The sequence below is a fragment of the Nonomuraea sp. KM90 genome, assembly GCF_052246675.1.
Taxonomy (GTDB): domain Bacteria; phylum Actinomycetota; class Actinomycetes; order Streptosporangiales; family Streptosporangiaceae; genus Nonomuraea.
Genome location: NZ_JBQQCB010000094.1, coordinates 1 through 42316, shown reverse-complemented (window position 1 = coordinate 42316; position 42316 = coordinate 1). Strand labels below are relative to the sequence as shown.

The 42316-nt window shown below is 72.4% G+C and carries 38 protein-coding genes and 1 pseudogene; 19 read left to right on the top strand and 20 right to left on the bottom strand.

Translation table 11 applies throughout. The features are described from left to right. Together ACTWPW_RS47585 and ACTWPW_RS47580 are read right to left on the bottom strand one after the other, a co-directional pair. Positions 1-355 (bottom strand): annotated as a pseudogene (locus ACTWPW_RS47585) (acyl-CoA desaturase); the annotation flags it as partial. A gap of 20 nt (positions 356-375) precedes the next feature. Then, the gene (locus ACTWPW_RS47580; protein ID WP_443172654.1) at positions 376-615 is read right to left on the bottom strand and encodes a UBP-type zinc finger domain-containing protein; all 240 of its coding nucleotides are present in this window, start codon (positions 613-615) and stop codon (positions 376-378) included. Between the two features lie 496 nt (positions 616-1111). Between ACTWPW_RS47580 and ACTWPW_RS47575 the strand changes: the two genes are divergently transcribed. Next, positions 1112-3103 carry a hypothetical protein gene (locus ACTWPW_RS47575; RefSeq protein WP_443172652.1) on the top strand — a complete coding sequence of 664 codons (1992 nt, stop codon included), beginning with the start codon at positions 1112-1114 and terminating at the stop codon, positions 3101-3103. A gap of 18 nt (positions 3104-3121) precedes the next feature. Here the strand turns inward: ACTWPW_RS47575 and ACTWPW_RS47570 are convergent, their stop codons facing one another. After that, a complete protein-coding gene (locus ACTWPW_RS47570) occupies positions 3122-3532 on the bottom strand; it encodes a hypothetical protein (RefSeq protein WP_443172651.1) in 411 nt (136 codons plus the stop codon). 125 nt (positions 3533-3657) lie between these two features. On the opposite strand from ACTWPW_RS47570, the gene ACTWPW_RS47565 reads away from it, so the two are divergent. Beyond that, entirely contained in the window at positions 3658-3984 is a 327-nt protein-coding gene (locus ACTWPW_RS47565) for a hypothetical protein (RefSeq protein ID WP_443172650.1), read from the top strand. A 38-nt stretch (positions 3985-4022) separates the two neighbouring features. Here the strand turns inward: ACTWPW_RS47565 and ACTWPW_RS47560 are convergent, their stop codons facing one another. Beyond that, positions 4023-6527: an ATP-binding protein gene (locus tag ACTWPW_RS47560; RefSeq protein ID WP_443172649.1), complete on the bottom strand. Its 2505-nt coding sequence runs from the start codon at positions 6525-6527 to the stop codon at positions 4023-4025. Between the two features lie 153 nt (positions 6528-6680). Between ACTWPW_RS47560 and ACTWPW_RS47555 the strand changes: the two genes are divergently transcribed. The 3 genes from ACTWPW_RS47555 to ACTWPW_RS47545 all read left to right on the top strand — a co-directional run bounded on the left by ACTWPW_RS47555 (position 6681) and on the right by ACTWPW_RS47545 (position 9321). Then, positions 6681-7136, top strand: coding sequence for a carboxymuconolactone decarboxylase family protein (locus tag ACTWPW_RS47555; RefSeq protein ID WP_443172648.1), 456 nt, complete (start codon positions 6681-6683; stop codon positions 7134-7136). Positions 7137-7185: 49 nt separating this feature from the next. After that, positions 7186-7662 (top strand): iron chaperone, encoded by a 477-nt coding sequence (locus ACTWPW_RS47550; protein ID WP_443172647.1) that lies wholly within the window; start codon positions 7186-7188, stop codon positions 7660-7662. A gap of 201 nt (positions 7663-7863) precedes the next feature. Beyond that, positions 7864-9321, top strand: coding sequence for an MDR family MFS transporter (locus ACTWPW_RS47545; protein ID WP_443172646.1), 1458 nt, complete (start codon positions 7864-7866; stop codon positions 9319-9321). A 51-nt stretch (positions 9322-9372) separates the two neighbouring features. Here the strand turns inward: ACTWPW_RS47545 and ACTWPW_RS47540 are convergent, their stop codons facing one another. After that, positions 9373-9525 carry a hypothetical protein gene (locus tag ACTWPW_RS47540; RefSeq protein ID WP_443172645.1) on the bottom strand — a complete coding sequence of 51 codons (153 nt, stop codon included), beginning with the start codon at positions 9523-9525 and terminating at the stop codon, positions 9373-9375. 3 nt (positions 9526-9528) lie between these two features. On the opposite strand from ACTWPW_RS47540, the gene ACTWPW_RS47535 reads away from it, so the two are divergent. Next, on the top strand, positions 9529-9696 hold the full coding sequence (locus ACTWPW_RS47535; RefSeq protein ID WP_443172644.1) for a hypothetical protein: 168 nt from the start codon (positions 9529-9531) through the stop codon (positions 9694-9696). 58 nt (positions 9697-9754) lie between these two features. Here ACTWPW_RS47535 and ACTWPW_RS47530 read toward each other — a convergent pair whose 3' ends face one another. The 5 genes from ACTWPW_RS47530 to ACTWPW_RS47510 all read right to left on the bottom strand — a co-directional run bounded on the left by ACTWPW_RS47530 (position 9755) and on the right by ACTWPW_RS47510 (position 15887). Further along, positions 9755-10477: a DUF3027 domain-containing protein gene (locus tag ACTWPW_RS47530; RefSeq protein ID WP_443172643.1), complete on the bottom strand. Its 723-nt coding sequence runs from the start codon at positions 10475-10477 to the stop codon at positions 9755-9757. Then, positions 10465-11298, bottom strand: coding sequence for a carbohydrate deacetylase (locus tag ACTWPW_RS47525; RefSeq protein ID WP_443172642.1), 834 nt, complete (start codon positions 11296-11298; stop codon positions 10465-10467). Before ACTWPW_RS47525 ends, ACTWPW_RS47530 begins: the two co-directional genes overlap by 13 nt. Continuing rightward, positions 11295-12695, bottom strand: a complete 1401-nt coding sequence (locus ACTWPW_RS47520) for an MFS transporter (protein ID WP_375114292.1) — start codon at positions 12693-12695, stop codon at positions 11295-11297. The genes ACTWPW_RS47525 and ACTWPW_RS47520 overlap by 4 nt, the downstream gene beginning before the upstream one ends. Before the next feature lie 268 nt (positions 12696-12963). Next, complete coding sequence (locus tag ACTWPW_RS47515) at positions 12964-14100, bottom strand: acyl-CoA dehydrogenase family protein (protein ID WP_375114294.1); 1137 nt, start codon at positions 14098-14100, stop codon at positions 12964-12966. Next, complete coding sequence (locus tag ACTWPW_RS47510; RefSeq protein ID WP_443172641.1) at positions 14097-15887, bottom strand: AMP-dependent synthetase/ligase; 1791 nt, start codon at positions 15885-15887, stop codon at positions 14097-14099. Before ACTWPW_RS47510 ends, ACTWPW_RS47515 begins: the two co-directional genes overlap by 4 nt. 175 nt (positions 15888-16062) lie before the next feature. Between ACTWPW_RS47510 and ACTWPW_RS47505 the strand changes: the two genes are divergently transcribed. Beyond that, a complete protein-coding gene (locus ACTWPW_RS47505) occupies positions 16063-17271 on the top strand; it encodes a TetR/AcrR family transcriptional regulator (RefSeq protein ID WP_443172640.1) in 1209 nt (402 codons plus the stop codon). Between the two features lie 118 nt (positions 17272-17389). On the opposite strand, the gene ACTWPW_RS47500 is transcribed toward ACTWPW_RS47505, so the two are convergent. After that, positions 17390-18112 (bottom strand): GntR family transcriptional regulator, encoded by a 723-nt coding sequence (locus tag ACTWPW_RS47500; protein WP_375114297.1) that lies wholly within the window; start codon positions 18110-18112, stop codon positions 17390-17392. A gap of 168 nt (positions 18113-18280) precedes the next feature. Between ACTWPW_RS47500 and ACTWPW_RS47495 the strand changes: the two genes are divergently transcribed. The 6 genes from ACTWPW_RS47495 to ACTWPW_RS47470 all read left to right on the top strand — a co-directional run bounded on the left by ACTWPW_RS47495 (position 18281) and on the right by ACTWPW_RS47470 (position 23256). After that, the gene (locus ACTWPW_RS47495; protein WP_443172639.1) at positions 18281-18934 is read left to right on the top strand and encodes an N-acetylmannosamine-6-phosphate 2-epimerase; all 654 of its coding nucleotides are present in this window, start codon (positions 18281-18283) and stop codon (positions 18932-18934) included. Continuing rightward, positions 18931-19878, top strand: coding sequence for an ROK family protein (locus ACTWPW_RS47490; RefSeq protein WP_443172638.1), 948 nt, complete (start codon positions 18931-18933; stop codon positions 19876-19878). The genes ACTWPW_RS47495 and ACTWPW_RS47490 overlap by 4 nt, the downstream gene beginning before the upstream one ends. A gap of 42 nt (positions 19879-19920) precedes the next feature. Beyond that, positions 19921-20133, top strand: coding sequence for a hypothetical protein (locus ACTWPW_RS47485; protein WP_364131978.1), 213 nt, complete (start codon positions 19921-19923; stop codon positions 20131-20133). 178 nt (positions 20134-20311) lie between these two features. Then, entirely contained in the window at positions 20312-21934 is a 1623-nt protein-coding gene (locus ACTWPW_RS47480; RefSeq protein ID WP_443172637.1) for a protein kinase domain-containing protein, read from the top strand. 137 nt (positions 21935-22071) lie between these two features. Continuing rightward, positions 22072-22491: a hypothetical protein gene (locus tag ACTWPW_RS47475; RefSeq protein ID WP_375114301.1), complete on the top strand. Its 420-nt coding sequence runs from the start codon at positions 22072-22074 to the stop codon at positions 22489-22491. Positions 22492-22635: 144 nt separating this feature from the next. Further along, positions 22636-23256, top strand: coding sequence for an L-threonylcarbamoyladenylate synthase (locus ACTWPW_RS47470; protein WP_443172636.1), 621 nt, complete (start codon positions 22636-22638; stop codon positions 23254-23256). A gap of 15 nt (positions 23257-23271) precedes the next feature. Here ACTWPW_RS47470 and ACTWPW_RS47465 read toward each other — a convergent pair whose 3' ends face one another. Next, entirely contained in the window at positions 23272-23733 is a 462-nt protein-coding gene (locus tag ACTWPW_RS47465; protein ID WP_375114303.1) for a nucleoside deaminase, read from the bottom strand. Positions 23734-24030: 297 nt separating this feature from the next. Here ACTWPW_RS47465 and ACTWPW_RS47460 point away from each other — a divergent pair, with 297 nt between their 5' ends. Continuing rightward, entirely contained in the window at positions 24031-24903 is an 873-nt protein-coding gene (locus ACTWPW_RS47460) for a M23 family metallopeptidase (RefSeq protein WP_375114304.1), read from the top strand. On the opposite strand, the gene ACTWPW_RS47455 is transcribed toward ACTWPW_RS47460, so the two are convergent. The 3 genes from ACTWPW_RS47455 to ACTWPW_RS47445 form a co-directional block, all read right to left on the bottom strand. Beyond that, complete coding sequence (locus tag ACTWPW_RS47455; RefSeq protein ID WP_443172635.1) at positions 24898-26658, bottom strand: ABC transporter ATP-binding protein; 1761 nt, start codon at positions 26656-26658, stop codon at positions 24898-24900. The genes ACTWPW_RS47460 and ACTWPW_RS47455 overlap by 6 nt on opposite strands. A gap of 41 nt (positions 26659-26699) precedes the next feature. After that, positions 26700-28430 (bottom strand): ATP-binding cassette domain-containing protein, encoded by a 1731-nt coding sequence (locus ACTWPW_RS47450; RefSeq protein WP_443172634.1) that lies wholly within the window; start codon positions 28428-28430, stop codon positions 26700-26702. Positions 28431-28599: 169 nt separating this feature from the next. Continuing rightward, positions 28600-30426 (bottom strand): LVIVD repeat-containing protein, encoded by a 1827-nt coding sequence (locus ACTWPW_RS47445; protein ID WP_443172633.1) that lies wholly within the window; start codon positions 30424-30426, stop codon positions 28600-28602. Between the two features lie 203 nt (positions 30427-30629). On the opposite strand from ACTWPW_RS47445, the gene ACTWPW_RS47440 reads away from it, so the two are divergent. Together ACTWPW_RS47440 and ACTWPW_RS47435 are read left to right on the top strand one after the other, a co-directional pair. Further along, on the top strand, positions 30630-31268 hold the full coding sequence (locus ACTWPW_RS47440) for a DUF305 domain-containing protein (protein ID WP_375114308.1): 639 nt from the start codon (positions 30630-30632) through the stop codon (positions 31266-31268). Between the two features lie 90 nt (positions 31269-31358). After that, a complete protein-coding gene (locus ACTWPW_RS47435; RefSeq protein ID WP_375114309.1) occupies positions 31359-31484 on the top strand; it encodes a hypothetical protein in 126 nt (41 codons plus the stop codon). Between the two features lie 63 nt (positions 31485-31547). On the opposite strand, the gene ACTWPW_RS47430 is transcribed toward ACTWPW_RS47435, so the two are convergent. From ACTWPW_RS47430 to ACTWPW_RS47420, 3 genes are read right to left on the bottom strand one after another with little or no spacing between them, the layout of a single operon-like run. Next, positions 31548-33293, bottom strand: coding sequence for an acetyl/propionyl/methylcrotonyl-CoA carboxylase subunit alpha (locus ACTWPW_RS47430; RefSeq protein ID WP_443172653.1), 1746 nt, complete (start codon positions 33291-33293; stop codon positions 31548-31550). 2 nt (positions 33294-33295) lie between these two features. Further along, positions 33296-33481: an acyl-CoA carboxylase subunit epsilon gene (locus ACTWPW_RS47425; RefSeq protein WP_375114310.1), complete on the bottom strand. Its 186-nt coding sequence runs from the start codon at positions 33479-33481 to the stop codon at positions 33296-33298. Beyond that, positions 33478-35016, bottom strand: coding sequence for an acyl-CoA carboxylase subunit beta (locus ACTWPW_RS47420; protein ID WP_375114311.1), 1539 nt, complete (start codon positions 35014-35016; stop codon positions 33478-33480). The genes ACTWPW_RS47425 and ACTWPW_RS47420 overlap by 4 nt, the downstream gene beginning before the upstream one ends. Before the next feature lie 89 nt (positions 35017-35105). Here ACTWPW_RS47420 and ACTWPW_RS47415 point away from each other — a divergent pair, with 89 nt between their 5' ends. Both ACTWPW_RS47415 and ACTWPW_RS47410 read left to right on the top strand, forming a co-directional pair. Next, a complete protein-coding gene (locus ACTWPW_RS47415) occupies positions 35106-35780 on the top strand; it encodes a TetR/AcrR family transcriptional regulator (protein WP_375114312.1) in 675 nt (224 codons plus the stop codon). 52 nt (positions 35781-35832) lie between these two features. Further along, positions 35833-36558, top strand: coding sequence for a phytanoyl-CoA dioxygenase family protein (locus tag ACTWPW_RS47410; RefSeq protein WP_375114313.1), 726 nt, complete (start codon positions 35833-35835; stop codon positions 36556-36558). Positions 36559-36623: 65 nt separating this feature from the next. On the opposite strand, the gene ACTWPW_RS47405 is transcribed toward ACTWPW_RS47410, so the two are convergent. Beyond that, a complete protein-coding gene (locus ACTWPW_RS47405) occupies positions 36624-37991 on the bottom strand; it encodes a pyridoxal phosphate-dependent decarboxylase family protein (protein ID WP_375114314.1) in 1368 nt (455 codons plus the stop codon). Between the two features lie 129 nt (positions 37992-38120). On the opposite strand from ACTWPW_RS47405, the gene ACTWPW_RS47400 reads away from it, so the two are divergent. After that, positions 38121-39506 carry a glutamine synthetase family protein gene (locus ACTWPW_RS47400; protein WP_375114315.1) on the top strand — a complete coding sequence of 462 codons (1386 nt, stop codon included), beginning with the start codon at positions 38121-38123 and terminating at the stop codon, positions 39504-39506. Positions 39507-39803: 297 nt separating this feature from the next. Here the strand turns inward: ACTWPW_RS47400 and ACTWPW_RS47395 are convergent. Next, positions 39804-42316, bottom strand: a 2513-nt coding sequence (locus ACTWPW_RS47395) for a CARDB domain-containing protein (RefSeq protein WP_443172632.1), incomplete at its 5' end; no start/stop codon positions are given.

Genomic DNA, 42316 nt, shown 5'->3' with positions numbered 1-42316 from the left:
CCACCCAGTCGATCACGTTCCCCTGGAAGCCCATCGACCCGGCGACCGCCAGCGTCACGCGCAACCACGGCCGCGCGGTGAAGGAGGCATGGGTGAGCAGCCGATGGAACCCGACCGTCACCCCCAGGCCGGTCACCACGTACAGGATCGCGGCCACGAGCAGATCGGTGAGCGCGACTCCCCGCCCCCACGCCAGGACGATCACCAGGCCGAGGGCGACGAACGGCAGCACGACGATCGCGGCCGTCAGCGCCACCTGTGGTCGGGAAGCGGGATCGTGCTCTTCCGCTCCGGGGAACGGTGCGGAGCCGTCGTAGTCCTGACGGCGCTCCACCGCTGGTTCGGTGATAGCCATGAAGTCTCTTTCGTCTCGTTTCATACGTTTCGTCGGTGCACGTAGCAATAGCGCCAGGTCGACCCCGGCTCCAGGGATGCGACCACGGGGTGGTCGGTCTCCTCGTAGTGGGCGCGGGCGTGGCCGCCACCCCGCGCGTCATCGGAACAGGCCACCCAGCCGCAGCTCAGGCACACCAGCAACCGCGTCCAGGCATGGTCGGCGACCGGGCACGCCTGGCATTCGCGTTTCGCGGATTCCGCGACCGGAAGCGCGTTCATGTGATCACAGCGCGGTGCCTGACCGTTCAGGCCCGCCCGCGCCGCTACTTTCGTTCCCTCCGCGTCCAGGGGCATCGCGACCGCCTCACGGTGACAGACGGCGCACAATGCGCCGGCTGTTCACTCACCAGTCAATGGGGGCGGCCGTTCAGCGGAAACGTGCAATCCCAGCAAAGCCCATCATCAGGAGAGATAGCAGGCGCTGACGTGCTCGGGGACCTTGGGGCCGTGAGCGGTCGGGCGGGCGCGTCGCGCAGCCGCTCCACGCGGATCCCGCGCGACAGCGGCTCCGACACGGCCGCCGCGGCCAGCGTGGTCAGCAACGTGGTCTTGCCGGAACCCGAGGGGCCCATGAGCGCCACTCGCGCGGCTCCCTCTGCGTCGTGCCCGAAAGGTTATAAGGCGAGTGTCGCCGGCTCACCTGTGGGAGGGTTGGTGCCACGTAGTCGTACGGCCCGGCCCAGGCCACCGTCCAGGGTCGAGGGAGGAGCGACGCGTGGCCCATCCGACGGTTCCCTGGCATCCCGACCTGGCCGGGATCGACCCTGATCGCATGGACACGTTCGTCACCGCCATGGACCGAGCCTGCGGGATCGTCGCCGAACAGACCCAGGCGATCAGGGCGGAGCTGACGCGCGTGGGCGCGGGCACGCTGACGTTGACCCCGTTCGTGGAGATCGAAGGCTGGGTCCGGGGGCAGGTGCCGGCGTTACGGGCGCGCAACGCCGTCATCCGCAGGCGCGTCCCCGGCTGGGCGCCGGGCATCGTGACGTACGACGAGGCCGCGATGCCGTTCGCCACGCCGGAGCAGTCCCGGCGCGAAGGCGCGGCCATGGGCGCGCTCTTCCGGCAGTACGCCCTGGAGGCCGAACGCGGCATGAGCAGCCCGCGGCCGAACGACGCCGCCCAGCGCTTCAAGGAGCTGATGGAGCGGGTGCTGGCACACAAGGACGACCCCGACTTCGCCGCGGCCTTCTTCGGCGAGCTCGGGACAGCGGGAACCGTGGCCCTGCCCAAGAACATCCTCGACCTGTTCGGGCCGGCCGCGACCGGCATCCCCGTGGGACCCGAGGAGAAGAAGATCCTCGGCGACTTCAGCCGCCTGTTCGCCGCCGCCACCACCGCCGCCCCTCCCGACCCGCGCTTCCCCAAGATCATGAGCGACATCGAGCGGGGCGGGGAGGGCATCGACGCCGACTCGCTGTCCTGGCTCGTCAGCGAAGGCGCCTTCCCCACGCAGTGGCTCACCGCCGTGGCCCGCCGCCACCTGCAGCCCACCCCGACCGGCCGCGTGGACACCACCGGCCGCTTCCTCAGCGCCCTGTCCCGCAACCCCACGGCGGCCCGGGCCTCGGTGCCGGATCTCGCGCGGCTGAGCACGCACGTGTCGCGCGACCCGGCCGCCAGCGACGCGTTCGGCCGCATGCTGGCGGCGGCGTCGGGCGTGTACGACGAGAAGGACGGGGCGCACAGCGAGAACGCGGCCAGGTTCGCGTTCCAGGTGATCACGCAGGGGCCGGGACTGCTGAAGCACGACGCGATGCGGAAACACTTCGCCGAGATCGCCGGCGCGTACGCCACGGAGTTCGCCGCGAGCGCGATACTTCTGGATCCCGACTCGGTGCTGCCGAGCCGGTTGGGCGGCTTCGACGACAAGCTCGTCGGGACGACCCCGATGTTCCGCCTGTCCCTGACGGACAGCTATCGGTTCATGAAGACCTTCACGGACACCGATGCCCACATGGAGCCGTTCAACAAGAGCATGGCGGCTCTCACACAGCGGCTCTTCGAGCAGGGCGTGCGAGCGGACCGGCATCTGCTGGCCTTCCCTCCTCCGGATCGGCGGCAGCAGCAGACGGCGGTCGAGCAGGTCTTCGCCCGGCTGGGCACGGTCGCGGGTATCCAGTTCGCCGCGATGAAGGCCGTCCGGGGCACCGCGGACCTCAAGGACAAGGAGGACGTCGAACGCTTCGGCCAGGTCCTGGACAAGGGGATGGACGCGGGGATGTTGTTCCTTCCCACCGCCGGCGGGCTACCCGCGGCGGCGGGCTGGATGTTCCTCAGCTGGGGGCTCAAGGACGGCATCGCAGCCGCGATGGAGCCGGACCTCCGGATGCCGGACGTCAACAACAAAGAGCTGGAGCACTCGCGCAGGGTCCTTCATGACATCGCCTCCGGCCTCATAGCGCACGGCTACACCTCGAAGGATCCTCCTGTCGGGTTCAAACCACCGACCGACCCGCTCATCGTGGATGAGCAGGGACGGCTACGGCCGTACTCGGAGATCAGTGCGGACCCGCAGGCGACCAGGGCCTTCCTGACCTGGTTGAAGGAGAACGGCAGTGTCGACGGCGAGGCCGACCGCCGGATGCTGGGAACGGTGGCCGCTGCGGCGTCCGGGAGGTTCTCCGGAGATCAGGACAACGTGGAGAAGTACCTCGCCACGATCGATCCCGATCTGAAGACGGTTCTGAAGGGAGGAGACTGAAGGGTGATCAGGCGTGAGCTACCCGCGCGAGATGCAATCCGTCTCGCCCGCGGCCATGGCTTCGTGGTCGCTGGGCGTCTCCAGGGTGATGCTGGTGCGGGACGAGGCGAGCTTCAGCGTCGTCCTGGGCACACCCGGCTTGTAGGGGTCATGCACCTCGTAGCCCCACCTCGTGCCGAGCCTTCCGGCCATTTCGGCGATGAGGTTGTCGTCCGTTCTGTTGTACGTGGTCCTCACGGCGTACGTACGCTTGATCCCATCCGTCCCGCAGGGCACGTCCTTGCCGCCCGGATCGGTGACCACGATCTCCTCCGGACCCGTCTGCTCCATCATCTCGGTGATGTGCCGCTCAAGGGTCTGACCGGCCTGTTCCACCGTCGGGCCGGGGTCGGGCGTCGAGCAGCCGGCCAGGACAGCGAGCAGCGCCACGGCAGTCGCACCACGCCACACCGGTGTCATCGGCATCGTCTCCGTTCCGAACGTCGGGCCAGCCGCTCCCATACTCCTCCACCCCACCTCAGGCGTACCCGTAACGTCGAGATGGGTTGGCTGCGATGACCGAGATGCCGGTGGACAATCCCCGCTACGAGGCGCTGCGGCAGGCGCTGGCCAAGGTGGAGCAGCACGTCGCCAGGCTCGGGGCGGCGCTGGACGAGCCGTTCGCCCTCTTCTCCGGCGACACCGTGTGGATCGGGCCCGTCGCCAGGAGGTTCGGGGAGGACCTGAGTCATTACAGGAAGCGGCTCAAGCAGCAGGCCGAGACGGTGCTGGCCGAGCTGGAGGCGGAGCTCCGGCGGACGCCGCCGAAGGTGTCCCCGGCCGTCGCGCGGCAGGAGAGCGCGCGGCTGAGCGGGGAGCCCCGGACGTTCACCGCCTTCTAGGGGCTGGACGGCCGGTCCGGCGTCAGGCTGGTCCGGCGTCAGGCCGGTGCGAGGTCCTGGCGGATGGCCTGTGCCGCGGCCCGGTGGTCGGCGGCGGCGGCCGGGTCCGTCTCGTCGAGCACGGCGGCGATCCCCTCGTGGGCCAGCGCCTCCTTGTGCCGGTAGCCCAGCTTCGGGGCCAGCTCGAGCGCCTGACGGTGCAGGCGCAGGGCCTCGTCGGGCAGGCCGGCCAGCCGGCAGGTCTCGCCGTAGGCGTGCAGGAAGTGGATCTTCCAGTGTTCCTCGAACAGCTCGTCCAGGAGGGCGAACGCCTGCCGGTGGCTGGCCAGTGCCTCCTCGTGGCGGCCCGTCTCGCGCAGGGCGACGCCCAGGCAGTTGAGGCACCACGCCTCGTTGTGCTTGTGGCCGTCCTCGCGGGCGAGCTCCAGGGCATGGCGCAGGTGCTGCGCGGCCTCGTCGGGCTGCTCGTGGACGATGGCCATGCCGAGGGTGATCCGGGCCGTCAGCGCGGCCGGCCAGGCGGGGTCGGCGTGCGCCACGTCCAGCACCTCGCGGGCCAGCCGGGCCGCCTCCTCGTGCCGTCCCAGCTGCAGCATCGCCCAGGCCTCGTCCGCGGTCGCGTGGGCCGCGCCCTGCGGGCAGCCGGCGGCGGCGTACAGCTCGCCCGCCCGCCGGAAGAGCTCGAACGGCTCCTCGACGTCGCCCTCGTCCCATCTCAGGTGGCCGCGCCGCATGATCAGATCCGCCTCGGAGCGGGTGTCCCCGGCCTGGGAGACCAGCGGTGCCGCCGCCTCGTACGCGGCGCCGGCCTCCGCCATCCGGCCCGCGTTGTAGCGGGCGAAGCCCAGGTCGCTGTGCGCCTCGGCCAGTTGCCACGAATCGCCCAGCCGCTGCGCGGCCACCAGCGATCGTTCGAAGAGGACGTTGAGGTGCGTCGTGCCGCAGCGCCGCGCGAAGAACGCCCGCATGAAGCGCGGCAGCTCGCACGCGTGCGCGTCGGCTCCGGTGGCGACGGCCAGCTCGAAGGCGCCCATCAGGTTCGTGTACTCCGTGGCGAACCAGCCGAGTGCCGCGTGCTTGTCGGTGAACCGGGGCAGCTCGGCCGGGGGCCGGCCCGCGGAGGGCGCGCGGCTGCCCGACACGTACGGCATCGCGGCGTCGGCGGCGGCCGCCGCGTGCACGTAGTAGTCGAGCACCCGGCCCAGCGCCTGCGCCCGCTCCTCCGCGGAGTCCTGCTCCGCGGCGGCCCGGTGCGCGTACTGGTGCACCAGGTCGTGCAGCGTGTAGCGGCCGGCCGACGGCTGCTGGACGAGGTGGGCGTCGAGCAGGTCCTCCAGCATCGTCCGGGCGCCGCGCAGCGGCACGTCCGCCAGCGCCGCCGCCACGTACTCGTCGAAGGACGACCCGGACAGCAGGCCCAGCAACCGGAACATCCGGCGCTCGGCCCGGTCGAGCTGGCGTACGGACATGGCGAGCGCGCTGTCGAGCTCGCCGGCCCCCTCCGCGATCCGCTCGGCCAGGATGCCCACGGTCCAGCCCGGCCGGTGCCGCAGCCGGGCCCCTGCCAGGCGCAGCGCCAGCGGCAGGTGACCGCACAACCGCAACACCTCGGCCGCGGCCTGCGGGTCGCGGGCCAGCCGGCCGTCCGGACCGCTGGGGTCGCCGCTGGCGCGGGCCAGCAGCTCCGCGCTCTCCTCCGGGGTCAGCACGTCCAGTGACACCGGAGGCACCTCCTCCAGGCCCAGCAACCGGTTGCGGCTGGTGATCAGGGCGACGGAGGAGCCCGCGCCGGGCAGCAGCGGGCGGACCTGGTCGGCGCCGGCGGCATTGTCGAGGACCACGACGGCCCGCCGGCCGGCCAGCTCCGACCGCCAGCAGGCGGCCAGCGGCTCGACACCGCCCTCCTGCGGGATCTTCTCCGACGGGACGTCGAGCGCGGCGAGCAGTGCCCGCAGCGCGGGGTCGGGATCGAGCGGCTCGCGTCCCTCGGTGAACCCGTGCAGGTCCAGATAGAGCTGGGCGTCCGGGTATTCGGCAGCCAGCCGGTGCGCGGCGTGCACCGCCAGGCAGGTCTTGCCGACACCCGCCATGCCGTCGACGGCGACCACCCGGCTGCTGCCCACCGCGTCGAGGACGGCGGCGAGCTGGGCCGCGCGCCCGGTGAAGTCGGGCACGTCGCGCGGCAGGTCGTTGCGGGGCGGGAGCGGGGCGCCGGCGGGCGGCGACGGGGGCTGGACCTGGCGGCTCGCCTTCGGGGGCGCGGGCAGGGGGTTCGTCGCCCGGGCCCACAGGGGGCGCAGCGGGCGGGGGTCGCGCTTGACCAGGCGGCAGAGCTCGATCACCACGGGCCAGGGCGGCACCGACTGGCCGCTGAGGTAGCGCGACAGCGACGACGAGCTGAGGCCCGTGTCCCGCGCGAGGGCGCGCACGCCGCGCCCGGACAGCTCCTGGAGCAGGCGCAGCCTGGCGGCCAGCTCGTCCTGGGGGTCCGCCTTGGCCGTCCGCTGTTGCACCACCACCGGGGTCCTGCCTTTCTGTCCCATCGCGGAAGAAACCTATCGGGACAAATCGCTGCAGGCCAACGCCGTTCCAACTGTCCCACGCTGTCCCACCGCCGTCGTCATGGCAAGCCCGTCCGGCTGTGATGGAGTCACGCCCCGAGGGACGGGGCGGCGATTCGGAAGAGGAGCACCACGATGCAGTCCCGTATGCAGAACCCGGCCTTCGTCCTGCCCGACGCGATGCAGCCCATCCAGGAGCTGTTCAAGGCCGTGCACGCCGGTGGGGTGGACGGTCAGACGCTGGAGCTGGTGCACCTGCGGGTCAGCCAGATCAACGGCTGCACCTCCTGTGTCGACGCGGGCACCAAGACCGCCCGCAAGGCCGGCGTGAGCGACGAGCGGCTGGCCACGGTCGTCGCCTGGCGGGAGGCCCCGTACTTCACCGACGAGGAGCGGGCGGCGCTCGCGCTGGCCGAGGCCGCGACCCGGCTCGCCGACCGGGCGGACGCGGTGAGCGACGAGGTCTGGGACCGGGCCGCCACCTACTTCGACGAGAAGCAGCTGGCCGCGATCATCCTGATGATCGGCGTCACCAACCTGTTCAACCGGCTCAACGCCACCACCCGGCAGATCGCCGGCACGTGGGGCTGACCGCAACCGCTCGTCCCTACCAAGAATTCGCGGACAAGGAGATCTCACCATGAACGAAACGCGCAAGTCCACCAGGACGACCACCGCCGCCGGCAAGACGTTCGACGGGTTCACCGACGACGAGCGGGCCGCGATGAAGGAGCACGCCCAGGAGCTGAAGACGGCCGCGCGCCGCGGCTCCCGCGCGTCCGCCGCGGACGCGGAGCGCGACGTGCTCGCGAAGATCGCCGAGATGGCGGACGCGGACCGCGTCCTCGCGGAGCGGATCCATGCCATCGTCAAGGCCGCCGCGCCGGGCCTGTCGCCGAAGCTCTGGTACGGGATGCCCGCCTACGCCAAGGACGGCAAGGTGGTCTGCTTCTTCCAGAGCGCGGCGAAGTTCAAGGCGAGGTACGCGACCCTCGGCTTCAACGACCCCGCGTCCCTCGACGACGGCGCCATGTGGCCGACCGCCTTCGCGCTGACGGCGCTGACCCCCGACAGCGAGGCGATGATCGGCGCCCTCCTGAAGCGGGCGGCGAGCTGAGGGCGCCCGATCCGGGGATCGCCGTTCACTGCCAGGGGAAACCTGGTGACATTTCGCACCTCTTGCCGCAATGTTGGGCGGAGACGATGAGTTTTGTCGGTGGCGCCGGTCAGTCTGTGCATGACGACGACTTCCTGTGAGACCGAGGGCTGGGGTGCCAGCCATGACCGCCTTTCGCCCGACGACCCCGATAGAGGTGCCGTGTCCAGCCCACAGCTCGACTCACTAGCCAAGCCCGCGGCAGCCGCCGCGGGCCGCACACCGGCCGTGATCCGGCTGCTGGTGCTCGCCACGTTCGTGGTGATCCTCAACGAGACGATCATGATCAACGCGATCCCCCGGTTGATGGTGGCGCTGCACATCACCGAGCAGACCGCGCAGTGGCTGTCGACCGCGTTCATGCTGACCATGGCCGCGGTCATCCCGATCACCGGGTGGTTCCTGCAGCGGGTGTCCACCCGCCGGGCCTACACCACGGCGATGGGCCTGTTCCTGCTCGGCACGGCGCTGGCCATCGTCGCGCCGTCGTTCGAGGTGCTGCTGGGCGCCCGCATCATCCAGGCGTCCGGGACGGCCGTGATGATGCCGCTGCTGATGACCACGCTGATGCAGGTGGTGCCCGAGCAGGACCGGGGCCGGGTGATGGGCAACGTCACCCTGGCCATCTCGGTCGCGCCGGCGATGGGCCCGACGGTCTCAGGGGTGATCCTCCAGTTCGGGTCCTGGCGCCTGCTGTTCGCCGTGGTGCTCCCCATCGCCGCCCTGATCACCTGGAGCAGCCTGAAGCGGCTCGAGAACGTCGGCGAGCCCAAGTTCAGCAGCATCGACTGGTTCAGCGTGGCGACCGCCGCGGCCGGCTTCGGCGGCCTGATCTACGGGCTCAGCCGGTTCGAGGGCGGCGACGTCCGCGTCGCCGCCGCGATCGTGGCGGCCGGGGTGGTCACCATCGCCGTCTTCGTCCTGCGCCAGCTGTCGCTGCAGAAGCGCGGCGTGCCGCTGCTGGACCTGCGCACCCTGCTCCACCGCACCTACACGGTCGCGCTGATCATGATGTCGGTGGCCTTCATGGCGATGCTCGGCTCGATGATCCTGCTGCCGCTCTACCTGCAGAGCGTCCGCGGGCTCAGCGCTCTGGAGACCGGGCTCCTCGTGATGCCGGGCGGCCTGGCGATGGGATTGCTCGGCCCGACCGTCGGCCGCCTGTTCGACAAGTTCGGCGGCCGGGTGCTGGTCATCCCGGGCGCGATCGGCATCATGCTCGCGCTCGCCGGCTTCACCCAGGTCTCGATGACCATGCCCTACTGGCAGATCCTCGGCCTGCACGCGCTGCTGATGGTGAGCCTGGCCGGCACCTTCACCCCGGTGTTCACCCTCGGGCTCGGGGCCGTCCCCCCGCGGCTCTACTCCCACGGCAGCTCGATCCTGAGCACGCTGCAGCAGGTCGCCGCGGCCTTCGGCACCGCGCTCGTGGTCACGGTGATGAGCGCGCGAGCCGACGCCCTGAAGGCCGAAGGGGTCACCGAGGCGCTCGCCAACCTCGACGGCATGCGGCTGGCCTTCATCATCGGCGCGGTGCTGTCCGTGGCCGTGGTCATCACCGCCCTGCTCCTGCCGGCCCGCGCGGCCCAGACCGGCGAGCTCCAGGGGCCCGTGCACTGAGGTCGCGTCCCGCGTCCAACCCCTGGCCACCGGATTCCGGTGGTCTCGGGGTCAGCGGGTCAGGGCGGTCTCCCGCCGCAGGTGGGACAGCTCCTCGGGGTTGCGTACGGCGTAGAGCCCGGTGATGAGGCCGTTCTCGACACGCACCGCCGGGCCGCGCCGGCGCTCGCCGAGGAGGGCACCCGGCTCTCCGACGCCCACCACGGCGTGTCCGACGAGACCTGGGCCCGGGTGCGCGAGCACTACGACGGCGAGCAGGTCGTCGCGCTGGTCTGCCTGGTCGCCCAGATCAACGCGGCCAACCGGCTCGGCGTGATCGCGCGCAAGGCGGGCGGCTCCTACGAGGCCGGCACGTTCAGCGGCATGACCGACTGATCGCCGGGCGGGCCCCGGCCCAGAATCGCCGGATCCCGGGCCGGGCCGTAACCCGCGCTCACGAACCGCCCATCGCCTGCCTGCGCTCCGTGGCCATCCGCCTGATCCGTTTCGTACGCCCCGCCTGGGCGAGCAGGCCCAGCAGCGCGAGGTCCGAACTCGTCGCCGCCAGACGTCGCTGCGTCCAGTCCGACCACTCGCCCGGAACGCCGGCCGGCCCGGCCGCCAGGAGCTCGAGATCTCTCACGCGGGCCTCGGCGAGCTCCCGGTCCCGCCCCGGTGGTACGAGCCCGGCCCACTCCCGCCGCTCACCCGCGCCCACCGCCTCCAGCGCCCGCAGGATCACGGCCAGAGCCAGCTCCCGATCGGGCTCGTCGGCGAGTGCGTCGCGCAGCAGCGCCAGACCGCGCTCGTTCATGCTGTCCAGGGCCCGGAGGTACAGCGTCCACCGCCGATGAGCCTCCTGCTCCGCCGGCGTGGACCAGGCTCCCGACTCCTGGAACGCCGCACACCCGTCATGCTCGAAACGGACGCGCCCGTCGAAGGGTGCCGCCGGATTCGCGCACGCGCCGTAGTCCCTGCCCATCTCCCCGGCCAGCGGCAACCAGAACCGGCAGCCACCGCACTGCTCGGAGTACCACTCCTCCTGATAGCCGGGATCCTCGGTACGCCGGTGGCGTTCCACGACCCACCGCTCGTGGATCGCGGAACGCTCGGCTTCGCCCGGTTGCCTGTCTCGGTACGGCCGCGGGGCCGCCGGCTCATGGGTCAGGAGGCCCACCAGCCTCCCACGACCTCGACGCCCTCGCTCTGCAGGGCGGCGTGCCACACCGGGTCGCGCAGCAGGCGCGTCTCCCAGGTCCGTACGATGCCGTCCGGTCCCGCGACCGCGTCCTCGCGGGACGGGTGCAGGAACAGCTCGCTCGTACCCTCCGGGAGGGCCGCGAGCCGGCGGAGGTAGTCGTCCCGGAGTCGCTCGTACGTACCGAGCTCGCGTGCCGTGCGCCGGTTGGTCGCGATCGTCTGCGGGATGGACACGCCCAGCGCGTCGGCGAGCGCGACGGCGCGCTCGTGCGCCGCCGCGAGCGGCGGCGGGAGCGGACCGCCGAAGTACGGCTCCGGGTCGCGGGGCAGCCGGAAGGCCAGGCCGTGGCGCGCGCACCACTGCAGCGCCTCGGCCAGCCACGACCTGCCGTGCAGGCCGTAGAGGGTGCCGGCATGGGAGTCGGCCGCCACGGGCACGGGGCCCCGGTCGCGCATCCAGTGCAGCTGCGCGTCCGCCTCCCGGATGACGTCGCGGGCCTCGCCGCGGGCCCCGAGGACCAGCGGGTCGTCGCTGAGCGTCCCGTCCTGATCGACGAGGCTCGCCGCGCCGTCGAGGGGCCGCCAGCGCGGGATCCCGCGCTCGCTCGTGAGCGTCACGTGCACCCGCGGCACGACGCCGAGCTCCCAGACCCGCTTCGCGGCCCGCTCCGCGACCGGCGAGACGCAGATGAGCGTCGTCGCGGAGACGTGCCCCTCTGCGAGCAGGTCGGCGATGACCTCCGACGAACCGGGCTCCCGGCCGAGATCGTCCGCCGTGATCACGACGCGCCGGGTCATCGGGGACGCTCCGCGGTGGGCGCGTCAGCGGGGCCCGGGGGCGGCGGTTCGACCGGCTCGACCGGCTCGGCCGCCTCGGGCGGCGTCTCGATCGGGACCGAGATGAGCCGCGCCGCGATCGCGCCGATCGTGGTCAGCACGAACGGGTACGCGCACAGGTACACCCGGAACGCCAGCCCGGGATCGGCGCCGGGGTCGGCCCCCGAGTTGTAGCCGAAGAACACGCCCAGCGACGTGAGCGCGAGCCCGGTCACGATCCCGTTGAGCCGGCCGAAGAAGCCGAACGCGGACAGGAAGAGCCCTTCGCGGTGCTCCCCGTTGCGCGCGGCGTCGGCGTCCAGCACACGGGCGACGATGAGGTCGTTCGTCGCGAGCATCCCCGACCACCCGACCCCGACGAGCACGCCGGCGGCGATGGCGGTGACGAGGTCGGTGGCGAGGAACAGGCCCGCGAAACTGATCGCGAGGACCGCGAAGGCCAGCCGCCAGGTCCACAGGGCGCCACGGCGGGCGACGACGCGCGTCCACACCGCGAGGCCGCCCGCCGAGACGAGGATGACGATCCCCTGCAGGTAGAGCGCGTCCCCGACCGGGAGGCCGAGCGAGTAGCGGACGTACAGCTGGATGCCCGAGAGCACCAGCGCCATGGCTATGCCGTAGCAGGCGCCGGTGAGGCCGACCGTCCAGAACATCGGGTTGCGCACGATCGACCACAGGCTTGGCAGCAGCAGCGGCCGCTCGCGCGTGGAGTAGCGGGGGCTCTCCCGGGCGCCGAGCGCCATGAACACGATCACGACGAGCGCGATCGCGCCATAGATGATCGCGGTGGTCTGGAAGCCCTGGGTGGAGTTCTCGGTGCCGAACACGCTCGTCGTGAGCAGCGGGGTGACCGCGAGCGAGATCACCAGCGCCACCAGCTGGAATCCCTGGCGCAGGCTGTTGGCCACGGCGCGGTCGCGCTCGCGCGGGAACAGCTCGGGGAGCAGCGCGCCGTAGTTCGCGTTGAGCATCGAGTCGAAGGCCTCGCACAGGATCGCGAACACCGCGAACCAGAGCACGAGGCCGAGGCCCTCCAGGGTGGCCGGCGCGGAGAAGAACGCGATCATGCAGGCCGCGAGCAACGGCGCGCCGACGATCAGCCACGGCCGGCGCCGGCCGAACCGGGTCCGGGTGCGGTCGGAGAGGTGGCCGAGCACCGGGTTGTCGATCGCGTCGATGACCGCGTAGATCACCATGACCGCGCCGTAGGCGCGCACGTCGAGCCCGAGAATGTCGACGTAGTAGAGGATCATCGATCCCTTGATCATGTTGATCGGGATGGAGGTGCCGAACATTCCGATGGCGTAGCGCCACGCGGGGGTCCGCGCCGGGGCGGGGGCCGTACCGGGCTGGGACACGCGATCACCTTCTCTTGCCGATGCCGACGCCGATGCCGATGCCGACGCCGTGCCGGTTGCCGGTACCGGCCCGGATGCCGGTACCGGCCCCGATGCCGACGCCGCGCGGCGTCACCCTCGCACCCGAAGGAGAACAGCGGGTGAAGCGGAGTCGTGCCGCGCGGGACGTCCGCTGCCGGTCCGGTTGCGGTGATGCTGGTCCACCGATCCCGGGCACGTCAAGACAGTAGGTGCGCCCGACCCCACCCGTCCCGGCGAGCCGGCGCGGTCAGAGTCCGTAGGACCTGCCGATGATGTCGCGCTGGATCTCGCTCGTGCCGCCGTACACGGTGGACACCACCGTGGAGCGCAGCAGGCGTTCCATGCCGTACTCCGTCGCGTAGCCGTAGCCGCCCATCATCTGCATGCCGTCCAGCGCCATGGCCTTGGCGAACTCGGTCGCCTTCAGCTTGGCCATCGACGCCTCGCGCGGCAGCTGCCGGGCCGGGTCCGCCTCGATCCGCCGCGCCACGTCGTGCACCAGCAGCCGGGTGCACTCCAGCTCCGTGGCGTGGTCGGCGAGGCGGTGCCGCAGCGCCTGGAAGCTGCCGACCGGGCGGCCGAACTGCCGGCGCTCCCGTACGTACGACACCGTGTCGTCGAACGCCCTGCGCGCGGTGCCGAGCATCAGACCGGCGAGGATCATCCGCTCCAGGTTCAGCCCCGCCATCAGCTGGCGCCAGGCCCGGTCGACCTGCCCGACCACCGCGTCGCCGGGCAGGAAGCAGTCGGTGAAGTACAGGTCGTTGACCTCGCGGCCGCCCATCGTCTCGATGCCGCGCACCACGAGCCCGTCGATCCCGGCCGGCACCGAGAACATGGTGAGCCCGTCGTGCCGGTCATCGGACTGGGACGTGCGGGCGACGAGCAGGATGTGGTCGGCGATGTGCGCATTGGAGCACCAGGTCTTCTGGCCGTTGATCAGCCACCCGCCGTCCCGCCGCTCGGCCTTGCAGGTCAGCGCGGCGACGTCCGAGCCGGCACCGGGCTCGGACATCGACACCGCCAGCACCCTGCCGCTCAGGAAGTCGCCGAGCACGCGGCGTTTCTGCTCCTCGCTGCCGAACTTCTCGTAGGAGGCGGCGGTGATCGCGGACGTGGCGAACCCGCCGATCGGCACCTGCCAGTAGGAGGTCGTCTCCAGGAACAGGATCAGGTCGACCATGCTCTGACCGGCGCCGCCGTACGCCTCCGGCACGGCGACCCCGAGCCAGCCGAGCTCGGCCATCTTCCGGTACAGCTCGGCGTTGTGCGGCTCGACGCCCCCGTCGGTCAGCTTGAGCCACTGCTCGCGCGTGCCCGCCTCGCGCCGGCAGAAGTCCTCGATCGCGGCCACGAAGTCGCGCCGCTCATCGGTCAAGGTCACGAAGACGTACCTTCCGCGTAGAGTTCCTCGGTCACCCCGGCGTAGCGTCGCTCGATCACGCGCCGCCGCAGCTTCAGCGACGGGGTGAGCTCCCCGCTCGCCGGGCTCCAGGCGTGGTCGAGCACGCGGAACGCCTTCACCTGCTCCGGCCGCGACAACGCCTCGTTGGCCCGCTGGACGGCCGCGGCCAGCTCGGCGCGCACGCGTGGCTCCGCCGCCAGCTCCTTCAGCTCCACCGCGGCCAGGCCCTGGGCCGCGGCCCAGGCGGGCGCGACCTCCTCGTCCAGCACCAGCAGCGCCGTCAGGTACGGGCGGCGGTCACCCACCACGACCGCGTAGCCGATCAGCGGGTGCGCCCGCAGCAGCGACTCGACCGCGCTGGGTGCGACGTTCTTGCCGCTCGAGGTGATGATCATTTCCTTCTTGCGGTCGACGATCCGCAGCAGCCCGTCGTCGTCGAACCTGCCGATGTCGCCGGTCGGCAGCCACCCGTCCGCGTCCACGACCGCCCGGACCCCACCGTCCGGCTGGAGGTAACCCTGGAACACCAAGGGTCCGCGCACCTGGATCTCGCCGTCCCCGGCGAGCCGGACCTCCATCCCCGGCATGGGCAGGCCGACCGTCCCGGCCCGGTAGTGGCCGGGGAACGTGCTGGTGGCCGCGCCGGTGGTCTCGCTGAGGCCCCAGACCTCCATGATCGTCATACCGAGGCTGCCGAAGAACTCCAGCACCGCGGCCGGGACGGGCGCGGCGCCGCTGCCCAGCCGGGCGGCTTCGGCGAGCCCGATCCGCTCCCGCAGCGGGCGCAGCACGGTCCGGTCCGCGCGCTCCACCGCCTCGGCGAGCCCGGCCGGGAGCGGGTCACCGGTGGCACGGATGCGGTACGCCTCGGCCGCGACCTCCCGCGCCCGCTCGACGGCGGCACGGCGGTCACCGTCCAGACCGGACAGCACCTGCTGTAACCCGGCCGCGAACTTCTCCCACACCCGTGGCACGCCGAAGAACGCCTGCGGCAGCACCCTGGTCAGCGTGGCGAGCAGCCGGGTCGGGTCGGCGCAGATCGTCACATGGCCGGCGGTGTAGAGCGGCAGATAGATGCCGAGCACCCGCTCGGCGATGTGCGCGAGCGGCAGGTACGCGACCGTCCTGGGGTGTGCGGGGGCGGGCTGGACCAGCTCCTGGAGCGCGCACTGGTAGAGCACGTTGCGGTGCGACAGCACCACGCCCTTCGGATCGCCGGTCGTGCCCGAGGTGTAGATCAACGTCACGGGGTCGTCCTGGCCGGCCTCGGCGACCGGCCCGACCTGCCCCGCCGCCCGCAGGTCGGCGTAGCGCGTGTGCTCGCCGGCCGCGTCGTCGATCACGACGACGCCCTTCAGCCCGGGCATCCCGGCCAGCGCGCCCGCCCAGCGCGCCAGCTCGGCGGGGCCCTCCAGCACCACCACGGTCGCCGCGCTGTGCAGGGCGACCTGCCGGAGCTGCTCGGGGCTCAACGTCGCGTACGTCGTGCACGGGATCGCGCCCAGCTCGACCGCGGCGAGGTCGACGACCCAGTGCTCCGGCCGGCTGGACATGCCGATGAGCATCCGCTCGCCGCGCCGGAGGCCCAGCGCCCGCAGGCCGCCCGCCACGGACAGCACCTCGTCGTACAGCTCGCGCCAGGTCCAGGTGCGGCCGTCGGGTCCGGTCAGGGCGGGCAGGTGGCCGTACCGGCCGGCGTTGCGCCGCAGCAGCCCTGGCACGGTGTGCGCCCCCACCGCGGCGCGCACGTCCTCCACTGTGATCATCCATCGCTCCCTCCGCCGGGCCCCGAGCGCATCCATCAGAACCCGAACATCGTTCTACTGTCAACACATCCGAATGACCACTTACTTACTCTGTTGTTCCCCCAGGCAGTCACCGTTATAGCCACGGCATGAGATGACGATTCCGGAGTCACCTGGCGACCGTTACACTCGGCGCATGCCGACAAGCCCGCCCCGGCGGTCGAAGGATCGCCAGGAGGCGATCGCCCTCGTCGCCGCGGAGCTGTTCTGCGCCCGCGGCTTCCACAATGTCGCCATCGAGGACATCGCCCAGGCGGTCGGCATCACCGGCCCGGCGATCTACCGGCACTTCCCGACCAAGCAGGCCGTGCTCGCCGCGGCCGTGCGGGAGCTGGGCAGCCGCTTCGCGGAGTGCGTGCACGCCGGCGCGCGGGAGGCCGTCCCCTCCGACCGCCTGCCCGCCGCGTTGCGGGCGCTGGTGCGCTACGCGCTCGACAGGCGCACCGTGGCCCGGCTCTACCAGTGGGAGGGCCGCTGCCTCGACGCCGGGCAACGGGCGGAGCTGGCCGTGCCGTTCGACGCCGCCGTACGCATGCTCCGCCAGCTGCTGCTGGACCTGCGGCCCGGGCTCGGCGAGCAGGACGCCGCGTTACTGGTCTCCGCGGCGCTGAGCGCGATCGCGAGCCCGTCCACCCATCGCGCGAGCCTGTCCAGGAGCAAGGCCGAACGCACGATCCTCGACTGCGTCACCACCGTGATCGCCGTGCACCCGCCCGCGCCGCCGCCGCGGCGGACGTCCTCGGGGCGTCGCCGGCCCGACCGGCTCGATCTGCTGCCGCGCCGCGAGCGGCTGCTCGCCGAGGCGATCCGGCTCTTCCACGAACGCGGCTACCACCAGGTGAGCATCTCCGACATCGGGCAGGCCGCCGGGATCAACGCCTCCAGCGTCTACACGCACTTCGCGAGCAAGGCCGAGTTGCTGGCCGCCGCCTACTACCGGGCCACCAGCCGCGTGGAGCACACCACGGCGGCGGCGCTGGCCGACGCGAGCACGCCGGCGCAGGCCCTGAGCCGGCTGATCGACGCGTATGTCGAGATCACGTTCGACCAGGCCGACCTGGCGGCCGTCTACGTCTCGGAGAGCGAGAACCTGGCCCCGGCCGACCTGCGGCGGCTGCGGGCCGCGCAGCGGCGGCACGTCGACACCTGGATCGGCCTGGTGGCCGAGTCGCGTCCGGGGGAAGGGCCGGCCGAGCTCCGCTTCCGGACGCACGCGGCCCTGAACATCGTGACCGACCTCGCCCGCGCCGCCGGTCCGTCGGTGACCGAGGCGAGAACGGCCGCCCTGCTCCGCCCGATGCTGGGCCTGCCCGATCGCACCGAGCGGTCCGCCGCTCCAGCGTGAAGGCGCGGCTCCAGGGGAGCCTGACGTCGCGAATCGTCCAGTCCGGGGCGAACCCATGCGGGATGGGCGCACGCCTCTCGCGAGCAGCGACCGCGTCGGCCCCGGTGCCGCGTGGGGCCTACTGGGGGTCGCGGTAGATGGTGAGCCGGTAGGAGTAGCGATCTCCCCGGTAGAGCGAGTCGGCGCGCTCGACGGCCCGGCCGCGGACGTCGAAGCCGACGCGCCGCACGAGGAACGCCGGGGAGAACGGCGGCGCGCCGAGGGCCCGCGCGTCGTCCGGGTCGAGTACGGTCGCCTTGATGGTCTGCTCCGCCCGGTGCAGGGTTAGCCCGTAGCGGGCCGACAACACCTCGTACAGCGAGCCGTGCAGCTCCGGCCCGAGGTCGTCGGGCACGAGCTCGCCGGGCAGGTAGCTGTGCTCCAGGCACATGGGCTCGTCGTCGGCGGTGCGGATCCGGCGGATGTGCACGACCTGCGAGGACGGGCTGACCTGCAAGGCGTAGCCGATGTCGGCGCCCGCCGGGATGCGCTCGCAGGTGACCTCGAGCGAGCCGGGACGCAACCCGCGCGAGCGCATGTCCTCGCTGAAGGACGTCAGCTCGACGGACTTGCGGACGCGCGGCTCGCTCACGAACGTGCCGGAGCCCTGGACCCGGTAGACCCGGCCCTCCCGCTCGAGCTGGTCGATGACCCGCCGCACGGTGAGCCTGCTCACGGAGAACTCCTCGGCCAGGCCGCGCTCGGTGGGCAACCGGTCGTGCGGGGACAGCGCGTCCACCAGGAGATCCGCCAGGTGCCGGCGGAGCTCCTCGGACCTGGCCGGGGGGCGTTCCGTCTTCATGGCTCAGGAGTCTAACCCGGAATTGGTGTACTCCAATACCTTGACCCCGACTCCTGATTTGCCCTATACCAGTCACATCCATCCCCGCACTCACGATGAGGATCAGGTGGACGTTGCCAAAAAGGGCATGCCCATAGCCGTCGGGGGCATCTCCACGGGGGCACTCCGATGAAGCAGTTGCGCGGCGGCCTGATCGTCTCCTGCCAGGCGCCGGGCGGGCACCCGTTACGCGATCCGGACGTGATCGCCCGCCTGGCCGAGTGCGCCGTGCTCGGCGGGGCGGCCGGGCTGCGGGTCAACTCGGCCGAGGACATCGCCGCCGTGCGCCGCCGTACGGACGTGCCGGTGATCGGCCTGCACAAGGTCAGCCATGGGCACCGGGACGTGATCACACCCACGCCGGAGCTGGCGGCGGGGCTGGTCGAGGCCGGCGCGGACGCGATCGCCGTGGATCTCACGCCGGAGGCCCCCAGGCCGGGGCTGAAGCTGATCGAGCACATCCACGAGCTGGGCCGGCCCGTCATGGGGGACGTCTCGACCCTCGACGAGGGCCTGGCCGCCTGGGAGGCGGGCGCGGACTTCGTCGGCACCACGCTGTCCGGCTACACCGCGCGCCAGTTGCCCACCCCGCACGACCCCGACCTGCACCTGGTCGGCGCGCTCGCCGCGCGCGGGGTGCGGGTGATCGCCGAGGGCCGCTACCGCACCGAGGACCACGTACGGCAGGCGTTCGCGGCGGGCGCGTGGGCCGTGGTGGTCGGCGGCGCGATCACCGATCCCGTCTCCATCACCCGGCGGCTGGCCGCCGCCGCACCGCGATGACGCCGCTCGCGCTGGCCGTCGACATCGGCGGTACGAAGATCGCGGCCGGGCTCGTGGCACCGGACGGCACGCTCACCGAGCGGCGTAGAGCGGCCACTCCCCCGGGCCCGTCGATCCTCCGTGCCGTCTTCGAGCTCGCCCGGCCGCTGGCGAGCCGGGCGGTGGCCTGCGGGATCGGCACGGCCGGGACCGTCGGCCCGCTGGGGCGCATCGCGTACGCGACCGACCTGCTCACCGGCTGGGCGGGCACCGACGTCAAGGGCGAGGCCGAGCGCGTGTTGCGGCTCCCGACGGTCGTGCTGAACGACTGCCATGCCGCCGGCGCCGCCGAGGCACGGGTCGGCGCGGCCCGCGGCGCGCGCACGGCGCTGGTCGTCGCCATCGGCACGGGCATCGGCGGGGCGATCTGCGTCGGCGGCCGGGTGCGGACCGGAGCGACGGGGACCGTGGGCGGCATCGGCCACCTGCCCGCCCCGACGGACGCGGGCGCGCGCTGCTCGTGCGGGGCGCTCGACCACATCGAGGCGCACGCCTCCGGACCGGCGATCGAGCGCGCCCACCTGGCGGCGACCGGGCAGGCGCTGCCGCTGGCCGAGATCGGCCGGCTCGGCTCCCACGTGATCAGCGACGCGGCGGCGCTCATGGGCCGGGTGCTCGCCGGCGCGGCCAACCTGATCGCCCCCGACGCGATCGTCGTCGCGGGCGGGGTGTCGCTGCTCGGACCGGCGCTGCTGGAGCCCATGACGGCCGCCTACCGCGCCGAGGCCCTGCCGGGCCCCTCCGCCGCGCCGCTGCTCCCGGCCGCGCTCGGCGAGGACGCCGGGCTGGTCGGCGCGGGCCTGGAGGCCCTGGCCCACCTCGGCCCCGAACCACCGTCGCCTCTCGTCGAGGGAGGTGTTCCGGTCCGCGGGATTGATCAAGGGGGTGTTCCGGGCGCATGCTGAACCGCACCTCACTCTAGAAACCACCCGATCTGGGAGCCTCTGATGGCAAAGACATGGATCTTTCTCGTGGTCGGCGTTCTGCTGGTCCTGACCGGCCTCATATGGACGCTGCAAGGGCTGGGGATCGTCGGCGGCAGCGTGATGAGCGGCGTCACCACCTGGGCGATCATCGGCCCCATCGTCCTCCTCGTCGGGCTCGCCGCCGGCTTCGTCGGGCTGCGCCGGCTCCGGGGCGGGTCCAAGGGGCAAGGCTGACCGCTCCTTGCGCCAGGGTTGATCATTCTTCTAAGTTAGGCTCCGTAACTTACGGAAGGTCATCCCATGCTCACCCCGTCCGCCGAGGGGCCGGTCCCCCAGTTCCCGCCCGGCCGGCCGGTCACGGCCCCGAGGACGGCGTCCTGAACGCCGCAGGGCACGACGCCGAGGAGGCCCGGTGCCCGAACCGCTGACCCTGCTCCCGGAAGACCCCACCGCCGTCGGGCCGTACCGTCTGGAGGGGCGGCTCGGGTCGGGCGGGCAAGGCGTGGTGTACGCGGGCCGTGCCCCCGGCGACGGCCCCCACGAAGATCCCGGCCGTGCCCCTGACGGGGCCCGTGTCGCGGTCAAGCTGCTGCACCCGCACCTGATCGCCGACGGCGACGCGCGGATGCGGTTCCTGCGCGAGGTGGAGACGGCCAAGCGGGTGGCGCCGTTCTGCACCGCGCAGCTGCTCGACTCCGGCTTCGCGGGGGCCAGGCCGTACATCGTCAGCGAGTTCGTGGACGGGCCCTCCCTGCAGGAGTCGGTACGGGAGAGCGGGCCGCGCGGCGCGGCGGCGCTGCAGCGGCTGGCAGTCAACACCGCGACGGCGCTGGCCGCCATCCACGCGGCCGGCGTGGTGCACCGGGACTTCAAGCCGGGCAACGTGCTGCTCGGCCCCGACGGGCCCGTGGTGATCGACTTCGGCATCGCCAAGGCCCTTGACCTGAGCCAGTCGGTCGTCACCAGCCAGCCGATCGGCAGTCCCGCGTACATGGCGCCCGAGCAGATCGCGGGCGGCGACGTCGGGCCGGCCGCCGACCTGTTCGCCTGGGCCGCGACCATGTTCTACGCGGCCACGGGACGGCTGGCGTTCACCGGGGACACCATCCCCGCCACCCTGCACTCGGTCCTGCAGAGCGAGCCCGACCTGAGCCCGTTCGAGGAGCGGCTGGGGCTGCTGCTGCGGGAATGTCTGGCCAAGGACCCGGCCGTGCGCCCCACGGCCGCGCAGCTGGTCGAGCGCCTGCGCACACTACCGTCCCCCACCTGGCAGGACGCCGCGACGGGCACCCCCGACGGGGCCGCTGGTTCCAGCTCCACTGGCCCCGCCGGCCCTGACCCCGCCGGGCCCGCAGCTCACGGCCCCACCGGGCACTCCCCCGCCTCGAAGGCCTCCGGCCGCCGCGGGTTCGCCGTCGCCTCGGCGACCGCGGCCCTGATCGTCGCCGCCGGCGTCGGCATCGGCGTCTACGCCCTGTCGCCCGCCACCGCCCAGCGGCAGGTGGCGGCTGGCCCGGCGGTGACCACCTCGGCCCCGCCGCCATCGGCCGCCCCGTCCACCACCGCACCCAGCACGTACGAGCTGCTCGTCACGAAGACGCCGGGCAAGGCGACCGACCTCGCCCCGGCGTCCCCCACCAAGGCGCCCCAGAGATCCACGGCCACCCCCACGCGAGACCGCGACTCGACACCGGGCAGCAGCCCCACCACCGCGCCGAAGACGCCCAAGTCGACGCCCCGGCCGACCCGCCAGTCGCCCTCCAGCACGGCGACGGCCGGCAAGGAGCCCTCCGCCAAGCCGTCCCTCCAGCCCTCCACGGGCACGGTCACGTGGACCGACGCCAGCGCATACTGCAGGTCGCTGGGGCACACGGTCTCGTTCAGCGGCGGCTGGTCCGGCATGAAGTGCACGGGGACCGACACCCAGGTCACCCCGTCGGCGCTGTGCCAGTGGAAATATCCGGCCTACAGCCACGCCGTGGCCGACCCGCCGGTCAACCCCTTCACGCCGGTGGCCAACTGCAGCCTCTCGTGACCCGCGCGGAGGCGGCGGGCCGACGTGCCGCGCCAGGCACATCGGCCGGCGCCGGCACACGCGCTCGGTGTCCGCGGCGAGGGCACAGCTCGCTTCCAAGTCGGGCGCAAGTTCCGGGCGGTACTCCTGGACGGGTGATGAACCATCGTCTGACCCGCGTCCTGGCCGGCCTGGGTGCCGCCGGCGTCGTGCTCACCGCGCAACCCGCCCCCGCCTCGGCCGGCCCCACCAGCTGGAAGTGGGGCGCCCTCCACTCCACCGACGGCATGGCGACCGCCCGGGGCAAGGTCGTCGTCGGCCAGTCGGGGCTCGTCGTGACCGGCTACCTCGACGACACCTACGGCAAGGGCTGCTCGTGGGTCCTCATCAAGTACCAGAACGCGAGCAACGGGCGCCGACGTACGCACGGCGTCTACAACTGCACGGCCGGGACCGGCTCGTTCCGCAAGAGCGTCGGGGGCGTCCTGCAGATCTGGGCGCAGGTGTGCCGGGGCACGTCCAAGCGGCCCGTCGGCAGGTGCTCGCGCTGGAAGACCATCTACACGCAAGGAGGATGACCCCGCCCTACGTGGCCGGGCGGCGGGGCCGGTCGGCGGCCGGGACGCTCAGGACCAGGCGACCGGCAGGGAGTGCACGCCGAAGACGGGCATCTCGTCGCGCAGCGGCAGGATGTGGTCCGCCGCGCTTCTAAGATCCGAGGTGTGGCCAGATACTTCGACGTGCATCCCGACAATCCCCAGCCTCGCCTGATCAGCCAGGTCGTCGACACCCTCAACGCGGACGGGCTGATCGCGTACCCGACGGACTCCTGCTACGCCCTCGGGTGCCGGCTGGGCAACAAGGAGGGCATCGACCGGATCAGGGAGATCCGCGACCTGGACAGCGAGCACCATTTCACGCTGGTCTGCAGGGACTTCGCGCAGTTCGGCCAGTTCGTTCTGGTGAACAATGCGCTGTTCCGCCTGATCAAGGCGGCGACTCCGGGCGGTTACACGTTCATCCTGCCCGCGACCAAGGAGGTGCCGCGGCGGTTGCTGCATCCGCGGAAGAAGACGGTCGGCGTGCGGATCCCCGACCACGTCGTCACGCAGGCGCTGCTGGCCGAGCTCGGCGAACCGCTGCTGTCCAGCACCCTGCTGCTGCCCGACGAGGCCGAGCCCATGACGCAGGGCTGGGAGATCAAGGAGCGGCTCGACCACGTGGTGGACGCGGTCATCGACTCGGGCGAGTGCGGCGCCACCCCGACGACGGTCGTCGACTGTTCGCAGGGCGAGCCCGTGATCCTCCGCCGGGGCACCGGAGACCCGTCCCTCTTCGAGTAGGGCCCTGACGGCCCGTCAACGCCCGCCGATGTCCTCGCTCCACACGCCGGGGTTCTCCCGCTGGAAGCGCGTCATCATGGCCCGGCACACCTCGTCGTCGAGCACGTCGACCTCGACACCCCGCGAGCGGAGGAAGTCCACGTCCCCCGAATAGCTCTCCCGCTCGCCGATCACCACCCGCGGGATGCGGAAGAGCAGCACCGCGCCGCTGCACATCTCGCAGGGCGAGAGCGTCGTGTACAGCGTCATGTCCCGGTACGACGCGATGCGGCCGCCGTTGCGCAGGCACGCGATCTCACCATGGGCGATCGGGTCGCCCCGCTGGACGCGCTCGTTGTGCCCCGAGGCCACCAGCGCCTCCCCCAGGGCCAGCGCCGCCCCGATGGGGATGCCCCCGTCGTCGAGGCCCTTCCTCGCCTCGGCGATCGCGACCGCCATCATCGCGCCGTCCGTCTCCGACCGCGACCGGGAACCCATCCGCCCTCCCGCCTGCCGGGGACTCCGCGTCAGGGTCCTTCCCCTCCTGCCCGCCCCTCACCCCCGGCCGGGGCCACGGCGCGCGGCGCGGAGCCAATCTCGCCGAGGCTCCCCGCGGTACCAGCTCGTCGGCGTAGTGGACGGTCACCACGTGCACGCTGAACGGCCACCGCCCCGTCATCCTCGTACCTTTTCGGCGCAACCCGTTAGGCCGGAAACTTTCACGCGATCAGGGATTGATGAAGAGAACTTTCGGAGCTATCTTCACGATCATCCCCCCCAGTTCACGAGGTGAGCATGATCGCCGGTAAAGCCCCAGCCCTTGCCCTCCTGATCCCGCTCGCGTTGGCGCTGCTCCCCCAGGCCGCCTCCGCCGACCCCGTCGAGGCCCTGGCCACCGCCCACAAGAGCCCGTTCAACTGCGGAAAGACCTTCAACGCCAACAACTGGTACCCCGGCCACAGCCCGTCGGGTTCCCTTGACTGGCAGGACTACGGCGGCGACGACATCAACGGCGAGACCGTACGCGCCACCGCCGCGGGCACCGCGTACTTCTACGACGCGGGGAACACGAGCTACGGCAAGTGGGTGGAGGTGCGGCACGCCGACGGCAGCAGGACCCGTTACGCCCACCTCGCCACCATGGCGCGGGGAGCCGGCGGCTCGATGAGCGTCGGCCAGGGCACCACGATCGGCACGGTCGGCTCCACCGGCGGCTCCACCGCTCCCCACCTGCACTACGAGCAGCGCACCACCACCGGCGCGGTGGACACCAGCCCCACCGTGGACGGCGTGACCGTGTCCCTGGGCGAGAAGAAGGCCATCACCAGCACCAACTCCTGCGGCGGCAACCCCTACACGCCCGAGGAGGTCTGCGGCGGCGGGTACGCGGTCATCGACTCGGCCGGCCTCACCGGCGGTCGCACCTACCTGCTCTACAACTCGGGCAACGGCTACAACTGCGTGGTGACGCTGAAGACGACGAACGTCGGATCGCCGTCGTCGATGTCGGCCTTCCTCGAGCCGGAGGGGCAGACCAGGACGACGAACTCGGGGAGTTTCGGCTATTACGCGGGACCCGTCAAGCGGTCCGCGCCCGGCGTGTGCGTCAAGTGGGGCGGCTCCGTCGGGAGCAGCTCGTACACCAGTCCCTTCGAACACTGCTCATGACCTGTAGGCGGCGGCCTGGAGGTCGTACAGGCGGGCGTACCGTCCGGCGAGGTCCATGAGCTCGGCGTGGGTGCCGCACTCGACGATCCGCCCGCCGCCCAGCACGACGATCAGGTCGGCCATCCGGATGGTGGCGAACCGGTGCGAGACCAGCAGGGTGATCCCGCCGGTGGCGTGCTGCCACTCCCGGGCCGCCTCCGCGTAGCGCTGGTAGACCTCGTGCTCGGCGGCCGCGTCCAGCGCGGCCGTCGGCTCGTCCAGCACGGCGAGGAGCGGCGTGGACCGCATGAACGCCCGTGACAGGGCGATCTTCTGCCACTGGCCGCCGGAGAGCTCGGTACCGTCGCCGAGGGCCTTGCCGAGCCGGGTCTCTTCGCCCTCCGGCAGGCGGGCGAAGACCTGGGCGGCGCCGCCCTTCCCGGCGGCCCGCTCGATCTCCCGCATCCTGGGCAGGTCGCCCACGCCGACGGCCTCGCGGGCCAGGAACGGGAACCGGCTGAAGTCCTGGAAGGCCGCGGTCACCCGGTCCCGCCAGCCCGCGGGGTCCAGCTCGGTGAGGGGCGTGCCGTCCACGGTGACGGTCCCGGCGGTCGGGCGGTAGAACCCGCACAGCAGCTTGACCAGGGTCGTCTTCCCGCTGCCGTGGTCGCCGACCAGCGCCACCGTGGCCCCGGCCGGGAGGTGCAGGTCGATGCCGCGCAGCACGGGCGGCCCGCCGTAGGAGAAGTCCACGCCGGACAGGGTGATGCCCTCGCGGAGCCGGTCGGGCGGGGAGAGCGTCCCGCTGGTGCTCGTCCCGTACAGGTCGCGCAGCCAGAGATAGTGACCGACCATGGTGAGGCCGCGGGCGGAGCGGGTGATCGCGTTCGTGAGCAGGTCGAGCTGCCCCCTGATCTGGCCGCCGAGCGTGGCCACCAGCAGCAGCGCCCCCGGGCTGACCGCGCCCGACAGGGCCAGCCGCGCGGTGAGGAACAGGGCGCCGATGAAGGCCAGCACGAAGACGAGCGAGCCGGCCAGGTTGAGGCCGCCGACGGCGAGGGTGGCCCGCCAGAGGATCGCGGTCCGCTCCTCGCGCAGGCGGCGCGCGAGCGCGGCGGCGTGCGCGCCGGAGGTGCCGAGCCGGAGCTCCTTGGCCGCGTTCGCCTCGGTGATCATCGTGAAGAGGTGCTGTTCGGCCCGGTTGTGCTCGGCGGTCTCCGCCCTGGCCGCCTCGGTCCTGCGTGCGGCGGTTCGGGTGAGCAGCATCGAGGGCACCGCGAAGAGCGGCAGCACGAGCAGCACGGGATGCACCCAGGCCAGCAGGACCGCCGTGACGACCAGCCAGAGCCCGCTCTGCGCCACGGTGAGGGACTGCATCCCGGTGACGACGGTCCGCGGGCCGAGCCCGCGGATCTGCTCGATCCGGCGCAGCGACTCCGTGTCCTCCAGGTGCGCGGTGGTCGGCAGGGTCGCGCACCATCGCATGATCCGCCGGTCCAGCACGGTGCCGACCTCGCCGCCCAGCAGGCCGGCCTGCACCTCGATGACGCGCCCACCGGCCAGCACGAACGCGCCGGCCGTCGCCGCGCAGAGCGCGCCGCCGATCAGCAGCGGACGGGACCCGGACAGCACGCCGTCCACGATCCACCGCAGGCCGAGGGCGGTCAGGCCGGGGGTGACGGCGCTCAGCGGGGTCAGGACGAGCAGCAGCCACGTTCGCCCGGGAGCGTGACGCAGGCACTCGGCCAGCAGGGTACGGAGCTCGGCGGCCCTCATGCGCCCTCCTCGGACCGCCGGGTTCGCGGGTGGGACGGCCTTCATGCGCTCTCCTCGAACTGCCGGGCCTGGAGGTGGAACATCCGCGCGTACTCCCCGCCGGCGGCGAGCAGCTCGTCGTGGGTGCCGTCCTCGGTGATCCGCCCGCCGGACAGCACGACGATCCGGTCCGCCTTCCGCACGGTGGAGAACCGGTGCGAGATCAGGACAACGGCCGCCCGCTCCCGCACCTGGCGGATGCGGTCGAACGCCTCCAGCTCGGCCTCGATGTCCAGGTTGGCGGTCGGCTCGTCCAGCACGAGGAGCCGCGCTCCGCAGGCGGCCGCCAGCGCCGCCCTGGCCAGCGCGATCTTCTGCCACTGGCCGCCGGACAGGTCGCCGCCGCCGGTGTACTTGGGTGAGAGCACCGTCTCCCAGCCCTGGGCCAGCCTCTCGATCATCGCGGTCGCGTCCACGGCGGCGGCCGCCGCCTCGACCTGCTCCCGCGTGGCCCGCGGCGCCGCGATCCTGATGTTCTCGTACGCGCTCAGCTCGTACCGGTTGAAGTCCTGGTAGACCGCGTACGCCGTGGGCTCGGTGACCACGGTGCCGCTCAGCGGCCGGTGCTGGCCGGTGAGGAGCTTGGCGAGGGTCGTCTTCCCCGCCCCGTTCACGCCCACGACCGCGATCACCTCGCCGGGCCGGAGGGTCAGCGTCACGCCGTCCAGCACGCGGACGTCCCCGTACCCGAAGACCACGTCGCGCAGGGCGACCTCGCCGCCGGCCGGTCCGGGCGGCGGCTCCAGGCCGGGGGCGAGCGCGCGGATCCGGGTGACCGCGTCCACGGCAGGCATCGCGACCTCGTCCAGGTCCTCCCCCTGGCTCGACATGGAGATGACGAACATGGCGGAGACCGCGCCGATCGTCGCGGCGATCCGGCCCACCGACACCTCGCCGGAGGTGGCCACCGCCACGTACACCACCGACGCGGTGGCCGCCCATCCGAGGAAGACCGACAGCTCCCGCCGGAGCAGGGCGACCCTCGACTCGATGACCTGCCGCATGGCCTCGGCGATGTTCTCGTCCGCGTGCTTCTCCAGCCAGCCGGTCAGCCCGAAGATCCGGACCTCCTTGGCGTCCCGGCTGTCCGACATCATCGCGGCCCACGCGCGCCCGCGCAGCGCGGCCGGCATGGTGCCGGACACCACCCGGAAGAACTCACGCCACATGCCGGCCCGGTGACGGCCCAGCAGCAGCGCCACCGCGGCCGTCGCCGGGCCCCACCACCACACCACCGAGGAAAGCACCAGCATCGCCGTCACCAGCCCGGCCATGGTCAGCCCCGCCCGGAACCGGCCCACCGCCGCGCTGCCGATGCCCTCGTCGGTCCAGGTCAGCAGCGGCGAACGCATGGTCGACAGCTCGTCCTGGACGGCGACGTCCGCCACCCGGTCCAGGGTCGGCAGCGCCAGCACCCGGGAGGTCAGCTCCTCGCGGACCGCGGCGTCGATCCGCCGTCCCACCCGCTCGGCCAGCGGCCGGCTCATCGAGCGGAGCACGTTGCCGGCGACCAGCAGCGCGCCGAGCAGCGCCAGCATCGTCCCGATGCCGCTCCCGAAGGCGTCCCGCCGGGCCGCGCCCTGCGCCAGGCGGCCCACCAGCTCACCGGTCACCAGGGCCACCGCGGTCGGCTCCACCAGGAGGAACAGCTCAAGGAGGGAGACGGCCGTCAGCCACGGCCAGCCGGCCAGCCGGAGGAAACCCAGAAGGCGGCGTTTGGGAGATGGGGCCACGAATCGCCACTTTATCTACGTCATCGACGCACTTTCCGCTGAATTTTCCTGGCGGGATTCGCGAAATGCTGCGGTATTTGCAGAATTTCGACGACATTTGCGTCACCCCAGCGAACGGCAAAAGGGGCGCCCCTGGCGGGAGCGCCCCTCGTGGTGTCGTACCGCCGTGCTAGTCGAGAGCTCTGGCCAGGTCGTTGAGCGCCTTGGCCAGGGCGGCCTGGGCCGGGTCAGAGGTCTTGAGCAGCCGGGCCGCGGTGCGCAGCTCGATCGCGGCGATCTTCTTCAACCGCCGGTCGGCCAGCCGCTCGGCCGAGTCGATGAGCCGGTCCACCGCGATGGCGGTGCCCTTCCGCATCGTGCCGGCCCGCTCGGCCTGCACCTGGTACGCCCGGACCAGCTCGAAGCTGGGCTGGTGGACCACCTGCGGCTGGTGCTGGGCGTTGAACACGTCGTACCTGACCTTGGCCGCGGCGGCGATCTCCGCCTCCGCCAGGTCCTTGGTCGGGGTCAGCTCGAAGACGTCCAGACCGCGGGCGATCTCGGAGCCGTACACGCGCCCGTTGTAGTAGTACGCGGACCAGATGCCGCCGGTGAACAGCTGGGTGGCGCTGATCGGGCCCCGGTCGAAGAAGGCGATCTCCTTCGGGTTGGCCGAGTCGGTGAAGTCGAACGCCGACACGCCGCCCTGGTACCAGCCCTGGACCATGATGTCCCGCCCCGGCACCGGGATCAGCGACCCGTTGTGCGCGACGCAGTTTTCCGTGGTGGTCTGCACCGCGGGCATCTTGTAGTAGCTGCGGAACTCCATCTTGCCGTTCACGATGTCGAAGATGGCGTTCGCGCCCCACGACAGCTCGTCGGTCTCCCGGCAGCGGGCGCCGGTGCCGCCGCCCCACTCGTCGGTGAAGACGACCTTCTTCCCGTCGTTGCTCAGCGTCGCCGAGTGCCAGTACGCGAAGTTGGGGTCGGAGACCTCGTCCAGCCGGACCGGCGCGGCCGGGTCGGTGGTGTCGAGCAGGATGCCGTTGCCCGCGCAGGCGCCGGCGACCAGGTTCAGCGCCGGGAACGCGGTGAGGTCGTGGCAGGCGCTGGTCACCGGCTGCGGGGACCAGTTGCCGCCGGACGGGTGCGTCGGCGCGGGCAGGGTGTTCTGCAGGCCGTTGATCGCGCCGGTCGCCGGGTCGGTGAACACCCGGGGCTGGCTGACGATCGCCGCGTTCTGCGGGGCGGCCAGCGGGACCTTGATGACCTCGATCCGCCACAGGGCGGTGTTCAGGTCGGTCGCCGGCGCGTTCACGCAGCCGGCCAGCTCCTGGGCGTTGCGCACCCCGGCGGTGCCGGAGACGTAGATGTAGACGTTGTCCCGGTCCTGCTTGCCGGTCACCACGCTGTGCGTGTGCGAGCCGCGGCAGGTCTGCACCGCGGCGACCTGGACCGGCTGGGAGATGTTGCTCACGTCGAAGATCCGGACGCCGCGGAAGCGCTCCGGGTTCACGGAGCCGGGGGCGCCCTGGGTGCCGCAGTCGAGCCGGCCCCGGGTCTCCTCGACCGACATGAAGAGCAGGTTGCCGTACACCGACAGGTCACCCTGGCCGCCCGGGCAGACCACGGAGGTCTTCAGGGCCGGCTGGGACGGCTGGGAGATGTCGTAGATGTTGAAGCCGTGGAAGTTCCCGACGAACGCGTGGTTGCCGGCGAGCGCGAGGTCGGAGTTGGCGAATGCGAGATTGCCCGGGTTGTCGGGCTGGAAGAAGCCCTCCGGCCGGTTCTGGTGGCCGACGAGCTGCAGCCCGCTGGCCGCCTGCTGGGCGTCGAGCCAGCCGGCGCCCAGGCCGACCCGCGGGTCGGCCTGCTGCGTGGCCGGATCGGCCGGAAGCGGAGCCGGCTCGGCTGACACCGCGGCTGTGGGCAGTATCCCGGCCAGGATCACCCCCGCCGCGATCACCGCCAGGCCGCGTAACCCGGCACGTCGTCGTGCCGTACTGATCTCCTGCATGGGTCGCACCCCTCCTTTTCCGGTACTTCGGCGTGACCCAACGCGCCGTGCCGCAGCCCGGAACGGCCCAGATGTCCGACTGAACCGTCAGATATCGGCACGACGGTTATGCGGACACTAAAGTAATTTGGTGAGCTGAGCTATATGCTGTCCGATTTTCCGGATATATCCGATATGTGGCACTTTCGAAGCGAGCGTCCTTCATGATCTCGTTACGCCTTCTCGTCCCCTCGCTCCTGATCGTGGCCGGCGCGCTCACCGGGTGCACGTCCGGCGGGTCCTCCTCCTCCGTGACCGTCGTCCAGCCGGGACGGCCCGGCGAGACCGGCCAGGTGGTGCCGCTGGACGAGATCGAGCAGCCCGGCACCGGGCACACCGCCGCGGACGTACGGTTCATGCAGGGGATGATCCGCCACCACGCCCAGGCGCTGGAGATGACCGGCCTGGTCGCCGGGCGGGCCAAGAGCACCAGCCTGCCGCGGCTCGCCAAGCGCATCGACGTCTCCCAGCGGGACGAGATGGACCTGATGGTGCGCTGGCTGCGCGACCGCATGGAACCGGTGCCCGGCGCGGACTCCGCCCACGACCACGGCGGCGCGCTCATGCCCGGCATGCTCACCGACGCCCAGCTCACCGAGCTCCGGGAGGCCAAGGGCGAACAGTTCGACCGGCTCTTCTACCGGTACATGATCCAGCACCACACCGGCGCGCTGCAGATGGTGGAGCGCCTGTACACCGAGAAGGGCGGCCTGGAGCCGGAGATCGACCAGTTCGCCACCCACGTCGACTCGGACCAGCGCATCGAGATCGCCCGCATGCGGCAACTCCTCGACGCCCTCTGAGCCGGCCGCTCACCTCCTCCTCGGCAGGCGCGCCAGGACATGGCCTGACCAGGGGATTTCGGGTCGCGTCCGCGGGTAGGCGCATGCGGTATGAGGTTCGGAAGGTGGGATGTCACACCGCTGGGCGGGTGGACGGGGTGCCTGGCGATGATCGTCCTGTCGATCCTGCTGTCGGTGGTGCTGACCGTGGTCATCAACCTGCTGCTCCGGCCCTAGACGGGGCGCCCGGGCGGTGAGGTGGGCCGTCAGGTCGCGGAGCAGGCCGAGGGCGCTCCCGGGTCATGCCGGGTCCTTGATCTCGCAGATCACCGCGCCCGCCGTCACCGTGGCCCCGGTCGCCGCGGACAGGCCCACCACGGTGCCGTCCTTGTGCGCGGTGAGCGGCTGCTCCATCTTCATGGCCTCCAGCACGACGACGGTGTCGCCGGTCGTCACGCTGTCGCCGTCGGCGGCGACCACCTTGACGATCGTGCCCTGCATGGGGCTGACCAGCGCGTCGCCACCGGCGGCGGGCGCCGCCGCCGTCCTGGCCCGGCGGGCGGCCGCGGGCTTCCGCGCGCCGCCGGCGGCGGCTCCGAGCCCGGCCGGGAGGACGACCTCCAGGCGCTTGCCCGCCACCTCGACCGTGACGCGCTCCCGCTCCTCCGGCTCCCCGGCCGCGATCTCGCCCGCGTAGGGCGCGATCCGGTTGTCGAACTCGGTCTCGATCCAGCGGGTGTGCACGGTGAACGGCTCTGCGGTGAAGGCGGGGTCCTGGACGACGGCCCGGTGGAAGGGCAGCGCGGTGGGCATGCCGTCGATCTCGTACTCGGCCAGCGCCCGGCGGGCGCGCTCCAGCGCCTGGGTACGGGTGGCCCCGGTGACGATCAGCTTGGCGACCAGGGAGTCGAACGCGCCCGGCACGGTCTCGCCCTGCTCGTAGCCGCTGTCCAGGCGGACACCCGGGCCGGAGGGCGCGCGCCAGCCGGTGATGGTGCCGGGGGCGGGCAGGAAGCCGCGGCCGGGGTCCTCGGCGTTGACGCGGAACTCGATGGAGTGGCCGCGCGGCGCGGGGTCGTCGTAGCCGAGAGGTTCGCCGTCGGCTATGCGGAACATCTCGCGGACCAGGTCGATGCCGGTCACCTCCTCGGTGACCGGGTGCTCGACCTGCAGGCGGGTGTTGACCTCCAGGAAGGAGACGGTGCCGTCCTGGCCGACCAGGAACTCGCAGGTCCCGGCGCCGACGTAACCGGCCGCGCGCAGGAGCGCCTTCGACGACTCGCGCAGCAGCGCCTCCTGCTCGGGGGTGAGGAAGGGGGCCGGGGCCTCCTCGACGAGCTTCTGGTGGCGGCGCTGGAGCGAGCAGTCGCGGGTGCTCACCACGACCACGGTGCCGTGCGCGTCGGCCAGGCACTGGGTCTCCACGTGGCGGGGCCGGTCGAGGTAGCGCTCGACGAAGCACTCGCCCCGGCCGAAGGCCGCCACGGCCTCGCGGACGGCGCTGTCGTACAGGTCGGGGATCTCCTCCAGGGTGCGGGCCACCTTCAGGCCGCGCCCGCCGCCGCCGAACGCCGCCTTGATCGCGATCGGCAGCCCGTGCCGCTCGGCGAACCGCAGGACCTCCTCGACCCCGGACACCGGGTCGGGCGTCCCGGGGACCAGCGGCGCGCCGACCTGCTGGGCGAGGTGCCGGGCCCGCACCTTGTCGCCGAGCGCGGTGATCGCGGCGGGCGGCGGGCCGATCCAGACCAGCCCGGCGTCGATGACCGCCTGGGCGAACGCGGCGTTCTCGGCCAGGAAACCGTAGCCGGGGTGCACGGCGTCGGCTCCCGACCGCGCCGCCACCTCGACGATCTTCTCGATCGACAGGTACGTCTCGGCGGGCGTCGCCCCGCCCAGCGCGTACGCCTCGTCGGCCAGCCGTACGTGCAGCGCGTCGCGATCGGGGTCGGCGTAGACCGCCACGCACCCGATGCCGGCGTCCCGGCAGGCCCGCACGACGCGGACGGCGATCTCACCGCGGTTGGCGACCAGCACCTTGCGCAGGCTCACAGGTGTCCTCCAAGATTCCAGCTCGACTCCCGCCAGCCGCGCGGGCCTCGGGCGAGGGGGCGGCGCAACACGCGCCGGGGCCGGACGGCCGGCCGTGGGGCGGGCTCCTGGCGCAGCGTGCGCAGGGCGACGACGAGGGCGGCCAGCTCCTCCGGCGTGGGATCTCCCTTGATCACCCTCATAGCGGGATGTTCCCGTGCTTCTTGGGCGGCAGGGCGTCGCGCTTGCCGCGCAGCAGCCGCAGCGCCCGGGTGACCTCGCGGCGGGTCTCGCTCGGCCGGATGACCGCGTCCACGTAGCCGCGCTCGGCCGCCAGGTAGGGGGTGGCCAGGGTGTCCTCGTACTCGGCGATCAGCTCGGCGCGCAGCGCGTCGGGGTCGCCGGCGGCGGCCAGGCGCTTGCGGTGCAGGATGTTGACCGCGCCCTGGGCGCCCATCACCGCGATCTGCGCCGTGGACCAGGCCAGGTTGACGTCCGCGCCCAGGTGCTTGGAGCCCATCACGTCGTACGCGCCCCCGTACGCCTTGCGGGTGATCACCGTGACCAGCGGCACCGTGGCCTCGCCGTAGGCGTACAGGAGCTTGGCGCCGCGCCGGATGATGCCGTTCCACTCCTGGCCGGTGCCGGGCAGGAAGCCGGGCACGTCCACCAGCGTGAGCACCGGGATGCTGAAGGCATCGCAGGTGCGCACGAACCGGGCGGCCTTCTCCGAGGCGTCGATGTCCAGCGTCCCGGCCAGCCGCATCGGCTGGTTGGCGACCACGCCGACCGGGCGGCCCTCGACCCGGCCGAAGCCGATCACGATGTTCGGCGCGAACAGCGCCTGCACCTCCAGGAAGTCGCCGTCGTCCAGCAGCGCGGCGATGACCTCGTGCATGTCGTACGGCTGGTTCGGCGAGTCCGGCACCAGCTCGTCCAGCGCCAGGTCGCCGGCGGACGGCTCCAGGTCGGCCTCGAACTCGGGGTGCGGCGGCTCGTCGAGGTTGTTGTCCGGCAGGTACGCCAGCAGGCCCCTCGCGTAGTCGAGCGCGTCCTCCTCGTCGGAGGCCAGGTAGTGGGCCACGCCGCTGCGGCTGTTGTGCACCCGGCCGCCGCCCAGGTCCTCGAAGGTGACGTCCTCGCCGGTGACCGTCTTGATCACGTCGGGGCCGGTGACGAACATGTGGGAGGACTCGTCCACCATGATCGTGAAGTCGGTGAGCGCCGGGGAGTAGACGTGGCCACCCGCGCAGGCGCCCATGATGAGCGAGATCTGCGGGATCACCCCCGAGGCGCGGATGTTGCGGCGGAAGATCTCGCCGTACAGGCCGAGCGAGACCACGCCCTCCTGGATGCGGGCGCCGGCGCCCTCGTTGATGCCGATGATCGGGCAGCCGGTGCGCATCGCCAGGTCCATGACCTTGCAGATCTTCTGCCCGTACACCTCGCCCAGCGAGCCGCCGGCCACCGTGAAGTCCTGCGAGAACACGCACACCTGGCGCCCGTCCACCGTGCCGTGGCCGGTGACCACGCCGTCGCCGTGGCCCAGCGTGCCCTTGGCGAGGGCGTCCAGCTCCACGAACGAGCCGGGGTCCAGCAGCCGTTCGACGCGCTCGCGGGCGGTCAGCCGGCCCTTGGCGTGCTGCTTGGCCGCCGCGCGCGCCTCGCCGACGTGCACCGCCTCGTCCAGGCGCTCCTTGAGACGGGCCAGGCTGCCCGCAGTGCCGTGCGCTGCCATTCACCACCACCGGGTAAGACTCAGTTTCATATGCACGATACTCAGTATCGCTCCTCCTGAACAGCCCCGGCTTCCGGGACAATGGCCACGTGCCGACACCGCCCATCAGCCAGCGCCTGGCCGAAGCCGCCGTGGCGCTCTTCGACGAGCACGGCTACGACGAGACCACCGTCGACGACATCGCCGCGCGAGCAGGCGTCAGCCGCAGCACGTTCTTCCGCTACCACCGCTCCAAGGAAGACGCGATCTTCCCCGACCACGACACGCTGCTCGACCGGATCGCGGCCCGGCTGCGCGCCTCCACCGCCGACACCGCGATCGTGGCCATCACCGACGCGGTCCGGATCGTCCTCGCCCACTATGTCGACGACGCGGAGGTGTCGCTGCGCCGCTACCGCCTGGTGCGCAAGGTGCCCGCGCTGCGCGACCGCGAGATCGCCAGCGTGGCCCGTTACCAGCGGCTGTTCCGCGAGTTCGTGGGCGAATGGCTCGGCGACTCCCCCGACGCCGGCCTGCGCGCCGAGCTCATGGCGGCCTCCGTGGTGGCCGCGCACAACCAGGTCCTGCGCGGCTGGCTGCGGGCCGGCGGCACGTACGACCCGAGCGAGCGGCTCGACCACGCCCTCGGCTACGTCATCGCCACCTTCCGCCACCTCGAACAACCCCAGGAGAGCGACCAGGTCGTCGTCGCGACCTTCAGCCGCGGCGCCTCCCCGCAGGCCGTCATGGCCGCCATCCGGCAGCACCTCGACTCCCGCGCCTGATGCGGCACGGGGGTCGGAAAAAGCAGTGGACGGCGTTGGTAGCGTCCTGAGCATGGGAATCATCGATGTCGAGCAGTTCGTCGCCGACGGTTTCGCCAAGGTGGAGCAGATCGTGCCACGCGAGGTCGGTGACGCGGCCAGGGCGTTGTTGTGGCAGCGCATCGGGCTGTCGCCGGACGACCCGGCCGGGTGGACGCAGCCGGTGGTGTGGACGGCCGACCTGACCGGGGAGGGGCCGTTCGGGCAGTTCATGGCCAGCCCGCGGCTGCACGCGGCGCTGGACGCGGTGGCCGGCCCGGGAGGGTGGGCGCGGCGCGGCAGCGTCGGCAACATCCCGGTCCGCTTCCCCCGGGTGCCGCCGGCCGACGACCGGGGCTGGCACGTCGACTCCAACACGGCGCGGCCCGACGGCACCTGGGGGGTGAGCAACCGGCCGGCCACGCTCCTGCTGCTGGTGCTGTTCTCGGAGGTCGGCCCGGACGACGCGCCGACCCGGGTGCGCGCCGGCTCCCAGCGCGACCTGGCCAAGGTGCTGGACGAGCAGGTGCTCGACCCGATGCAGATGGGGCCGCTCTTCGACGCGACCGGCGAGGACCGGCCGGTGGCGCTCGCCACCGGGAGCCCCGGGGACGCCTACGTGGTGCACCCGTTCACCGTGCACGCCGCCCAGGAGCATCTGGGGACCGAGCCCCGGTTCATGGCGCAGATGCCGTTCATGCTGACCGAGCCGCTGTCGCCGGGGCAGGGCACGCCGCTGGCCCGCGCCATCGACTGGTGACCCTCTTGTGCTGGTGACCCTCTTGTCACGGAGGCAGCCGCGCCGGCGGGCGGTTCCGGCCGGTGTCAGGCGGCGGCGCGGGTGATCGCGGCGACCGACCGGTCCACGTCCGCCTCCGCGGTGGTGGCGTTCGACACCGAGATCCGCATCAGCCGCCGGCCCCGCCAGGTGGTGCCGCCCGCCCAGCAGGTGCCGTCCGCCTGCACCGCCGCCACCACGCGGTCGGTGCGCGCGTCGTCGCCGAAGCCGACCAGCACCTGGTTGAGCACCACCTCGTTCACCACCTCGAACCCCGCCGCGGTCAGCCCCTCGGCGAACCGCCGGGCCAGCGCGCAGCAGCGCTCGACCAGGGCCGCGACCCCGTCGCGCCCCAGCTCCCGCAGCCCGGCCCACGCGGCGAACCCGCGGGCGCGGCGCGAGGACTCGGCGGTGAGGTCCGCTCCCACGGGCACACCGCCCGATCCGACCAGGTACGCGGCGGCGAAGGACATCGCCGCCGCGTGCGCGTCGGGCCGCGCGCAGAACACGAAGCCCGAGTCGTACGGGAGATTCAGCCACTTGTGACCGTCACAGGCCCAGGAGTCGGCCAGCTCCAGCCCGTCCACCAGATGCCGGGTCCCGGGGGCGGCCGCGGCCCACAGCCCGAACGCCCCGTCCACGTGCGCCCACCCGCCGTGCCGGTGGACCAGCTCGCACGCCTCCCGGAGCGGGTCGCAGGCGCCGGTGTTCACGTTGCCGGCCTGGAGGCACACGACGGTCGGGCCCGGTGAGCCGGCTCGCAGCCGCTCCGCCAGCGCATCGACGTCGACGGCGCCGTTCGGCCCAGCCGGCACCGGCTCCACCACGTCGGTGCCGAGGCCCAGCAGGCGCAGGGACCGGTCGATGGTCACGTGCCGCTCCTCCCCGGCGATCACCCGGATCCGCGGCGCTCCGAGCAGCCCGCGCCGCTCCACGTCCCAGCCCGCGTCCGCCAGCACCTGGTGCCGGGCGGCGGCGAGCCCGGCGGTATTGGCCGCCTGGCCGCCCGTGACGAACCCGGTCGATGCCGACGGCGGGATCCCCAGCAGTTCCTTCAGCCAGGCCCCGGCGGCGGCCTCGGCCGCGACCGCCGCCGGCGACGTGACGGTGTTGGTCGCGAGCTGGTCCCAGCCGGCGGCCAGGATGTCGGCCGCGGTCGCGGCCGGCGACGCGCCGCCGACCACGAACCCGAAATATCGCGGGCCGGCGGTCGCGACCAGGCCGGGTTCGGCCGCGGCGAGCAGGTCGGCCAGCACCCGGTCCGCCGGTGTGGGGGCGGAGGGCAGCGGGCCGGAGAACGCGGCGATCAGCGCGTCCAGGTCGATCGGCGGTCCGACCGGCCGGTCGGGCAACGAGCGCCGGTAGGCGGCCGCGTGCTCAGCGGCCGAACGAAACAGATGCCCCAGTTCCTCCACGTGACGCACCTTATCGCCGGCAGCATCCCGCTGCCCGCGAGCGGGCGGCCTGCCGCGATCGACGCGGAGAGTAGTATCTTGGCTACTCCAAGTGGCTATGGCGAGTGACTGCTCGTGAGGGGATGCCGAATGCTCGACCAGGTAACCGCCGGCGCGCAGCAGGGCGGCACGGAGGATCTCGATCTGGCCGCGACGGGCGTGGCCGGCGTCACGATCGTCTGGGCCGACAACAACGGCATCCCACGGTCGCGCACGGTGCCCGCCGGCCAGTTCGGCGCGGCGGCCAGGCTCGGGGTCGGGGTGACGCCGCTGTTCGCGGTGTTCGACTCGCACGACACCATCACCTTCGAGCACGCCCCGCTGGGCACTCCCTCGGGTGACATCCGGCTGGTGCCGGTTGTCGAGCGGCTGGTCCGGCTGGCCGGGCAGCCCGGGTTCGCGTGGGTGCCGGGGCGGCAGGTGGCGGCCGACGGGTCCCCGTGGCCGTACGACCAGCGGGGCGCGCTGGAGCGGCAGGTCGCCCGGGCCGGGGCGCTCGGCCTGGAGTTCCTGGCCGGTTACGAGATGGAGTTCCACCTCAGCCGGGCCGACGGCGACGACGGCGACGAGCTGCGGCCCGTCTACGAGGGGCCGTCCTACGGGCCGGCCAAGATGCTGGCCGTGGACGCCTTCGCCGAGCAGCTGCTGCGCGACCTCGACCGCAACGGGGTGCCCGTCGGCCAGTTCCACGGCGAATACGGGCCGGGGCAGTTCGAGTTCAACATCGCACCGTCCGACCCGGTCACCGCCGCCGACCGGCAGCTCCTGGCCCGGCAGACGGTGCACGCGGCCGCCCGGGCGCACGGGCTGCGCGCCAGCTTCGCCCCGCTGGTCACGATGGGCCAGGTGGGCAACGGCTGGCATCTGCACACCTCGCTGTCCCGGGCCGGCACGAACCTGCTGTCCGGCGGCGACGGCCCGGCCGGCATGACGGCCGAGGGCGGGGCCTACCTCGCCGGGCTGCTGCGCGACCTGCCCGCGGTCGTGGCCGTCACCGCGCCGAGCCTGTCGTCGCTGCAACGGCTGCGGCCGGGGTTCTGGACGGGCGCGTTCACCTGCTGGGGCGTGGAGAACCGGGAGGCGGCGCTGCGGCTCGTACCGGCCACCCCGCTGCTGGGACCGGCGCACGCCAACGTCGAGCTCAAGCCGTCCGACGCCGCCGCCAACCCCTACCTCGCGCTCACCGCCGTCATCGCCGCCGGGCTGGCCGGCATCGAGGACGGGCTCACGCCGCCCGACCCGGTGCAGGAGGACCCGGGGACCTGGAGCGAGGCCCGGCGCGCCGAGCACGGCGTCCACCGGCTGCCCACCACGGTGACGGAGCAGCTCGACGCGTTGCTGGGCAACCAGCGGATCCGCGCGGCGCTGGGCGAGGAGCTCACCGGCGCCTTCCGCGCGGTGCGCACCTCCGACGCCCGCCGGGCGGCCGACCTCGACGCCGGAGCCGTGGTGCGCTCCTACCGCTGGCTCTACTGACCCTGGCCAGGGACACCCGGCGTCCGTCCTGGCCGGCGAGCGCGCCGGCCGGACGCCCGTCTCGTCCTCACCCACCTGGCCTCGGCCGCCGTCATCACCCTGCTCCGACACGCGCCACGGCGGCGGCCTCCCCGGGCTCGCTGGACCTGCTCGTCGCGGCCGCCTCCTCCCGCCGCCGGGTCCCTCGCCGCCAGGGGCGTCACACCCCGGACGGCCGCGACTCCGGGGCGGGTCGCTCCCGGAGTCGCGGTGTCCTCGGGCCTGATCGGCCGTGTGGCGTTCAGGCCCCGTGCGGCGTCACCCGCCGGTGATCTGGAAGGTCGTACCCGGTTCCCTGACGATGTCGCCGGTCGCCGAGTTCGTGATGGTGACGCCGGTCAGCGTCGCGCTGCCGCGGGCGCTGCCCTGGGCCAGGATGCCGGCGCCGTTGTTGGACCTGTCGATGCGGACGCCGGTGATGGCGACGTTCGGCATGTTGCCGCCGCCCCCCTTGAACTGGATGCCGTCGTAGGTCGAGTCGGAGATGTCGGTGTCGCGGATGGTCACGCCGGTGATGTCCCTGTTCTGGGCGAAGAGCGTGATGGCGCCGAACTTCTGGGCCTCACCCCAGAAGACGCCGCCGCAGCGGTGCAGCGCGTTGTTGGCGATCAGCGTCTGGCCGGAGAAGGGCAGCGGGTCGTGGTCGGTGGCGAGCATGATGCCCGGGTAGTTCATCGTGTCGTAGACGAGGTTGTTCTCGATCTTGTTGTCGTAACCGCCGTAGATCGCGATGCCGTTCGCCCGCCACGGGAGCTGGATGGTGTTGTTGACGAACGTGTTGTCATGCGCGATGTCCATCGACGGGTCCTTCACGAACCGGTTGGCCCAGACGGCGAGGGAGTCGTCGCCGGTGGTGCGGAAGGTGGAGTTGAACACCCGCGAGTTCCGCGTCCCGTTGCTGAAGTTGATGCCATCGGCGTACGTGTTGCGAATGCGCATGCCGCTGAACTGCAGCCCGTCGGCCGGCCCCCACAGCTCGGGGATGTTGTCGTAGTCGCGGCCGACCCAGACGCCCACGTTGGCGTGCTCGATCCACACGTTGGCGATCTTCGTGTTCCTGCCGAACCGCCCGTTCAGCCCGACCCCGCCCTCGGCGCCGCCGGGGCCGCCGCGGATGCGGCCGGAGCCGAAGATGGCCAGGTCGGAGAGCTGGACGTTGTTGTCGATGTCGAAGCCGAAGTTGCCCTCGTGCGGGTGGTTGATGCCGCCCGTCGCCAGGTGGGGCTCGGTCAGGGTGTAGAGCTGGGAGTGCCACATGCCCGCGCCGCGGATCGTGACGTTGCTGATGCCGACCTGGTTGTACTGGCCGCGGTTCAGCGGATCGTCGGTGAGGATCTTCTTCTCCTGCCGCCACTGGCCCGGCGGGATCCACACGCAGGTGATGACGCCGTTCTGGTCGTCGGTGACCGCCCGCTGGATCGCGGCCGTGTCGTCGTTGCCGTCGTCGGGGACCGCGCCGTACTCGGTGATGGAGGTGCATTCGGCCGGCTTGTCGGCCGGGGGCGCCACCTGCTCCAGGTCGATCAGGTCGATGATGTAGAAGGCGGCGTTGTCGCCGGCGTCCCGCTGCAGCCGGAACTTGGTGCCGGCCGGGTACGAGCGTGACAGGAGCGCGTGCGCCTCGTCGAACAGCCGCCGCGCGTCGGCCTGCGGGGTGTTGGTCAGCGCCTCCGGGTCGTCGCTGGTGCCGTACAGCCAGCTGTGCCGGGACGACAGGGTGAGCTTCCGCGCGAAGACGCCGTCGACGTACAGGCTGAGCGTGGCCTCGATGCCGCCGCCGCCCGCCGCGTCCGGGATCGAGTTGCGCACCACGATCGAGTTGGCGGGGTTGGTGGAGGTGAACTCGACGTACTGGCCGGTGCTGTTGAGCCGGACCGACTTCCGGCCCGACGACTCGGTCGCGAAGTTGGTGTGGCCGAAGGTGCGCAGCGGGTCCGCCTGCAGCAGGGTCCCCTGGTAACCGGCGGCCTCGGCCTCGTACTCGACGTACGGCACCGAGGCGCCGCGCCCGACCGTGATCGCCTGCGCGAGCGAGTTGTTGCCCTCGTCGGTCTCCGCCACGACGCCGGTCGCGTCGGCGGTGGCGGTGACGGTGGCGCCGCCGCTGGTGGCGGTCCAGCTGCCGCTGACGGCCACGTCGGCGGTCGCACCGGCGGCGATCGGCGGCGTCTGGGTGTCGAGCGTGGTGCCGCCCACCGCGACCCGGGTGACCGTGGTGGCGCCGGTGGTGCTGGTGCCGCGGTTCTTCACGGCCACGGTGAAGGTGACCCGCGCTCCGGCGGCGGGGTTCGGCGGGTTGGCCGTGATGCTGAGGACCTGCAGGTCGGGTCCGGGAGCCTCGGCGACGACCAGGGACGCCGGCGCGGTGAAGGTGTTGTTGCTCTCGTTCTGCTCGACGACCTTGCCGTCCTCGTCGGCCTTGGCCGAGAGCTGGTACGTCCCCGCGCTCCTGGTCCCGATGTTCGCCGAGACGGTGGTGGAGGCGCCGGTGGCCAGGGCGCCCACGGCGGCGGTGCCGACCTTGGTGGTGCCGGCGTAGAAGGTGACCGAGGTCGCGGCCGAGCCCGCCGTGCCCGCGTTCCTGACCGTGCTCGACAGCGTGATGGCGGTCGTCGCGGTCGGCGCTGCGGGCGTCCAGGTGAGATTCGTGACGGTGAGGTCGGGGTTGGCGGCCGGGGTGCCGAAGATCTGGAACTCGGCGATCTGGCCGCCGGGGGCGCCGGAGTTGGCGGTGATCTGCAGCCGGAGGTCGGCGGCCTTGGCGGTCACCG

What these genes read in the sequence shown, in the direction of transcription:
- ACTWPW_RS47490 (WP_443172638.1), top strand. Translation starts at nt 18,931, where the DNA reads ATGACGCCGCTCGCGCTGGCCGTCGACATCGGCGGTACGAAGATCGCG.
- ACTWPW_RS47550 (WP_443172647.1), top strand. Translation starts at nt 7,186, where the DNA reads ATGAACGAAACGCGCAAGTCCACCAGGACGACCACCGCCGCCGGCAAG.
- ACTWPW_RS47445 (WP_443172633.1), bottom strand. Translation starts at nt 30,426, where the DNA reads ATGCAGGAGATCAGTACGGCACGACGACGTGCCGGGTTACGCGGCCTG.
- ACTWPW_RS47500 (WP_375114297.1), bottom strand. Translation starts at nt 18,112, where the DNA reads ATGAAGACGGAACGCCCCCCGGCCAGGTCCGAGGAGCTCCGCCGGCAC.
- ACTWPW_RS47485 (WP_364131978.1), top strand. Translation starts at nt 19,921, where the DNA reads ATGGCAAAGACATGGATCTTTCTCGTGGTCGGCGTTCTGCTGGTCCTG.
- ACTWPW_RS47505 (WP_443172640.1), top strand. Translation starts at nt 16,063, where the DNA reads ATGCCGACAAGCCCGCCCCGGCGGTCGAAGGATCGCCAGGAGGCGATC.
- ACTWPW_RS47435 (WP_375114309.1), top strand. Translation starts at nt 31,359, where the DNA reads ATGAGGTTCGGAAGGTGGGATGTCACACCGCTGGGCGGGTGGACGGGG.
- ACTWPW_RS47580 (WP_443172654.1), bottom strand. Translation starts at nt 615, where the DNA reads ATGAACGCGCTTCCGGTCGCGGAATCCGCGAAACGCGAATGCCAGGCG.
- ACTWPW_RS47565 (WP_443172650.1), top strand. Translation starts at nt 3,658, where the DNA reads ATGACCGAGATGCCGGTGGACAATCCCCGCTACGAGGCGCTGCGGCAG.
- ACTWPW_RS47555 (WP_443172648.1), top strand. Translation starts at nt 6,681, where the DNA reads ATGCAGTCCCGTATGCAGAACCCGGCCTTCGTCCTGCCCGACGCGATG.
- ACTWPW_RS47455 (WP_443172635.1), bottom strand. Translation starts at nt 26,658, where the DNA reads ATGAGGGCCGCCGAGCTCCGTACCCTGCTGGCCGAGTGCCTGCGTCAC.
- ACTWPW_RS47525 (WP_443172642.1), bottom strand. Translation starts at nt 11,298, where the DNA reads ATGACCCGGCGCGTCGTGATCACGGCGGACGATCTCGGCCGGGAGCCC.
- ACTWPW_RS47410 (WP_375114313.1), top strand. Translation starts at nt 35,833, where the DNA reads ATGGGAATCATCGATGTCGAGCAGTTCGTCGCCGACGGTTTCGCCAAG.
- ACTWPW_RS47440 (WP_375114308.1), top strand. Translation starts at nt 30,630, where the DNA reads ATGATCTCGTTACGCCTTCTCGTCCCCTCGCTCCTGATCGTGGCCGGC.
- ACTWPW_RS47465 (WP_375114303.1), bottom strand. Translation starts at nt 23,733, where the DNA reads ATGGGTTCCCGGTCGCGGTCGGAGACGGACGGCGCGATGATGGCGGTC.
- ACTWPW_RS47420 (WP_375114311.1), bottom strand. Translation starts at nt 35,016, where the DNA reads ATGGCAGCGCACGGCACTGCGGGCAGCCTGGCCCGTCTCAAGGAGCGC.
- ACTWPW_RS47475 (WP_375114301.1), top strand. Translation starts at nt 22,072, where the DNA reads ATGAACCATCGTCTGACCCGCGTCCTGGCCGGCCTGGGTGCCGCCGGC.
- ACTWPW_RS47400 (WP_375114315.1), top strand. Translation starts at nt 38,121, where the DNA reads ATGCTCGACCAGGTAACCGCCGGCGCGCAGCAGGGCGGCACGGAGGAT.
- ACTWPW_RS47425 (WP_375114310.1), bottom strand. Translation starts at nt 33,481, where the DNA reads ATGAGGGTGATCAAGGGAGATCCCACGCCGGAGGAGCTGGCCGCCCTC.
- ACTWPW_RS47495 (WP_443172639.1), top strand. Translation starts at nt 18,281, where the DNA reads ATGAAGCAGTTGCGCGGCGGCCTGATCGTCTCCTGCCAGGCGCCGGGC.
- ACTWPW_RS47560 (WP_443172649.1), bottom strand. Translation starts at nt 6,527, where the DNA reads ATGGGACAGAAAGGCAGGACCCCGGTGGTGGTGCAACAGCGGACGGCC.
- ACTWPW_RS47460 (WP_375114304.1), top strand. Translation starts at nt 24,031, where the DNA reads ATGATCGCCGGTAAAGCCCCAGCCCTTGCCCTCCTGATCCCGCTCGCG.
- ACTWPW_RS47510 (WP_443172641.1), bottom strand. Translation starts at nt 15,887, where the DNA reads ATGATCACAGTGGAGGACGTGCGCGCCGCGGTGGGGGCGCACACCGTG.